We start from the raw sequence: 57,671 nt of genomic DNA, 5'->3' as shown, positions 1-57,671 counted from the left end.
CGTTTTTAGAAGTTAACATTTAAACCAACGACAAATGTTCTTGGTCTTGGATAAAAGTTTCTGTCAATTCCGTCAAATACCTCAGGATCGATTCCGTCATAATTCGTGAATAAAGCAACGTTCTGAACAGCTCCGTAAAGACGAACATCCATTCCTTTTATTGCTTGTTGTAAATTATATCCTAATGTAATGTTATCGATTCTGAAGAAAGATCCATCTTCTACATAATGATCACTTGTTAGGTTAGTTGCGGTAATTGCAGAAAAACCTGTGTTGTAGTAATCTCTGTGTACATTAGATAAATATCCTTGTCCATTACCTGTTGCTTTAGCTAAGTAACCTTTTGCAGAAGCGACGTTGTTGTAAACGTAGTTTCCAATACTTGCACGAGCTGTCGCAGATAAATCCCAGTTTTTGTATCTAAATCTTGTATTGAATCCCATTGTGATATCAGCGAAAGGACTTTTGTGTAAATAACGGTCGTCTTCATTGATCACACCATCATCATTCAAATCTGCATAAGCACCCTCGATAGGCTTTCCATTTGCATCATAAATTTGTTTGTAAACTAAATATGAAAATGGAGTGTGACCTTCTTTGTGAACTTGAACATTAATCCCTGTTCCTCCATCAATTCCTCCAACGTAATTATCATTTTTTAAATTAACAATTTTGTTGTCGTTGTAAGCGATATTGTATCCAAAAGACCAATCAATATCTTTCGATTTGATGATATCAGCATTGATGCTAAATTCAATCCCTTTGTTCTCCATATCTCCAATATTTTGTTTGATTTTATTAGAGAAGTTGGTAAACTGATCAACATACACTTCAGCAATTAAGTCTTTTGTTTTTTTCTGATAAATATCTAAACTACCGTAAATACGATTTCTGAATAAAGCATAGTCAATACCTATATTTAATGTATTAGAAATTTCCCATTTTAGGTTTGGATTAACTTTTTCTGGACGATAAACTTGGTAATATTTATCTCCAAATTGGTATTGAGCTGATGACAAACTTTGTGTATAACGTGTTAAGAATAAATAATCTTCAAGACCATTTACGTTACCAACTTGTCCATAACCCACACGTAATTTCAAGTCACTAAGTGTTGAGTTGCCTTTTAAGAAATCTTCGTTCGAAATATTCCATGCAACAGCTGCAGAAGGAAAATACCCCCAACGATCATCTGGATTTAATTTAGAAGAAGCATCTGCACGTAATGTTGCTGTTAAGATATAACGGTTATCGTAGTTGTAATTAACACGACCATAGTAAGATAATAAAACACTTTCGTATTTGTCAACAACAGCTGCAATTTGTCCGATTTCTGCTTTTTCTGAATCGAATGAGAATTTATCGTAACCAAATTTTTGATAGCCATAACCTACAACAGCATTCAGAGTAGATAGACCAAATGATTTATTATAGGTTAAATAAGCATCTAATAATTTGTTAGAAAATTCGTTGCTGAAATTAGAGTAAGCTCCGTCCCATTTTGTGTTTTTACTTGGTAAAGCATAGTTTGTCACTTTTCTACCATTTGCATTTGTAATGTCGTAACCAACATTTACGGTAGCTGTTAAATCTGGTAAGAAATGTAGTTTATAATCTGCTTTTGCATTTCCAGCAAAACGTCTTGTTTCAGATGTATCGTTAACTTCGTTTATTAAAGCAATAGGATTATTTGGAGTTAAATCTCTTAAGAAATATTGTCCGTCAATCAATTGTGTGTAAACGTTGTATCCTTGCCATGAATTAATTCCGTTCGAATAAACAGATTGTGTAGGGTCAAATTCTAACGCTGCACCAATTGCATCACGATTAGCAAAAATATTCTCGATGTAAGAACCCCTTGCGTTAATTTCGAATTTTAGATGATCATCTAATAAACTTGGATTCAAGTTAACACTTAATGTTGTACGGTTAATGTTATCACCTCTTAAAATACCATCTTGATTTGTATTCGAAATAGAGAAACGAGAAGGCATAAAATTTCCGATTTTCCCTACAGCGCTAAAGTTGTGATCAAAACCTACAGCTGTTTTATAGATCAATTTTTGCCAATCAGTAGATGTATTTCCTAATTTAGCAATATCATCAGCCGTTCCATGTTCATTCACAAGTTTTCTAAATTCGTCGCCATTCATTAAATCAACCATTTTGATTGGATCATAAATAGAAGTTGTCGAATTATAGTTGTATTTGAATTGTTTGCCTTTCCCTTTTTTGGTTGTAATCATTACTACACCATTTGCTGCACGAGAACCATAAATAGCTGTTGCAGAAGCATCTTTCAGAATGGTCATCGTTTCGATATCATTCGGATTTAAGAAATCCAATGGATTACGAGAACCTCCAATTTTTTCATCTGCCAAAGGCAAGCCATCCACAACATATAAAGGTTCGCGATTTAATGAGATTGAGCTATTTCCACGAATTAATATTTTTTGGTCATCACCAGGCGCACCTCCTGAAGAAGTTACAGAAACTCCCGCAATTTTTCCTGTCATTAATTCCTGTGCAGATGTAATCGATCCTTTGTTAAAATCCTCTGAATTCAATTGATTAACAGAACCTGTAACATCTTCTTTTTTCGCTGTACCATAGCCGATAACAACAACTTCTTTTAAGTTTTCGGTCGTTTTTCCTAAACGTAATTGCAATTGTGTTTGTCCTGCATATGTTATTTCTTGATCTTCGTAGCCAAAGTTGCTAATCACGATAATATCACCGTCATTCGCTTCTAAAGTAAAATTTCCTTGTTCATCAGAAATTGTAGATACTCCTGTTGTGATGTTCGAAACATCAGCACCAGCAAGAACTGCATTGTTTGTGCTATCATAAACTGTTCCTTTAACTGCAGTTTGTGCAGATAAAATCGCAGGGCTTGATAAAACTAATGCAAGAAGAGATTGTTTTAAAATCCTCATATATTTTCCGTTTTGTTTCGTTAATTTTTAATTTATATTTTTACTTCTCAATTTCAAATGTAAGTCCTTTAATTCATTGATTGTGTATGTTGTACACTTATAATAGTTACGAAAACGTTTTCGTGTTAATAAATAATTAAATTAATTGCTGAAGGATGTTAATATTTAATAAAAAAAACAGAAATTAGTCGAATACGATTGATGGTTTAGGTAGAAAGAAGATTATGAAAAAGAATTTGACTTTAAAACAGATTGCAAAAGAATTAGATGTTTCGATATCAACGGTTTCGAAGGCTTTAAAAAATAGTGATGAAATCAGTGAAGCTACACGAAATAAAATTCAAGCTTTCGCAAAATTATACAACTACAAACCAAATAATATTGCATTAAGTTTAAAGAATCGAAAGACGAAAACTATTGCCGTGATTATTCCCGAAATTGTGCACGATTTTTTCGCTATGGTAATTAGCGGTATCGAAAATTTAGCGAATCAATCAGGATACAATGTTTTAATATGTTTATCAAATGAGTCCTACGAACGAGAAGTAATTAATATGGAAATGCTTGCTTCTGGTAGTATAGATGGATTCGTCATTTCTCTTTCCAAAGAAACCCAAGCCAAAAAAGACTATCATCACATCAAAGAAATTATCAATCAAGGTATGCCAGTTGTAATGTTCGATCGTGTAACACGTGAGGTGTATACCGATAAAGTGATTATTGATGATGTCTTAGCGACACAAGAAGCGATACAATACTTTATCAGTAAAGGACGTAAGAAAATAGGGTTTATTACAACACCAGATTACATAAGTGTCGGAAGATTAAGAACAGAAGGCTATAAAAAGACATTGAAAGCGAATGGGATTGACGTTAACGAAAATTTGATTTTAAGAATAGAAGATGAAAGTCAATTGGACACTATGATTGATGATTTTTTCGAAAAAAATGAATTTGATGCTGTTATGGCAGTTAACGAATTGTATGCTGTAAAAGTGTTAAGAACAGCTCTTAAAAGAGGGATTAAAGTGCCAGAAGATTTACATTTAATCGCTTTTACTGATGGTGTAATATCCAAAAACTCAATACCAAGCATTTCTACAGTCAAACAAAATGCATTTAAAATGGGGGAGATAGCAGCCCGACTTTTAATTCAAAAATTAGAATCAGAAAACGAACACGAACATTATATAACCGAAGTTGTCGGAACAGAATTATTGCACCGAGAAACTACAACGTTTTAGTAAGTATTTTTAGGTTAAATAATTGTAACAGTTGCAATAATCCCAAAAAATTGTTTTAACATTGTAATCTAATCAAAACATATTTTTACTTCTCAAACCAAAAATATAGTTTTGATAAGCTGAAACGCTTATCGTAAATAATTAATAATAATTACGATAATGAAAAAGCGTAGATTAGGATTTCTTGAAATCTGGAATTTAAGTTTCGGATATTTAGGAGTTCAAATGGGATTTGCTTTGCAAAATGCAAATGCAAGCCGAATTTTAAGTTCTTTTGGAGCTGATGTACACGAATTGTCTTGGTTTTGGATTGTCGCTCCATTAATGGGATTGATTGTTCAACCGATCATCGGACATTATTCGGATAATACATGGTCTAAATTTGGACGTAGAAAACCTTACTTTTTAATAGGAGCCTTATTGGCTTCTTTCGGATTAATCTTAATGCCACAAGCGGGTGCATTTACAGCATTATTGCCTGCTTTATGGATGGGTGCAGGATTTTTAATGATCATGGATGCTTCATTCAACATCGCAATGGAGCCTATGCGTGCGTTTGTAGCAGATATGTTACCTTCAGATCAGCGAACTTTAGGTTATTCTATTCAAACAGTTATTATTGGTTTAGGTGCTGTAATTGGTTCTTGGTTACCTTATGTTTTGAGCAATTGGTTTGGTGTTTCGAGCACGGCTGCAGAAGGAGAAATTCCTTTTCACTTGATTTTATCATTTATCATTGGAGCAATAGCAATTATCGTAACAGTTTTAATCACCATTTTTACTACAAAAGAATACACGCCAGAACAATTAGAAGCATTTGAAAAGGCCGAAGGAAAAGAACCGATTGTAGAAGAAAAATCAAGTCTTTCTCAAATTTTTATAGATTTTGGGAATATGCCTACAACCATGAAACAATTAGGCTTGGTTCAATTTTTTACATGGTTTGCTTTATTCGGTATGTGGGTATATGCAACTCCTGCAATAGCACACCATGTATATGGTTTATCATTGAATGACACTCATTCAGAAACCTATCAAAAAGCAGGAGATTGGGTTGGAATTATTTTCGGAGTTTACAACGGGATTTCAGCAATTTTTGCATTTTTCTTACCTTCAATTGCCTTAAAATTTGGTCGCAAAACAACCCATGCCATTTCTTTAATTTGTGGAGGTTTAGGATTAATTTCCATTTATTTTATTCATGATCCAAAATTATTAATCCTTTCCATGGTTGGAGTAGGAATCGCTTGGGCAAGTATTCTATCCATGCCATATGCGATTTTAGCAGGAGCAATTCCAGCCAAAAAAATGGGCGTTTACATGGGGATTTTTAATTTCTTTATCTGCATGCCTCAAATTGTCAACGCTCTATTGGGCGGACCTATAGTGAAATATATTTATAATGATAATCCAATCTACGCCATCGTAACAAGTGGAGTTGCTTTAATCATAGCTGCACTTTTTGTAACGCGTGTAAAAGATGTGGATGAACCAATCAAAGCATAATCATTTTGAAAACTAAAGCATTTATTTTCGATTTAGATGGTGTCATCGTAGACACTGCAAAGTACCATTATTTAGCATGGAAAAATTTAGCAAATAATTTGAATATCGATTTTACACACGATCATAACGAGTTGCTAAAAGGTGTTTCTCGTGTACGTTCCTTAGAAATTATCCTTGGATTAGGAAGTGTTCATGCATCAGATGAACAAAAAAACGAATGGTTAATTCAGAAGAACGAAGAATATTTAGGTTATATCAACAAAATGGACGATTCTGAAATTTTACCTGGAGTCATGAAAGTTTTAAACTTTCTGAAAGCAAATCATCAACCCATCATTTTAGGCTCTGCTTCTAAGAATGCACGACCAATTTTAGAAAAAGTAAATATTCTAAATTATTTTGATGATATCGTTGATGGAAATGACGTTACGAATGCCAAACCAGATCCAGAAGTTTTTATCGTTGGAGCTAAAAAAGTCAATCAACCAAATGAGAATTCAATCGTGTTCGAAGATTCTGTTGCAGGAATTCAAGCAGCAAATGTTGCAGGTATGACAAGCATAGGAATTGGAGATTCTTCGGTTTTGAATGAAGCCAACCATAATTTTAACAATTTTACAGAAATCACAGAAGAATTCTTAATGGAATTGATCAATCAATAAAACACAAACAACTTACAATACAATAAAAATGAATCAAGATTATATCATCCCGAATGCATGGTCAATTATCGAAGAAGGGTTTGAAAAAGATCGCGTAAAATCGTCTGAAAGTTTATTTTCTATCGGTAATGGAGCAATGGGACAACGTGCAAATTTCGAAGAATTTTATTCAGGTGATACGTTTCAAGGAAGTTACATCGCTGGAGTTTATTATCCTGATAAAACAAAAGTGGGATGGTGGAAAAACGGTTATCCAGAATATTTTGCAAAAGTGTTAAATGCACCAGTTTGGATCGGAATTAACATCGAAATTAATGGTGAACAATTTGATTTGAATACGTGTAAAGAAATCAAAAACTTTCGTCGTGAATTGAATATGAAAGAAGGTTTATTGGATCGTTCTTTTGTAGCTACTTTACCTTCTGGATTAGAAATTGAAGTGTTTGTTCGTCGTTTTCTTTCTGCTGATTTGGATGAATTAGGTGTGATAAAATATGATATCAAACCGTTGAACGGTGATGCGAAAATTGTTTTTAAACCTTATGTAGATGCTGGTGTAAAAAATGAAGATGCCAATTGGGAAGAAACATTTTGGGAGCCAATTTCGTCAGAAATAAAAGCTGAACAAGGTTTTGTACAAGCACAAACGTTTAAAACACACTTTAATGTGGTGACTTTTATGGAAAGTAAAATTTCTATTAATGGAAGTTATCAACAAGTCAAATCAATTTCCAATGTTAAAACGAATACAAAAGTTGAATTTACATATGAAGTTGAGGTTAAAACCAATGATACAGTAACCATTGAAAAATTTGGAGGTTATGTTGTTTCAACAAATCATCTCGAAAATGAATTGATTTCTGCTGCTGAAAAGGTTTTAGAACAAGCGAATAATTTAGGTTATGAACAATTGTTAATAAACCAAAAAGAGGCTTGGGCGAAGACTTGGGAAATGGCAGATATTACGATAGATGGTGATACGAAAGCACAACAAGGAATTCGTTTCAATATTTTTCAATTAAACCAGACATACTCAGGAAAAGACGCACGTTTAAATATCGGTCCAAAAGGATTTACAGGTGAAAAATACGGTGGATCTACCTATTGGGATACAGAAGCGTATTGCTTACCGTTTTATATGGTAACTAAAGATCAAAAAGTAGCACGAAATCTGTTAATGTATCGCTACAATCAATTGGATAAAGCGATAGAAAACGGAGCGAAATTAGGTTTCAATAAAGGAGCTGCATTGTATCCAATGGTTACGATGAACGGAGAAGAATGCCATAACGAATGGGAAATTACCTTCGAAGAAATTCATCGTAATGGAGCAATTGCTTTTGCGATTTACAATTATACTCGTTTTACGGGTGATGAGTCTTATATTCCTGAAGCTGGTTTAGAGGTTTTATTAGGAATTGCACGTTTCTGGAAACAGCGTGTTAATTGGTCAAATGACAAGAAACAATATGTCATGTTAGGTGTAACAGGACCTAACGAATATGAGAATAATGTGAATAATAACTTTCACTCAAATTATTGTGCGCAATGGTGTATGAATTATTTGATTGATCAAGTTGAAAATGTTAAAACAAATTATCCACAAGATTTTGAACGAATTGTCGCTAAAACAAATCTTACAGATACTGAGTTAGCAGAAATGAAAAATATTGCAGCAAATATCTATTTTCCATTTAGCGAAGAATTAGGAGTTTACTTGCAACAAGATGGTTTCTTGGACAAAGATTTAACACCTGTTTCTGAATTATCTAACGAAGAACGACCAATCAATCAAAAATGGTCGTGGGATCGTATTTTACGTTCAGCTTATATCAAACAAGCAGACGTTTTACAATCATTCTATTATTTCGAAGATCATTTTACAAAAGAGCAATTAGAAAAACATTTTGATTTCTACGAACCATTAACGGTTCACGAATCATCATTATCGCCTTGTGTTCACTCTATTCAAGCGGCAACGTTAGGAAGAATGAATCAAGCATATACCTTCTACTTGAGAACTTCTCGTTTAGATTTAGATGATTATAACAAAGAAGTTCACGAAGGATTACACATCACATCAATGGCAGGTACTTGGATGTCGATTGTAGAAGGATTTGGTGGAATGCGTGTTAAAAACGATCAATTATATTTTGAACCACGTTTACCAGAACAATGGAAAGGGTTTTCGTTTAAAATCAATTTCCGTAATCAAATCCTAAAAGTCAATGTAAATAAAGGAGAAACTACTTTCGAATTGGAAGGAACAAAGCCATTAGAGGTTTATGTTTTCGACCAAAAAGTTATTGTTCAGCCTTCAATTTAATAAAGGGAATTCAAATACCTTGAAGGCTTTGGCTTTCGAGGTATTTTTATTTAAGGTTATAAGTTTTAAGTGATGTGTTCTACGTTTTTTTTTTTGGAAAACGTATTTAAAGCCTTGACTTTTTTGATTCGTTTTTGTGTCAAGACTTCCCCAAAGGCATATGAATTCATATAAAAGAATTTAAAATAGTCATGAATAAAAATGAATAATAAAAAATAAACAAAATGAAAAAACTATTCGTATTAACCTCTTTACTATCAAACTTTGCTTTTGCTCAAATACAAAAAGTAGAGCCCATGTTTTGGTGGAAAGGGATGAAAAATCCAGAAGTTCAAATTCTGGTTTACGGAAAAGATATCAGTAAATACAGTATTGAGTTATCGGATCAAATAAAGATCAAAGATATTCAGAAAACAGAAAATCCAAACTATGTTTTTGTAACGGTTAATACAAATGATGTAAACAAATCATCCTTTAAAATTAACATCAAAAACAAAAATAAAGTTGTTGATTCGTACACGTACGAGTTAAAAGATCGTCAGCCAAATTCTGCCAATCGTTCTTCTTTTACGTCAAAAGATGTGGTGTATTTAATCATGCCAGATCGTTTTGCAAACGGTGACGAAAGCAATGATTCGAAAAAAGTATTGACTGATAAAGCCAATCGTTCTATTCCAGATAGTCGACATGGTGGAGATTTGCGAGGAATTATTAATAATGTAGATTATATTCAAAATCTTGGGGCAACTGCAGTTTGGTTAACGCCTGTTAATGAGGATAACGAAAAACAACATTCGTATCATGGTTATGCACAGACAGATTTATATAAGATTGATGGACGTTACGGAACAAATGAAGATTATCGAGAACTTTCTCGTGAATTGAATAAACGTGGGATGTACTTAATTCAAGATTATGTAACCAATCATTGGGGAATTTCGCATTGGATGATTCAGGATTTACCATCGCAAGATTGGATTCACAAATTTCCAGGAGGAAAAGATGGTTTCCGTCGCTCAAATTATCGGACAACAACTCAGTTTGATAAAAATGCTTCGGAAATAGACAAAAAAGAAGCGTTAGACGGTTGGTTTGATTATACAATGCCAGACATGAATCAATCAAATCCTTTGGTATTAAATTATCTGACGCAAAATGCCATTTGGTGGATAGAATATGCAGAATTAGGCGGAATGCGTGTGGATACATATCCGTACAATAACAAAGAAGGAATGGCAAAATGGGTAAAAGCTATTACGACAGAATATCCTAATTTTAATATCGTAGGTGAAGCGTGGATGTATTCGCCAGCTCATATTTCGTATTGGCAAAAAGATTCGAAGATTGCTGAAATTGACAATTATAATTCACATTTGCCTTCTGTAATGGATTTTAATTTATTCTCAGAATTACCAAAAGCAATCAAAGAAGAAGAGTCTTGGGACAAAGGAATGATCAAATTGTACAATTCGTTTACAAATGACTTTTTATACCCAAATGTTAACAACATGTTTGTATTTATGGAAAATCACGATACAGAGCGTTGGAACGAAATGATGAATGGTAATATTAATGATTATAAACTGGGGTTATCATTAATTTCTACTGTTCGTGGAATCCCGCAAGTGTATTATGGTTCTGAAATTGGTATGCGTGGCGATAAAAGTAAAGGGGATGCAGATATTCGTCGCGATTTTCCTGGTGGATGGAAAGCTGATCAGAAAAATGCTTTTACAAACGAAGGAAGAACTTTGGAGCAAAAACAATTTCACGATTTTACAGCAAAAGTTTTCAATTGGAGAAAAAATAAAGAAGTGATCCATTCAGGGAAAACAAAACATTATATGCCACAGCAAAATGTTTATGTATATTTTAGATACAACGAGAAAGAATCTGTAATGGTTGTTTTGAATGCAAATCCAGAAAAACAAACCTTCAAATTAGATCGATTTACAGAATCATTAGATGGAATTACTTCAGGTAAAGAGATTATTTCAGATAAAATATTTCCAATTAAATCAAGTGAAGAAATCTCAATTGATGGTAAAACTGCAATGATTATTGAACTTAAAAAGTAATAAGTCATCCTGAACTGCCGCACTGAGCATGTCGAAGTGCAGGGTCACATAAAGGAGAGAATGAAAAACTGAAAACAGTTCAGCTCAACATGTAATTTATAGCTTTAAGCATTAGACGTAAAGCATAAAACAAACAAAAAATATAAAAACAAACACTATGAAAAACTTTAAGTTTATACTTGGTTTAGGGATCGCAATGATGAACATGGTTTATGGACAAGAATTGAAATCGCCAAATGGAAATTTTGTGATGGATTTCTCATTGTCAAAAGATGGAAAACCGACTTATCAATTAAAATATAAAGGAAAAGATGTAATCAATCCAAGTCATTTAGGATTTGAATTTAAAACGAAGCACAAAGAAATGGATTTCGCTGTCCAAGACCGAGTGGAAGACGATAAAGCAAAAGATATTGCGAACTTTTTATCAGGTTTTAAAATCATTGCTACCAAAACATTAACTTTCGACGAAACATGGCAACCAGTTTGGGGAGAAGTCGATAAAATCAGAAATAATTTTAACGAATTAGCGGTGACGGTTTCTCAGTCAAATACAGATCGTCAAATGATTATTCGTTTTCGCTTATTCAACGAAGGTTTAGGTTTCCGATACGAGTTTCCAGAACAAAAGAATTTGAAATATTTTGTCATCAAAGAAGAGCGTTCTCAATTCGCAATGGCAGGAGATCATACCGCTTTCTGGATTCCTGGAGATTACGATACACAAGAATACGATTATACAGAATCTAAATTAACAGAAATTAGAGGTTTATTTGATAAAGCATACATCGGAAATGCATCTCAACAAGCGTTCTCAAAAACAGGTGTACAAACAGCTCTGATGATGAAAGCAACAAATGGGCTTTACATCAACTTACACGAAGCGGCGTTGATTAATTATCCTGCAATGAGTTTAAATTTAGATGATAAAACATTAACATTTGAATCGTGGTTAACACCAGATGCTTTAGGTGATAAAGGGTATTTACAAGCACCTTTCAATACGCCTTGGCGTACAATTATTGCAAGTGACGATGCAAGAGAAGTAGCATTTAAAGGGCCACAATTAATTTATAATTTAAATGAACCTTCTAAAATCAAAGATACTTCTTGGATCAAACCAGTAAAATATATCGGTGTTTGGTGGGAAATGATTACAGGAAAAAGTTCTTGGGCTTATACAGATGAATTTCCAACTATACAATTAGGTGTAACAGATTATAAAAATGCGAAACCAAATGGAAAACATGCTGCGAATAACAAACATGTAAAAGAATATATTGATTTTGCTGCAGAGCACGGTTTTGATGCTGTTTTAGTAGAAGGTTGGAACGAAGGTTGGGAAGATTGGTTTGGAAATCATAAAGATTACGTATTCGATTTTTTAACACCTTATCCAGATTTTGATGTAAAAATGTTAAATGCTTATGCAAAATCAAAAGGTGTAAAAATTATGATGCACCACGAAACATCAGGGGCAATTCGAAACTACGAAAGACATTTGGACAAAGCCTATCAATTTATGAATAAGAATGGTTATACATCTGTAAAAAGTGGATATGTAGGAGATATCGTTCCTCGTGGAGATTATCATTACAGTCAAAATACCATCAATCATTATCAATATGCGATAGAAAAAGCGGCTGATTATAAAATTATGGTGAATGCACACGAGGCGGTTCGTCCTACTGGACTTGCACGTACATGGCCAAACTTAATCGGTAATGAATCTGCGCGTGGAACAGAATATCAAGCATTCGGAGGATCTAAACCAAATCACGTCACAATTTTACCATTTACACGTCTTTTAGGTGGACCAATGGATTATACACCAGGTATTTTCGAAATGGATGTGAAGAAATTAAATCCAAACAACCATTCGCATGTAAATTCTACAATCGCAAATCAACTGGCTTTGTACGTGACAATGTATTCGCCTTTGCAAATGGCAGCTGATATTATCGAGCATTACAAACAATTTTCTGATGCATTTCAATTCATTAAAGATGTGCCTGTAGATTGGCAAGATTCTAACTATTTGGAAGCTGAACCAGGAAAATATTTAACAATTGCACGTAAAGATAAAAACTCAAACAACTGGTTTATTGGAAATGTGAATGGCGAAACGCCTCGATCAACGAAACTCAAATTAGATTTCTTAGAGAAAGGGAAAAAATACGAAGCAACAATTTATGCTGATGCAAAAGATGCGCATTACAAAACAAATCCTCAAGCCTATAAAATCGAAACAAAAAAGGTTGACGTAAAATCAGTTTTAGATTTAACATCTCAAGCTGGTGGAGGTTTTGCAATTAGTATTAAAGAGATTAAATAAATTTTAGACTTAAAAAGTTTTAAATTCTAATTTCACGTCATTTCGAGTGAATTTTCGAAATGATAATGGAGAAAATTTATATCGAGAAGTAAGATGTGAAAATTCGCCTAATTTCTCGATACGATTCTTATCAGAATCACTTGAAATGACGAATAGAAAGTAATCTTAAACTTGTTTCAAGATTATATAAAGAATGATGAGATGTTGAAATATGTTTAACATGACAAAACGGAAATTGTCATTCTGAGCTTGTTTAAGACTCATCTATAATGTTTAAAATCAGAATCAATGATTAAAAAAATAGTAAAACTTAGTTTATTTGCAGGTTTGTTTTTTACATCTTGTACAACCTCAAAAGTTGCAACTAATAAAGAAGTTAAATCATCACAAGAAAATGAATCAAGCCAAAAACAACCATTTGTTTGGAATGCAGCAAATGTTTATTTTTTATTGACAGATCGTTTCGAAAATGGAGATAAAACAAATGATGTAAACTACGGAAGGACAACCGAAACAGCAAAATTAAGAGGTTTCGAAGGCGGAGATTTTCGTGGAGTAATTAATAAAATTGAAGCTAATTATTTTACTGATTTAGGTGTAAACGCCATCTGGATGACGCCAATCGTGGAGCAAATTCATGGTTTTGTAGACGAAGGTCAAGGGAAAACGTATGGATTTCATGGTTATTGGACAAAAGATTGGACTTCAATTGATAAAAATTGGGGAACTGAAAAAGAGTTACAAGAATTAGTTGATAAAGCACATTCGAAAGGAATTCGTATTATGTTGGATGCGGTGATTAATCACACTGGTCCAGCGACAACTTCGGATGGTGTTTTTCCTTCGGATTGGGTTCGTGTTTCTCCTCAATGCACGTACGATTCCTATAAATCGACGATAGAATGTACGTTGGTGAAAAACTTACCAGATATTTTAACGGAATCCGAAAATGATGTTTTACTACCACCACAATTGTTAGCAAAATGGTCGAAAGAAGGTCGATTGGAGAAAGAAGTAGCAGAATTGAATGCTTTTTTTACAACATATAATTTACCAAAAGCACCGAAATATTATATCATGAAATGGCTTTCTGATTACATTAGAAAGTACGGAATTGATGGCTATCGTGTCGATACAGTAAAACATACAGAAGAAGATGTATGGAAGAAATTCAATGAGATTTGTCAAGATGCTTTTGAAGAATATAAAGCTGCAAATCCAACCAAAATATTAGATCAAAACAAGTTTTTCTTGTTAGGAGAAGTTTATAATTATTCGATTAATGATGCACAACAATTTCATTTTCCTGATCAAACAGTTAACTATTTCGAGAATGGATTTGATGCATTAATCAATTTCGATTTGCGCTCAACTCAAAAAGAATCCAATCAAACTGTTTTTGATCGATACAATGATATTCTTCAAAACAAAATGGAAGGGAAATCTGTAATGAGTTACATTACTTCCCATGACGATGGTTCGCCTTTCGATAAAAATCGTCAAAATCCTTGGGATGCAGGTACTCGATTGTTGTTGACACCTGGTATTTCGCAGATTTATTATGGTGACGAAACAGCTCGTCCATTAGAAGTTGTGGGCGTTGAAGGAGATGCTAATCTTCGTTCGAATATGAATTGGGAAAGTATCAAACCAAATTCAGAAACGGAATCATTATTGAAACATTACCAGAAATTAGGACAATTTAGACGAAATCATCCCGCAGTTGGGGCAGGAAATCAAACTGATTTACAAAATTCGCCGTATATTTTTACACGAAAATACAAGACAGATGATGTCGTTATTGGACTGGAAATGCCTATTGGTAAAAAGTCAATTAATGTGAGTTCGGTTTGGAAAGATGGAACTAAAGTTCGCGATGCAGATTCAGGTGTTTCAGGCAAAGTTGTAAACGGAAATTTTGAAATGAATACCACTTTTGATATAGTATTATTAGAGAAAGTGAATTACTTTTTTACAAGAAATAGAAGATAAAAATGATAAAAAAAATAGCTGGTTTAATGTTGATAACGACTTTGTTTATGATAAGTTGCGAAAGCAAAAAAGAAACAAAGTCAGAGGATGTAAAATCTGAAATGAAAGAACAAGCCTTTGTTCCTTTTACAGCTGAGATGGCAGAAACGTCCGTTATTTATGAAGTGAATGTTCGTCAGTTTTCGCCAGAAGGAACTTTTGAAGCGGTAACAAAAGAAATTTCTAACATCAAAAAATTGGGAGTCAAAATCCTTTGGATTATGCCGATTCATCCGATTGGAGAAGAGAATAGAAAAGAAGGTTTAGGTTCATATTATTCGATCAAAGATTATAGAGGAATTAATCCAGAATTTGGGAATGCCGAAGATTTCAAGAAATTGGTTGATGAAGCGCACAAAAATGGCATGTATGTTATTTTAGATTGGGTCGCGAATCACACAGCTTGGGATCATCCTTGGGTAAAACAACACCCCGATTGGTACGAACAAGATAAGAATGGAAAAATGCATTCTCCTTATGATTGGACAGATGTTGTAGCATTAAATTTCGAAAACAAAGAAATGCGCAAACAGATGATTGCTGATATGAAATATTGGTTAGATGATTTCAAAATCGATGGTTTCCGTTGCGATATGGCACATGAAGTGCCAACTGATTTTTGGGAAGAAGCGAAACCGCAATTGGCAAATGGTCGTGAGATATTTATGTTAGGTGAAACAGAAAGTCCAGATCTTTTAGTAAACGCTTTTGACGCGGCTTATGGATGGGAAATTCATCATATTATGAATGATATCGCCAAAGGTAAAAAGAATGTTTCTGCGATTGATGCATACATGGATTCGATTCCAAAAAAATGGCAAGCAGATGATTATAAATTATTATTCACATCAAACCACGACGAAAATTCTTGGGCAGGAACAGAGTATGAAAGAATGGGTGATGCAGTTGAAACTTTTGCCGCTTTAACGTACACATTGCCTGGAATCCCAATGATTTATAATGGACAAGAAGAAGATTTCAGTCGTCGACTAAAATTCTTTGTAAAAGATTCGATTGATCGTAATCCGAATGCAAAAATGAGAGGTGTTTACGAAAAGTTAGGAGAATTAAAAGTAACAAATGAAGCCTTTAATGGAGCGAAAAAAGCAGCTTCTTACGAACGACTTAAAACTTCGGATGATAAATCTATTTTAGCTTTCAAACGAAAGAAAAATACAACAGAAGCTTATTTTGTGGCAAATTTAACAAAGTCGGAAAAAGAAGTTACAGTTCCAATTAGCGGAATTTATAAAAACTTTATGAACAATGAAGATGTACCATTTGATGCGACAACTAAACTGAAATTAAAACCGTGGGAATATCTTATTCTCGTTCAGAAAAAATAAACTCTTAAATGCTGGTTAAATTTTAATCAGCATTTTTTTATGGTATAATGCTTGTTGATAAACGTTTAAAATCAAAATTATGAAAAAAATAGTTTTATCATTACTCGCTATTTTTAGTTTAGTTTTAACTGCATGCGAATCAAAAAAATCTACTGAAAATGATATTATTTCGAGTAAATCGGAAGCGCCTGAGCAACCTATCGTTATGGAAAGCGATATAGTGAATGGATCAGATTCATCGAATTCATCGAACTCTTATGTCGTTTTACAAGATGATGGTCAACAAAAAACGGTAAATATTGATTCAAATGAAATGGTCGTTTCAGCGAATAATTTACCTGTAAATGTGCAGAATTTTATTGCACAAAATTTCGGAAATCTCAAATTGTTGAATGCTATAAAAGAAGTTGAACGCAACATCACAACATATAATATTCAATTAAAAGATGGAACAAAATTAGAATTTTCAGATAATGGACAATGGATAGAAGTGAAGAATGGGTTAGGAAAAGCAATTCCAACCAATTTTTTTCCTGAAAAAATAAAAAGTTATCTTGAAAAAAATAATCTAAAAAGTCCTATTAAAAAGATTGAACGAGATAAAAAAGATGGTTCTTACGAAGTAGAATTTTTACAATCAAAACAAACATTGAAATTCAATTCGCACGGAAATTTCATCAAAATTGATTAATCCTATAAAACCTTGTCTACGGATGAGGTTTTTTTATTTTAAGTAATTTAAAATCACGCTATTTTTCTTACCAATATTTCGTAATTATCAATATATTTATAAGAGAAAAAATCAACCAAAATGGATAAAAAATATTTGAGATCGTTAATCTTTAGACATCTTGATGGTTTGGTAACTGCACCGATATTGAATGTTTTAGCGAGCAAAGGTGTGTTGCATTATATTGTCGAACATAAAACGATGTTATTGGATCAGCTAACAAAAGAATTTCAAGCAAACGAAGGATATTTAAATGTTGCTTTGCGTGTGTTGGCTTCTCAAAATATGTTAGAGTATACGGTAAATAATGAACAAAAAATTGTCGAAATTCAAACCAATAAATATTCAGACAGAGCATTTACAAATTTTGATATTTACCATGATTTAGGTGTTTTTTTAGCTGAAGATGAAGTGATTCATCAACATGATTTTTCGGAAGAATTTTGTAAAAAATGGATCAAGTTATTTGATAAGTACAAAACATATTTACTGACAAGTGATAACGAAGAGTTTCTTGAAAAACCATTGCATTATCAAATTACAAAACATATCGAAGGAGCTTTGGTTGGACCTATCATTGTTCGAATGGGAATGAGCGGTTTGTTTCATAAATATTTTATGGAAGCTTCTTTCAATCCAGATGAATTTCATAAAAATCCACAAACATTTGAAAAAATATTGGAGCGACTTGCCGAATTAGGTTGGTTTTCAAAACACGAGAAGAATTATAAATTTACTGAAACAGGCTTGTTTTTTGCACGTAGAGCAACATCTTACGGTGTTACTGTATCGTATTTGCCAATGTTTGCAAAATTGAACGATTTACTATTTGGTTCGCCAACGAAATTGAGAGAGATTACAGAAGGCGAAGATGAGCAACATGTTAATCGCGAAATGAATGTTTGGGGTAGTGGAGGTGCACATTCTACTTATTTTAAAGTGATAGATGAGTTTATTGCCGAGATTTTTAATCGTCCTATCGAAGAACAACCAAAAGGTATTTTGGATATGGGATGTGGAAATGGTGCATTATTACAGCATTTGTATGATGTGATAGAGCGACAAACATTGCGAGGAAAACATTTGGATGAATACCCCTTATTTTTAGTTGGTGCAGATTACAATCAAGCAGCATTGAAAGTAACGCGCGCTAATTTAATTAAAAATGATATTTGGGCAAAAGTGATTTGGGGCGATATCGGTGATCCAGATCGATTGGCGACTGATTTAAAAGAGGATTATTCTATTGAGTTGAGTGATTTGTTGAACATTAGAACATTTTTAGATCATAATAGAATTTGGGAAGATGTAAAAGAAGTTAAAATAGATAGAATCAGTACGTCCACTGGTGCATTTGCTTTTAGAGGTAAACGTTTGTCGAATAACGATGTGGAACAGAATTTATTGAATCATCTCAAAAAATGGGCGCCTTATGTTGATAAGTTTGGATTATTGTTAATCGAGTTGCATACAATCGCTCCAGATTTAACAGCAAGAAATTTAGGAAATACACCTGCAACAGCTTATGATGCAACGCATGGTTTTTCGGATCAATATATTGTCGAGGTTGATGTTTTTCATCGCATTTGTCAAGAAACTGGATTAATGCCTGATAAAACATTGTTTAAAAAATACCCAAATAACGAATTGGCAACTGTTAGTATCAATTTACTTAAACGATAGTTTTGAATGAATAGCATAAAAAAGCTCAGCATTTGCTGAGCTTTTCTGGTTAGCTTTGTGTCAATGAATTAGTTCAGGGTTATTTTTGCTTGACTAATTTTAAATCCATTTTCGTAAACATTGAAAGTATAAACTCCTTTTTGGAATTCTTCATTTTCCCAATCAAATGTAATATTTTTTACTTGCCCATTTGTGTAATTGAAACTAATTGCATCAGAGAAATCAACTGTATCCCCAGATCTTAACTCAATTTGTCCACCTTGTGCATTTCCGTATCTACCTAACGTTCCATCAGGATTATAGATGGCAACATATAATTTTTTGTCTCCAGATTCTGTTCTCGAATTGCGATCTACATCAAAAGAAACACGAATTTTATCAATACGTTTTGCACGTGTTTTTTCAACTTCTTTTCCACTACTTCTTACTCGGATACCTTTAATTTGTTGATTTGAAACAGATAAAGTCGAACTTAATTCATTAATTTTTCCTTTCGAAATAGCGTTATCTTTTTGGCGAACGTTTTTCTCTGTTTGGTAGTTATACGTTAATTCTTTGTTGTTTTCTCTTAAATTATTATTATCTGTTGTTAATGCAGAATTTTTATTGTTTAAATCTTCAACATTACGTACAAGAATTGCATTTTCTTTTTGTAAACGAGCAACTTCTGACTTATAATTTTTTACACTACCTTCTAAATCGTTAATCATCTTACGTGCACGATTCATTTCTTCTGCTGTAGGATTGTCTTTTTCTAAGATTTCTTGAATATCTTGATTCTTTAATTGAATCATATTTTCTTTATCGCCTAACAAATTGTTACGATCCTCTATACGCGCTTTGTATTGCGTGTAATCGTTTAAGATAGAATCATATTGTCTACGAATTTGATCTTTTTGATTGGTTTCATTTTTAAGGATTTGAGAGTTTAAAGAGTCATTTTTTTCAAGGTTTCCTATTTGATTTGCTTGATAAATATTATATCCAACACTACCAGCTAATAAGATTCCCGCTAAAGCTAAAGGAATTACTAAACCATTTTTTCCTTTGTTTGTGGGTTGATTGTTATCTTCTAATCCTTGCATACGAATTATTATTAAAGGTTAATTGTTTTTTTATTGTTTGTAGTGATAAGAAATTATAATGCCAAAAATTGTAAATGTTATGAAATGAAGCATTTTTTAACAATTTTTTTCTCTTTTTAGACCGGAAATGAATAATTGCACAGATTTTTATTCTAAACAAATCATAAAAAAAGCTTCAGATTCATCTGAAGCTTTTTTTGAAATGAGTATGATTAAAGTTATTTTTTATCAAAAGTTCCTGTGTAAACAGAAGTCAATTTGTCTAATGAAATGTATTTTTTGAAAACTTCATTTACTTGACTTACATTCAGAGCATCAACTTTTTTCTCTAAATTATCGAAATCATCAAAACTAATTCCGTTCAATAAATAACCATTCGATAAACTTAATAAAGTACCATCCATTCCCAAAGATGTGTTACGTCCATTTTTCCAACTTACGATATTTGTTTTTAATTCTTCAGCTGTGAAACCATCTTTCAATGCTTTTGCAACTTCCTCTTTCAATGCTATTTCAACAGCTTCACGTTTAGTAGGATTCAAAAATGCGTAATATCCCCAAGAAGCAACATCGTTTTTAGGATCGTTTGGAATAGAAACATACGAACCTGCACCGTAGCTGATACCTTCTTTTTCTCTCAATCGCATAGGAATACGAGCAGATAAAAATCCACCGCTACCAATCATTTCGTTTGCCATAACCATTGCTGCATAATCTGCACTTTCACGATTCATTTTGAAGTTAATTGATCCAACTGCAGCTGCATTTTCTTTGTCAGCAATGTTGTATAATTTGTCTTCTTTTTTAGTTGCTGTAAACATTGGATATGCTTTTTCGTATTTCGATTTACTATTCCATTTGCCAAATGTATCACTCAGTATTTTTTCAACTTTAGCTTTATCATTAGTTCCAACGACAGAAACAACTCCGTTTTGCGCACCTAAAATGTTTTTATAAAAATCAACTAAATCAGTTTGTTTTATAGTTTTAATTTCTTCTTTTAATTCACTAAAAGAAGCAGTATAAAAAATAGATGATTTTGGATAATTAGAAGTTAAACGATTAATCTCATTGAAAGCTAAAGCTTGTGGATCGTTAGTGTTAGCGTCTAAATAAGTGGTGTATTCATTTACAGTTTTTGTTAATTCGGCTTGAGGGAAAGTTGGTTCTGTAATAATTTGACGAACGATATCCATTGTTTTGTCTAATGAATTTTTGTACGTATTAATTGTTACGGATAACGTTTGTCCACTAAATCTAAATCCGACAGAAGATTTCAACTCATCTAATTGATCTTTGATTTGTTCTTTTGTTAAATTCTTCGTTCCAGACATTAACAATTCAGCCGTTAATTGACCAATAATTCCTTTATTCGCTAAATCTTTTTCATTCGAAACAGGTAAATTGAATGATAAAATAACTTTTTCACCTTTGATTTCTTTATCGATGATTCCGTATTTTAATCCATTGTTCAATTTCCCTTCTGCATAATGCGCTTTAAGATTTTTGATCGAAGCTTCGAAAGGTTTTGCTTCCTTCTCTGCAGCACGACCTTTATAATTTGAAACTAATTCTGTAATTTGTTTATTCGTTAATTCATTCGGTTTTACACGAATTTCATCTTTTGTAGGAATAAATGTTCCAACCGTTCTATTGTTCGCTCTAAAATATTTTTCAGCAACACGTTTGATATCTTCTTTTGTTACGTTTTCGATATTATCGCGGTACAAGAATCCTAAGCGATAATCACCAGCACCAACAATTTCGGTTAAAGCAATTGCAAAATTAATGGTGTTATTTTTTCTATTTTCGATGTTCTTGATAATATTCGCTTTTGCACGTTGTACATCTTGATCAGTATAATTAATTGTGGCAACTTTATCTAATTCTGCACGAATATCATTTTTCGTTTGTTCAATATTTTTCTCTTTCGGAATTTCTGTTCCAATATAAAAGAAACTCGCATCACGAACTTCTGGACTAAATGCCCAAATAGAAGCAATTTTGTGTGTGTCTACTAAAGCTTTATATAAATACCCAGATGGATCTGAAGTCAGAATATTGTTCAACACATCAATCGCTGCATAATCTTTGTCGCTGTAAGCTGCAACGTGATACATCACGCCAACAGATTGAGAATCACCTGCGCGTTTTACTTCTACAAATTTTTCACCGTCTTGTGCTGGTTCAACGGTTAAGACTTCGTCTAAAACACGAGTTGGTTTTGGAATTGGAGCAAAATATTGATTGACATAATCCATTGTTTTTTTCTCGTCAAACTTTCCTGCAATAATTAATGTAGCATTATCAGGTTGATAGTATTTTTCGTAGAATTTCCGTAATTGAGGTGTTTTAACACGTTCGATATCTTCTTTGGAACCAATCGTCGACTTTCCGTAATTGTGCCATAAATATCCAGCAGAAATCACACGTTCCATCAGTACACTTGAAGGATTATTTTCTCCAATTTCAAATTCATTGCGAACAACCGAAAACTCTTTATCTAAATCTTCTTGTTTGATGGTTGCATTAATCATTCGATCAGCTTCCATTTCGATACTCCAACGTAAATTTTCATCACTTGAAGGAAAGATTTCATAATAATTTGTACGATCATACCATGTTGTTCCATTTGCTATTCCACCTTTATCAGATAACATTTTTTTGATATCACCAAGGTTTTTTGTCGATTTAAACAACATATGTTCTAACAAATGCGCCATTCCTTTTTCTCCGTAACCTTCATGTTTAGAACCTACATTGTAAACAATGTTTACGACAACATTACTTTGAGATTGATCAGGAAGTAATAAAACTTGCAAACCATTAGATAGTTTGTACTCTTTTATTCCTTCTACTTGAGTAACAAAAGTTGCTCCTCCAGCTTTAGTTTGAGCCATTACATACGATGAATTTGCAAAAGCAAAAACCAAACATAAACTCAATAAAGTTTTTTTCATGTATTTATTTTTAGTGTTATTAATAGGATGATATAAAATTATAATCTATTCGTTAGACGTAAATTGTATGGTGTAAGTTACAAATCTTTTGTTAAATTTGTGATGCAACAAACAAAAGAAATGGAAACAAAAGAGGTAAATAAAATTACTTTCGAAGAGTTTAAAAGTCAAATCATTAGTGATTATAGAACGGCTTTTATGTCTCGTGAAGTAAGTCTTTTAGGAAGAAGAGAAGTACTTACAGGGAAAGCAAAATTTGGAATTTTTGGTGATGGAAAAGAGTTACCACAAATTGCAATGGCAAAGGTATTCAAAGATGGAGATTTCCGTTCGGGGTATTACCGCGATCAGACATTTATGTTCGCTATTGGTCAACTAACAGTTGAACAATTTTTCGCACAATTATACGCTTTAACTGATTTAGAAAAAGAACCTTCATCTGGAGGTCGTCAAATGACTTCTCACTTCGGAACAAGATCTTTAAACGAAGATGGTTCTTGGAAAAAACTAACAGCGCAAAAAAATTCGAGTGCAGATATTTCTCCTACAGCGGGACAAATGCCACGTTTATTAGGATTAGCACAAGCATCAAAATATTTTAGAAATGTACCACAAGCCGATGAAGAGCAACAATTTTCTGTAAGTGGAAATGAAATTGCATTCGGTACAATTGGTGATGCAAGTACATCTGAAGGACATTTTTGGGAAACGATAAATGCGGGTGGAGTTCTTCAAGTGCCAATGGTGGTTTCTATTTGGGACGATGGCTATGGAATTTCCGTTCCAGCTAAATTTCAACGTACAAAATCGAATCTTTCTGAACTATTATCAGGTTTTGGAAGAACAGAAAACGAAAGAGGTTACGAAATTATTACTGTAAAAGCTTGGGATTATCCAGCGTTGATCGAAGCATATACTCGTGCAGAAAGATTTGCGCGTGAGCATCATATTCCTTGTATTGTACACGTGCAAGAATGTACACAGCCGCAAGGTCACTCTACGTCTGGTTCACACGAACGTTACAAATCAGAAGAGCGTTTAGCTTGGGAAAAAGAATACGATGGAATAGCAAAATTCCGCGAATATATTTTAGCATTTGCAGATCATTCGGATGCAATTATTACAGCAGAAGAGTTGGATAAATTAGAAGCAGAAGTAAAAGCAGAAGTAAAAAAATCTCAAAAACAATGTTGGGATGATTATTTGAATCCAATTTTAGAGTTGAAAAATCAAGCATTAGATTTATTAATGAAAGTTGGTTCAGAAAGTGTAAATTCAGCATTTATCAATATTGAAATTAATAATTTAAAATCGAAGAAAAGCCCATTTAAACGTGATGTTTATGGTGCAGTTCGTAAAATAATTCGTTTAACTCGTTCTGAAAATTTAGCTTCAAAGGCTGAATTAATTTCTTGGTTAGAAGTTAAATTGGCAAAAGAGGAAGAAATTTATTCGACAAAATTAGTTTCAGGAACAGCTACAAATGTACCTCAAGTTAAACCTGAGTTTGGAGAAAATCCAGTATTAGAAGATGGTCGTGTAATAGTTCGTGATAACTTTGATAAACTTTTCGAAAAGTATCCAAAAGCATTAGTTTTCGGAGAAGATGCTGGAAATATTGGTGATGTAAACCAAGGTTTAGAAGGTCTTCAAGCGAAATATGGAATCGATCGTATTTCAGATACAGGAATTCGTGAAGCAACAATTCTTGGTCAAGGAATTGGATTAGCAATGCGTGGTTTACGCCCAATTGCAGAAATTCAATACTTAGATTATATTCTTTATTGTTTACAAGGAATTTCAGATGATTTAGCAACTGTACTTTATCGTACAAATGGTGGTCAGAAAGCGCCAGTTATTATCAGAACGCGTGGACACCGATTAGAAGGTGTTTGGCATTCTGGTTCTCCGATGGGAGGAATATTGAATTTGGTTCGTGGTGTGAATGTTTTAGTTCCTCGCGATCTAACTAAAGCGGCAGGTTTTTACAATACATTAATGCAAGCAGATGAACCAGCAATTGTGGTTGAAAGTCTGAACGGTTACCGTCTGAAAGAACCTGCACCAACAAATATTGGAGAATTTACAACGCCAATTGGTGAAGTTGAAATCACAAAAGAAGGACAAGATGTAACGTTGTTAACTTATGGTTCTACTTGGAGAATTGTAATGGAGGCAGCAAAAGAATTAGAACAATTAGGAATTTCGGTTGAGGTAATTGATGCACAATCATTATTACCATTCGATATTAATGCAGATGTTGCAAAAAGTTTATCAAAAACCAATCGTTTAGTAATTGTTGACGAAGATGTTCCTGGTGGAGCAAGTGCATTTTTGTTACAAGAAATTGTCGAAAAACAAGGTGGATATTTTACATTAGATAGCGCGCCATTGACGATTACAGCGAAAGCTCACCGTCCTGCTTATGCGACAGATGGAGATTATTTTTCAAAACCTTCTGTAGATGATATTACTGAAAAGGTTTATGAATTGATGCGCGAAGCAAAACCAAATGAGTTTCCTGCTTTGTACTAAAAAATAAATTTTAAAGTTATATAAGCGTGTGTCTTTGTAAAAAGACACACGCTTTTTTGTATTTTTATCAATCAAAATAGTAATGAAAATGAAATTCTATTCGATTATCCTGTGTTTATTAACGACAATTGTTTTAGGACAATATCAAGAAGTTAATCCACCAAAAAATATTAAAACTATTCAAGTTTTTAATCCACAAACAAACGACAATACACCAATTATCAAGTTAGGTTCAGAGGAAAGTTTATTTTTTCTTTTTGATGATATTAATGCAGGATATAGACGTTACCAATATTCTATCGAGCATCGAAATGCAGATTGGACAGAATCAAATATTTTTCAATCCGAATTTCTAAATGGTGTAAACGCAGATTATGCACGTACATATAAAAACTCGTTCAATACTTATCAAAAATACACCAATTATCAAATTCAATTTCCGAACGAACAAATGAATATTAAATTACCAGGAAATTACATTTTGAAAGTGTATTTGGATACGGATGACAACCCTATTTTTACGAAAAGATTTGCCGTTTATCAACCAATTACAGATGTTGGCGTGATGGTTTCTCGTTTTAATAATCCAACTGTTAAAGAATTGAATCAGCGCTTACAAATTCAGGTTTCAAGTGGAACTCAAAATTTGACGGAAGTTCCAGATGGAGCAAAGTTATTTTTGATGAAAAATAACAATTGGAACGAAGGTTATTTTGTTAATCGACCATCATTTTCTCGTCCAAATCAATTAACATACAACGATACCAATACACTTTTTGAAGGAGGAGCTGAATACAATTGGTTTGATAATAAAAATTTGGAGGTTCCGAGTATGACAACCGAAAAAACATTCAGAAAAGATAGTGTTTACCATACTGTTTTACGCGTAGATTTTCCGAAATACAATTTACCATATGATGATTACCCAGATATTGATGGTAATTTTTATATCCGAAATAACCGTTATGGAAATGAATATGCAGCGAATTCTGAAGCGGATTATTCGTGGGTTTATTTTGCGTTAGATGCGTTCGAAGATCAAAACGGATTGTATGAACCTTACGTCGTGGGAGCTTTTAATAATTGGAATATTGATGAAAATTCGAGATTAGAGAAAGATGATTCAGGACTTTGGGTAACCGAATTATTTTTGAAACAAGGCTATTACAATTACCAATACGTTGTAAAAAACACCAAAACAGGAAAAATAGATCCAAGTTATGTGAGTGGAAGTTTTTGGCAAACCGAAAACCAATACCAAGCTTTATTTTACTATAGACCTTGGGGACAACGTTACGATATTTTGATGGGGTACGGATCAGGAAATTCGAGGAGATAAATAATTTCAAATGAATTTTTCTAAATTTTAGATTTAAAAATTTCACTATAATTAACGATAGAATTCACTATAATTCTATTTAAATTTGGACATGAACTTTATATTCAGATTTTTATCACTCACTATATTGTTTTTTTTGGTTGGATGTACTTCCGAAACCAAAAAATCTCCCGTAGATTTTTATTATTGGCGAAGTAATTTTTCGATCAATGAAATGGAGAAAAATACAGTCGATTACCTAAAGGTAGAGAATGTTTACATTCGTTTTTTTGATGTAGATAAAAAAGCAAATAAAATTTCACCAATTGGGATTATTCAGAATTTTGATGCAACAAAACTTAACGTTAATTATATTCCGACCATTTTTATTACCAATCAAACTTTTCTAAATACATCCAAAGATAAAGTAAAAAATTTGGCTAAAGATGTGTTTAATTTTTTGAACGAAACAGCTGAAAGAGGAAGCTTAAAAAGCTTTGATGAAATTCAAATTGATTGCGATTGGACAAAATCGACACGAGAAAATTATTTTACATTTTTGTCTGAATTGAAACATATTTCGGGCAAACAAATTTCTGCCACTTTACGCTTGCATCAAGTGAAATTTAAAGAGCAAGAAGGTGTTCCACCATTGGATAAAATGGTTTTGATGTGTTATGCTACCGAAAATCCGACCGATCAAACTGAAAACAATTCAATTTTAGATTTGAAAATAGCCAAAGATTATTTACAAAATTTAGAAGATTATCCAATCAAATTAGACGTGGCTTTGCCAATTTATTCATGGGCGATTTTAACAAATCATCTTGGAAAAATAAAGTTAATCAATTCTTTTTCGGAGCAAGATTTGATAGGGAAACCTGTGAAAAAAGTTCGTGAAGGTTTTTACGAAGTTGAAGATGATTTCTTCGTTCGAAATTTTTATGTGAGCAAAGGTTTTACCATTAAAGTAGAAACAATATCACCTCAATTATTAGTTGAAACAAAGTCGTTTATCGATACAAAATTAAAAGACAATTACCGTTTGATCTATTATCATTTAGATTCAAAATTTTTAAATACAATTCCTAAAGATCTATGAAAAAAATAGTACTATCATTAAGTTTAATCTTTGGACTAACTCAAGCATTTGCTTGCGCTGATGGAGGAGGAGAAGATTACTATTATTACAATCTTTTTTCTCAAACATTAAGTGAAGCGCCACAATATCAACCTTTTTTGATGACATTGGATAATCCATATTATTCGATTGATGAAAATCAAAAAAATGAGAATATTTTAGATTGGCAAAAAACATTAGGAATCACATATCAACAAGCTTACGAATTGGTTTTTAAAGCATCAAAACAAGAAGTTGATTCGATGATTAAAACTGGAAAATCAACCAATTCAACAACCAATTTTGCGACAACAGATTGGATAAAAAAGAATAAACAACAATTGCTTTATTTATCATATGCCAAATATTTAGAGCCTTATATGGCATTTTATTACATTGATAATGGTGAGTGGTCGTATGTCGATCGTCCAGAAAAAAATGTTAATAATCTAAATTATAAAAAAGTTCTTGAGGTTCTAAAGAAGAGTTGGAATGCGGAAACAGATAAAGAATTGAAAATGCGTTATGGTTATCAACTGGTTCGTTTTGCACATTATTTCCATGAATACAGAGATGCTATTAACTATTTTAACATGTATGTAGCTTCTCAGGGACTAAAAAATTCGATGTATTATTATGCGTTAGATCAAAAAGGTGGTGCCGAACGTGCACTCGGAAATTATGTACAAGCGAATTATGATTTTTTCGAAGTTTTTTCACATTCTAATGACCGTAAATTAAGTGCTTATCAGTCGATGAACGTGACACAAGATTTAAATTATGAGAAGCTTTTGGCAAATGCAAAAACTACACAAGAGAAAAATGATTTGTATCTATTGATTGGTTACAATGACTTTTCTAATCCGTTAGCACCCGCGAAAAAAATTATTGCAAATGATGTGAATGCGCCACAAGCTCGAATTTTATTTGCGCGTTCTATCAATTTAATCGAGCGTCAATATTTGCAACAAAATCCTGAAGATTATTATTGGGGTTCGACACAAGAACGAAAAAAATACGCGGATTTGTATTTGCCTGTAAAATTGAATAACGAATATTATGGAAGTTCGGTTGATAATTCGAAAGAAGAAATTCAAATTAATGAGTTGATTGCCTTAGCAAAATTACAAGCTACAAAAGCCGATAACAAAGAATTTTGGAATTTATCGGTTGCTTATTTGAATTTATTGAATAAAAATTTTACCGAAACGAAGACGTATTTAGCAAAAGTAAATTCGACCTCGAAAGAATTTCAACAACAAAAAAATGTAATTCAAGTTTTATTAGAAATTTTCGAACAAAAGAAAATTACGGATAGTTTTGAGAATCAATTGATGCAAAAATATGCGTCAATCCTTCATTACGAATACCCAAAATTACCAGAAAATGAATACGAATATCCTATTAGTGAGAATCAAAAAATGAATCTAAAAAATGTCATTTTAGACGTTTTGGCAAATCGATATTTTTTACAAGGCGATAAAGGAAAAGCGTTTTTGATTCATAACGAAATTACACAATTAGGTTCAAATCCGAATTGGGCGATTATCAACGATTTGGATAAATTGGATAAGAAAACGAATAAAACAGCTTTCGAAAAATATTTAATCAATACAAAAGTAAAATCGAGTTCATGGGATTGGAGAACCGAAAAATCAACGGATATTCAATATAAATTAGCTGATTATTTAGCTGATTTCAAAGGGACTATTTATTTGGGCGAAATGAAATTTGATTTAGCAAAGAAGGAATTCGAAAAAATAGATCCAACATTTCATACTTCCGAAAGTTCATATTTTGTGTATGATTACAATTATTCGACAGAAAAAGAAACAAAAACTTGGGTAGAAAACCAATTTGATGGCTTTCATAATATTCCAAGTAAGATTTTTGGGTACAATAAAATTGAATGTTTTAACTGTGATGAAAATCAAGTAATTGAAATGCCTTATTTGAATGAGTTCAAATTTATCAAATCTAAAATGTCAAAATTAGAATTGACGAATGCAATGATTGAATTGAATAAAATCGGGAAAAAAAATTCTGAAGAAGGTGCGAAAGCAAATTATTTATTAGGAAATTTTTATTACAACACAACAACTTTAGGGTATTATCGCTATTTGTTGACATTTGATCGAAACAACGAGAATGGACCAAAATATCATAATTATGATTCGGAATATGAAGCAACAACAAATTTCTTTTATAAAAGTTTTGGTTGGGGTGGATATTATGTTGATAATTTTACACCTTCAGAAAATTATTTGAAAAAAGCGTTTGATGCAACTAAGGATAAAGAGATGAAAGCGCAACTATTGTTTGCATTATCAAAGAATGAACAAGGTCGTTTTTACAATGCAAAAGATCCAGTTTTGAAACGTTTGTATGAAGATCAATATTCGAATGAAAATAAAATATTGGCATATAAAGTGGCAAATTATCGTTCTAATTTCAAGAGTTTAAAACAATATTCAGATACGAAAGCGTATCAAGAAATCAAATCAAATTGTAAATATTTCGATTATTACACGAATAACTTTTAATCCAGTAAACGCTTCTAATTTTAGGAGCGTTTTTTGTTAGAAAATTTTTGACTCAAATAGACTATTATGAAATGTTTTGTAACACAAAAACCAATTCATCGCTATGAAGCTGTGAAAGGTAAAGAGATTCAACAAGAAATTTTTAAATTAATTCAACAAGATTATCCAGCTATATCCGAAGAAGATTATGTTTCAATTAAAGTTCTAAATAAATATCGTCGTTTATTTTTTGCTATTTTGATTTCGCAAGAAAAAGGTGAAATAGAAAAATTGGATCAAGATGTTATAGAAGCAATTCGAAATAATTCGATTCTTTCAGAAAATATCAAAGAAGAAACAGTAAAAACATTAACAATTGGTGAAAAAATAGCTGATAAGGTGGCTACTTTTGGAGGAAGTTGGACGTTTATTGTTGCGTTTTTTGTGTTTTTATTAGCGTGGATGTTACTTAACTTCTGGATGTTACATAACAAAGGATTTGATCCTTATCCGTTTATTTTATTGAATTTAATTCTTTCTTGTTTAGCGGCGATTCAAGCACCGATTATCATGATGAGCCAAAATCGACAAGAAGATAAAGACAGGGATAGAGCTGAACACGATTATAAAATCAATTTGAAAGCTGAATTGGAGATAAAATTATTAAGTGAAAAAATAGATCATTTATTGGTTCATCAAAACAAAAAATTATTAGAAATTCAGGAAATGCAAATTCAGTATTTAGAGAATATCGAAAAACAAGTGATTCAATCTAAAGATAAGAATGATACGGATCAAAAAGATTAATATAAAGAGGCAATTTAGTTAATTATTCAAACTGAAAATTTTCATTTATTTTTCATAAATTTGGACTTTGAATAAGTATAAACAAACAAAATAATAAGAATGTCAAAATCATTTGCTCAAATTCCTCAAGCTGTTAACGAAGAGGTGAAATCGTATGCTCCTGGTACGCCAGAGCGCGCGCAATTATTAGACGCATACAAAAAAATGTTTAACGAGGTAACAGAGGTTCCGCAATACATTGGTTCTGAAGAGATTTTTTCAGGAAATAAAAAAGAAATTCGTCCTCCACACGATCACCAAAAAGTGGTTGGTTATTTCCACGAAGGAACTCAAGACGATGTAAGAAAAGCGATAGATACAGCGTTAGCTGCAAAAGAAGCTTGGGTTGCAATGCCTTGGGAAGATAGAGCGGCAATTTTCTTAAAAGCTGCAGATTTAATTGCTGGTCCTTACCGTGCAAAAATAAATGCTGCAACGATGATTGGACAATCTAAAAATGCGATGCAAGCAGAAATTGATTCAGCTTGTGAGTTAATCGACTTTTTACGTTTCAATGTACAATACATGACTGAAATTTATGCAGATCAACCAGTTTCTTCTCCGGGAGTATGGAATCGCGTAGATTATCGTCCATTAGAAGGATTTACATTCGCAATCACTCCTTTCAACTTTACTGCAATTGCAGGTAACTTACCTTCTTGTATGGCTTTGATGGGGAATGTTGTTGTTTGGAAACCTTCAGATAAACAAACTTTAGCTGCTAAAGTGACTATGGAAGTGTTCAAAAAAGCTGGTTTACCAGATGGTGTAATCAATATGATTTTAACTGATGGAGCAGAAACTGCAAAAACAGTTTTAGAGCACAAAGATTTTGCTGGATTACACTTCACAGGTTCAACAAAAGTTTTCAATACTTTATGGAAACAAATTGGTGATAATATTAATAATTATAGAACTTACCCTCGTATTGTAGGAGAAACAGGAGGAAAAGATTTCGTTATGGTTCACAAATCTGCTTGTGCAACAGAAGTTGCTGTAGCTTTAGTTCGTGGAGCATTCGAATACCAAGGACAAAAATGTTCTGCAGCTTCTCGTGCTTACATCCCTTCTAATTTATGGAACGAGGTAGAAAAACAAATGAAAGAAATGTTAGCAACTGTGACATTAGGTTCTCCTGAAGATTTCTCTAATTTCATGACTGCTGTTATTGATAAAAATTCTTTCGAAAAATCAAAAGCATATATTGATCGTGCACATGCATCTTCTGAAGCTGAAGTTGTAATTGGTGGTACGTATGACGATTCTGTAGGATACTTTGTTCAACCAACAGTAATCAAAGCAACAAATCCTCAATACGAATCAATGGTAGAAGAAATCTTCGGACCTGTATTGTCTGTTTATGTATATGATGAAAATGAATTTGAAGCAACTTTAAAATTAGTAGACGAAACTTCTGCTTATGCTTTAACAGGTTCTATCTTCTCGAAAGATCGTGCTGCTGTGGGAATCGCATCTAATGCATTGAAAAATGCTTGTGGAAACTTCTACATCAACGACAAACCAACAGGAGCTGTAGTTGGGCAACAACCATTTGGTGGAGCACGTGCTTCTGGTACAAATGATAAAGCTGGATCTGCAATGAACTTGTTACGTTGGACTTCTGTTCAAACTATCAAAGAAACATTAGTTCCTGCGACAGATTATAAATACCCTTTCTTAGCAAAATAAATTTTTAAGAAATAAATTTAGAATAAGCCTTACATTTGTAGGGCTTATTTTTTTGGTATGAATGATAATTCGGAAAAAGCAATCAAAGCTTCGATTTTTAGTATTGTAGGAAATGCTTCTTTGGCTGGAATTAAGTTTTTGGCTGGTTATTTTGGAAATTCATACGCGCTTATTGCAGATGCTATCGAATCTTCGGCAGATGTTTTTTCATCAATATTTGTATTCTTTGGGCTGAAGTATTCAGCTAAACCAGCAGATGAAAATCATCCGTATGGACACGGAAAAGCTGAAGCGTTAATTACATTCTTAGTGGTTACTTTTCTGATTGTTTCTGCGATTATTATTGCGAAGGAGAGTATTACAAATATTATTACACCACATCATCAACCCAAACCTTTTACGTTATTAGTTCTTGGAGGAATTATACTGTTTAAAGAATTATCGTTTCAATATGTGATGCGAAAAAGTGTCGAGACCAATAGTTCTTCTTTAAAAGCGGATGCTTGGCACCATCGATCAGATGCGATAACTTCGCTAATGGCATTTATCGGAATCTCGATTTCTTTGGTGATGGGACCAGGTTGGGAAGCTGCAGACGATGTAGCAGCACTTTTTGCATCAACGTTCATTTTATATAATGCATATAAAATTCTTCGTCCTGCTTTGGGCGAAATTATGGATGAACAATTGTATGAAGATGAAATTGAACAAATTCGTGAAATAGCCTCACATGTACCAGGTGTTATGGCGACCGAAAAATGTAATGTTCGTAAGAACGGAATGAATTATTATGTGGATTTACATGCGATTGTAGATGGCTCTATTTCAGTTGTAGAAGGACATAAAATTAGCCATGATCTAAAAGATGCTGTTCAAGCAAAAATGCCTCAAGTAAAAGATGTGTTGGTGCATATAGAACCTACTTTTGTTTCGGTTCGAGAATATTTTCGAATCAATCAAATAGAAGATAAAAGGGTAGAGAGATAATTTAAATAAAAAAAGAGAAGCAATTGCTTCTCTTTTTGATTTTTCTTTATTTTTAAAAAATCATAATATATATAAAAGGTCGATTTTAGAATAATTTGAACCCAATACCAGTACTGATTAACCAAGGATTAAGATCTACATCTGCTGGCACATAAACTTGTTGATCCAAAGCAGCTCCAACTGTTACATCTGTGTTTAAATATAATTTTTTAACATCCACGTTCCAATATAATTTATCATTGATTTTATAATCAAATCCTAATTGAAATCCGAAGCCTACTTTATTTTCATAATCAACACTTGTTACAGCTGCATTTCTACCTTTTCCTGCACCTTCGTCGTAGAAAATTGTATAGTTAATTCCAGCTCCAATATAAGGTTTTAAATTTTTTGTAGGATACATATGGTATTGCACATTTACAGTAGGAGGAAGTAACATTACACGACCTAAATCTAAATTTCCTAATGCCGTATTTACAGCAACAACTTCATGTTTAGACGTTCCTAATATTAATTCGGCTGCAAGATTTTTCGTAATATAATACGTAAAGTCAATTTCAGGAATAACATTATTCGTAACAGCTACATTTCCACCTATAGCTTCAATTTTAGCATCTTCTACAGGAACTACACCTGTTGCTCTAACACGCATATGCAACTCTCCTGCTTCTTGACCAAATGAAATTGCTGAAGTTAAGATTGCTCCCAATAGTATAAGTCCTTTTTTCATAATCATTGTTTTTAATTTCTGACAACAAATCTCGGATTAATCTATCCGAATTAAAATGTTTAAAATCATTTTTTAAAATGACTTTAAACATTTGTAGTTAATTCAGTTTTTTTTAAAGTAAAAACGCTGAGAGTCAATTATTTTTAATGAATAAAAATAATCGTAAAAGAAAAACTTTTCACTTAATAGAAATTTATTACTTTTGAAGCTAAGTCATAAAAAAATAATAAAACTCAAAAAAATGGATTTCTTAGAAAATGAAAATTTATCATTAATCGCACAGTCTGCAAGAGATTTTGCAAAACAATACATTCAGCCTAATATTATGGAATGGGATGAAGCTCAAACTTTTCCTGTAGAAGTTTTTAAAGAACTTGGAAAAATGGGATTCATGGGAATTGTTGTTCCAGAAGAATACGGAGGAAGCGGATTGTCTTATGATGAATATGTATCGATTGTAGATGAAATCTCACAAGTTGATCCTTCTATTGGATTGTCTGTAGCTGCGCACAACTCACTTTGTACAAATCATATTTTAGAATTCGGAAACGAAGAACAAAAACAACGATGGTTACCAAAATTAGCAACAGCAGAATGGATTGGAGCTTGGGGATTAACAGAGCACAATACAGGATCTGATGCAGGAGGAATGTCAACAACAGCTGTTAAAGATGGTGATGAATGGGTAATCAATGGTGCAAAAAACTTTATTACACACGCCATTTCTGGAGATGTAGCAGTTGTGATGACACGTACAGGAGAAAAAGGAGCTAAAAATAATGCAACAGCTTTTGTTATCGAAAAAGGAACACCAGGTTTTACTTCAGGTAAAAAAGAAAATAAATTAGGTATGCGTGCTTCTGAAACAGCAGAATTAATCTTTGATAACGTACGTGTTTCTGATGCTAATCGTTTAGGAAATGTAGGAGATGGTTTCAAACAAGCATTGAAAATTTTAGATGGTGGTCGAATTTCTATCGCGGCTTTATCCTTAGGTATTGCAAAAGGAGCGTATAAAGCTGCTTTAAAATATGCACAAGAGCGTCACCAATTTGGAACTGCAATTGCCAATTTCCAAGCAATTAATTTCAAATTAGCTGAAATGGTAACTGAAATTGAAGCTTCTGAATTATTAATTCGCAAAGCTTCTTATCTAAAAAATCATAAAAAACCAATGACAACAGAAGGTGCTATGGCAAAATATTATGCATCGGAAGCTTGTGTTAAAATATCGAACGAAGCGGTACAAATATTTGGAGGATACGGCTATACAAAAGATTTTCCAGTAGAAAAATTTTACCGAGATTCTAAGTTATGTACAATTGGAGAAGGAACAACTGAAATCCAAAAATTAGTTATTGGAAGAAATATTTTGAAAGATTAATGCAAAAGGATTTGTTTAATTACTAAAGAGTTGTATATTTGCCATCTCAAAAAGAAATAGATAAAATTATGTTGATTATACCAGTAAAAGACGGAGAGTCAATCGAAAGAGCTCTAAAAAAATACAAAAGAAAATTTGATAAAACAGGTGTTGTACGTCAGCTAAGAGCACGTCAACAATTTACAAAACCTTCTGTTTCAAACAGAATTAAGATGAGTAGAGCAATCTACAAACAATCTTTATTGGCACAAGAAGAAGCGTAAATAGCTGTTTTAAACAATATAAAGAATTAATTTCTATTGACCTATTTATTAAAGTTGTAACTTTGATGAATAGGTTTTTTTATGGAATTAATTCAACTATTCTTAGATTATTTAGCGCTCGAGAAAAACTATTCTACGCTAACAATTACAAGTTACAAAAGAGATTTAGATGATTTTGTTGAGTTTTATCAACAAGAAGAAGATTCATCTGAAATTCAATACGCAACCAAAAATCATATTCGTGCATTTGTAATGTACTTATCCGAATTACAGAAGTCGGAGAAAACAGTAAATCGAAAATTAAGCGCGCTGCGCACGTTTTATAAATATTTACTCAAGGAAAGTCATTTAACGATTAACCCAATTGAACAAATACATTCTCTCAAGCAAAATAAACAAGTGCTGGTTCCATTTACACAGACAGAATTAAATGATTTGTTGAATAATGATGAATTCTTTCCTGATACGTTTGAAGGAGCAAGGGATCGTTTGATGATTGATGTGATGTATCAAACAGGTATTCGACGTGCCGAATTGATAAGTTTGAAAGAAAATGACATTGATCCAGCTACGCTCTCTATTAAAGTTTTAGGAAAAAGAAACAAAGAACGTATAATTCCGATTTCAACTTTTTTGTTAGAAGATTTAGCAATTTACAATACACGAAAACATAACGAAATTACCCTACAATGTACGAATGTTTTTGTAACAGAAAAAGGAAAACCTTTGTATGATAATCTTGTTTATTCCAAAGTTAAATATTACCTTAGTCTTATAAGTGTAAAACATAAAAAAAGTCCTCATATGTTGAGGCATTCATTTGCGACCCATATGTTAGATTCTGGAGCAGATTTGAATGCAGTGAAAGATATTTTAGGGCATTCAAGTTTGTCATCGACTCAAATTTATACACATGGAAGTATAGAAAATTTAAAAAAAGTGTTTAACAAAGCTCACCCACGTGAGAACAAAAAAGAGTAATTATGACAATTAACTTTCAAGCAGTAAACTTCAACACTAAACAAGGTTTAGAGGAGTATTTAGAAAAAAAATTAGAAAAATTAGAAACTTTGTCAGACAAAATCATTGCAGCAAACGTTTCTTTTAAATTAGAGAATACTGCAGAAAAAAACAACAAGACAGTTGATATCAAATTAGAAGTACCCGGAGATGATATCGTTGTGAGTAAAACTGGACAGTCTTTTGAGGAATGTATTGATTTGTCGGTAGATACATTGAAAAAATTAATTATCAGAAAAAAAGAAAAAATTAGCGATCGATAAAAATTGAAGAATTAGCTAAAAAAAAATCATAAAAATTTGGTTAATTCAAAAAACAGCGTAAATTTGCAGTCCGTTAAACAAACAATTTTAACGGACTGTTCTTTTAAAATAAGTCTTTTATAAATAAATAATGCCGATGTAGCTCAGCTGGCTAGAGCAGCTGATTTGTAATCAGCAGGTCGTGGGTTCGAGTCCCTCTATCGGCTCTAAGTTTTTTTATAAGAACAAAAAGTAAGGCGGGGAGATACTCAAGCGGCCAACGAGGACGGACTGTAAATCCGTTGGTTTCACCTTCGCAGGTTCGAATCCTGCTCTCCCCACAAACTTAATTTTTAAAAGTTTTGTGGTTTAGGATTTAATCTTTAAATTTGCAAAGCTTTTTAGAAGTGAATGCGGGAATAGCTCAATTGGTAGAGCGTCAGCCTTCCAAGCTGAATGTTGCGAGTTCGAGTCTCGTTTCCCGCTCAAATTCTAGTTCGCTAGTGTAGTTAATCTTTGTAAGTAGTTGTTGAAACTTATTTAATCTAAGGTTGGCGAATCAAAAATAAATACCTTTATATAAATTAAAAAGTGTATTTTTGCACTTGAAATAATTAAAAGTTATTTTTTTTAAATTTAAGTATAACAATAGAAATTAATAAAAAGTAAAATGGCAAAGGAAACTTTCAACCGTAATAAGCCGCACTTAAATATTGGTACTATTGGTCACGTTGACCACGGTAAAACCACTACAACTGCAGCAATTACTAAAGTATTAGCTGATGCTGGTTTTTCAGAAGCAAAAGCTTTCGATCAAATCGATAATGCTCCAGAGGAGAAAGAGCGTGGTATTACAATTAATACATCTCACGTAGAGTATGAAACTGCTAACCGTCACTACGCGCACGTTGACTGTCCAGGTCACGCGGATTACGTAAAGAACATGGTTACAGGAGCTGCTCAAATGGATGGTGGTATCTTGGTAGTTGCTGCTACTGATGGACCAATGCCTCAAACTCGTGAGCACATCTTATTATGTCGCCAAGTAAACGTTCCTCGTATCGTTGTTTTCTTAAACAAAGTAGATATGGTTGACGATGCTGAGTTATTAGAATTAGTAGAGATGGAAGTAAGAGATTTATTGTCTTCTTACGAGTACGATGGAGATAACACTCCAGTTGTTCAAGGATCTGCTTTAGGTGCATTAAACGGAGAACAAAAATGGGTTGATGCTTTATTGCATTTAATGGAAGAAGTTGATAACTGGATTGAAGAACCAGTACGTGACTCTGACAAACCATTCTTAATGCCAGTAGAGGATGTATTCTCTATTACAGGTCGTGGTACTGTTGCAACAGGACGTATCGAGGCTGGTGTTATTAACTCTGGTGATCCAGTTGATATCGTAGGTATGGGAGAAGAAAAATTAACTTCTACTGTAACTGGGGTTGAAATGTTCCGTAAAATCTTAGATAGAGGTGAAGCTGGTGATAACGTAGGTTTATTATTACGTGGTGTTGAGAAAACAGAAATCCGTCGTGGTATGGTTATTTGTAAACAAGGATCTGTTAAACCACACAAAAAATTCAAAGCTGAGGTTTATATCTTAACTAAAGAAGAAGGTGGTCGTCACACTCCATTCCACAACCGTTACCGTCCACAGTTCTACGTACGTACAACTGACGTAACAGGGGAAATCAACTTACCAGAAGGTGTTGAGATGGTTTTACCAGGAGATAACTTAACTATTACAGTTGAATTATTACAACCAATTGCATTAAACGAAGGTTTACGTTTCGCAATCCGTGAAGGTGGACGTACAGTTGGTGCAGGTCAGGTAACTGAAATTTTAGACTAATTATAGTCAATCAATAATATAGAAGATGTGGTAATCTTCAATGATTACCACTCTTTTTATTCTACGGGCATAGTTCAATGGTAGAATAGCGGTCTCCAAAACCGTTGATCAGGGTTCGAATCCTTGTGCCCGTGCTAAATGAAAACGATATGAAAATCGTACAATATGTAAAAGAATCCTTTGTAGAGTTTAAAGAACATGTAACATGGCCATCTTTTTCTGATTTACAAAGAGACACTATTATTGTTGCAATAGCTACAGTTCTGTTAGCTATATTTTTATATGCGGTAGATACATTATTCACACAAGTGCTTAACTTTATCTACGGCGCTTTTTAGTTTATATAATATCCCGTTTAGTAATTAGAATCATGAGTGAAAAGAAATGGTATGTAATCAAGACTGTAGCTGGACAAGAGCTGAAAGTTAAAGATTATATTGAAAGAGAAATTCAGTACCAAAATTTGAATGATTATGTAGGACAAATTGTTGTTCCTATGGAAAAAGTGATTCAAATCCGCAACGGTAAAAAATATCAAAAGGAAAAAGTACATTTTCCTGGTTACATCATGATAGAAGCTGAGCTTGTGGGAGAAATACCTCACATGGTAAAGAATACATCTGGTGTAATTAGCTTTTTGAGTGCAACCAAAGGAGGTGATCCTGTACCAATGAGACAATCGGAAGTTAACCGAATGTTAGGTAAAGTTGACGAATTAGCAGAAAATGTTGATACAAATCTTGGAGTAACTTACATTGTAGGTGAAAATGTAAAAGTAATCGACGGACCATTCAATGGCTTCAACGGAACGGTTGAGAAAATCATTGAAGACAAACGCAAACTTGAAGTGATGGTTTTAATCTTCGGACGTAAAACACCACTTGAGTTAAGTTTTAACCAAGTTGAAAAGATTGCATGATCAATCAACAAATTAAAAGTAGAAAATTTAGGCTGCTTCCACATAACGCTTAATTTTAAGAATTAAAAAAATGGCAAAAAAAATTGAAAAAGTTGTAAAACTTCAAGTTAAAGGAGGACAAGCAAATCCTTCGCCACCAGTAGGGCCGGCTTTAGGTGCTGCAGGTGTTAACATCATGGAGTTTTGTAAACAATTTAATGGACGTACACAAGAAAAACAAGGTGCAGTGTTACCAGTTGTTATTACGGTGTATCAAGACAAATCATTTGATTTCGTAATTAAAACTCCACCAGCTGCTGTTCAGTTAATGGAAGCTGCGAAATTGAAAAAAGCATCAGGTGTGCCAAACCGTCAAAAAGTTGGTACTGTTACTTGGGATCAAGTGAGAGCTATTGCTGAAGACAAGTTAGCGGACATGAACTGTTTTACTGTTGAATCTGCTATGAAAATGGTTGCTGGAACTGCACGTTCTATGGGTATAACTGTAAAAGGTGGGCAAGCTCCAGAATAATTAAAACATTTTAGGAAATGGCAAAGTTAACAAAAAAACAAAAAGAGGTATTAGCTAAAGTAGAAAAAAACAAACTTTACTCTATTGATGAAGCATCATCATTAGTAAAGGAAGTAAACTACGCAAAGTTTGATGCTTCTGTAGATATAGCAGTTCGTTTAGGTGTAGACCCTAAGAAAGCTAACCAAATGGTTCGTGGTGTAGTTTCATTACCACACGGAACAGGTAAAGATGTAAAAGTATTAGCATTAGTTACTCCAGATAAAGAAGCAGAAGCTAAAGCAGCAGGTGCTGATTATGTAGGATTAGATGAATACTTACAAAAAATTAAAGATGGTTGGACAGATGTAGACGTGATCGTTACTATGCCAGCTGTTATGGGGAAATTAGGGCCATTAGGACGTGTTTTAGGGCCTCGTGGATTAATGCCTAACCCAAAGTCAGGTACTGTAACTTTAGAAGTTGGTAAAGCCGTTTCTGAAGTAAAAGCAGGTAAAATCGACTTCAAAGTAGACCGTTACGGAATCATCCACGCTGCAGTTGGTAAAGTATCTTTTGATGCTGATAAAATTAAAGACAATGCGAATGAATTAATTCAAACTTTAATTAAATTAAAACCAACAGCTGCTAAAGGAGTATATGTAAGAAGCATCACGCTTTCTACAACTCAATCTGTAGGTGTATCAGTAGATCCAAAAAGTGTAAACGCTTAAAATTAGTAGATTATGGCAATGACAAAACAAGATAAAGCAAATATGATAGATGAATTGCAAGCTGTATTAGCAGAAGCAAAAATCATCTACTTAGCAGATATCGACGGATTAAACGCTGTTAATACTACTGAATTAAGAAGAGCTTGCTTCAAAAGCAATGTATCTTTACGCGAAGTAAAAAACACTTTATTAAAGAAAGCGATGGAGAACATCGAAGACAAAAACTTCGAAGAACTTTACGGATCTTTAAAAGGAAATACAGCATTAATGACTGCTGAAGTTGGTAATGCACCAGCTAAAGTAATTGATGTTTTCAGAAAAAAATCTGAAAAGCCTATTTTAAAAGGAGCTTGGATTGAAGATAATACTTGGGTTGGTGATGACAAATTACCACAATTAGTAGCATTGAAATCTCGCGAAGAATTAATCGCAGATATCGTTATGTTACTTCAATCTCCTATCAAAACTGTTGTTTCTCAATTAGAGAACAAAGAAGCTGCGAAAGCAGAAGAAGGAGCTTCAGAAGAATAAGACACACTCATATTAAATAAAGTTTAAAAAACAAAAAGCATTAAAATGGCAGATTTAAAAAAATTAGCTGAAGAGTTAGTAAACTTAACAGTATTAGAAGTTAACGAATTATCTACAATCTTAAAAGACGAGTACGGAATTGAACCAGCTGCTGCTGCAGTTGTTGTTGCTGCTGGTGGAGCTGAAGCTGCAGATGAGCAAACAGAATTCGACGTAATCTTAAAAGAAGCAGGTGCATCTAAATTAGCAGTTGTTAAATTAGTTAAAGAATTAACTGGAAAAGGATTAAAAGAAGCTAAAGATTTAGTAGATTCAACTCCAGCTACAGTTAAAGAAGCAGTTTCTAAAGATGAAGCTGAAGCTTTAAAGAAACAGCTAGAAGAAGCTGGTGCAGTAGTAGAATTGAAGTAATTTTTATTACTCAAAAATATAGGTTTGGACCTAACACAGGACGTGTTAGGTCTAAACCTTTTTACGCATAAAGTCATTATATAAACCAAAATTCATTCGAAATTGGCCACTAAAGCAACATTAAGCAACTCGACTGAGAAAAAAGAAAGATTGAACTTCTCTTCTGCAAAAGCAGTCGCTCAGTTCCCAGATTTCCTTGACATTCAGATCAAATCGTTTGAAGATTTTTTCCAGTTGGAAACAAGACCTGACCAACGAAAAAATGAAGGTCTTTACCGAACATTTGCTGAGAATTTTCCAATTACGGATACTCGCAATCAGTTTGTTTTAGAATTCTTAGATTATTTCGTAGATCCACCACGTTACACAATTGATGAGTGTATCGAAAGAGGGTTAACGTACAGTGTACCTTTGAAAGCTCGTCTTAAATTGTACTGTACGGACGAAGAACACGAAGATTTCGAAACTGTTGTGCAAGACGTTTATTTAGGAACAATTCCTTATATGTCACCTTCAGGATCATTCATTATCAATGGTGCAGAACGTGTTATTGTATCTCAATTACACCGTTCTCCTGGGGTATTCTTTGGACAATCTTTCCATGCGAATGGTACAAAATTGTACTCATCTCGTATTATTCCTTTCAAAGGATCTTGGATTGAGTTCGCAACAGACATCAACAGCGTAATGTACGCTTACATCGATCGTAAGAAAAAGTTACCATTAACTACTTTATTACGTGCAATCGGATACGAAAGAGATAAAGATATCTTAGAAATTTTCGACTTAGCAGAAGAAGTAAAAGTTAATAAAGCTAATTTAAAGAAAGTTGTAGGTCGTAAACTTGCTGCACGTGTATTAAACACATGGCACGAGGATTTCGTAGATGAAGATACAGGAGAAGTTGTATCTATCGAGCGTAATGAAATTATCTTAGACCGTGAAACAATCTTAGAAAAAGATCACATCGATCAAATCGTAGATTCTGGTGTTAAGACAATCTTATTACACAAAGAAGATATCAATTCTGCTGATTATGGAATTATCCATAATACTTTACAAAAAGACCCTACGAATACTGAAAAAGAAGCCGTAGAGTATATCTATAGACAATTACGTAACGCTGAGCCACCAGATGAGGAGACAGCAAGAGGAATTATTGATAAATTATTCTTCTCTGATCAACGTTATTCATTAGGTGAAGTAGGTCGTTACAGATTAAATAAAAAATTAGGTTTAGCTATTAGCGAGGATATACAAGTATTGACTCGTGAAGATATCATTTCGATTATTAAATACTTAATCGAATTAATCAACTCTAAAGCAGAGGTGGATGATATTGACCACTTATCTAACCGTCGTGTAAGAACGGTTGGTGAGCAAATGGCAAGCCAATTCGGAGTAGGTTTAGCTCGTATGGCTAGAACTATCCGTGAAAGAATGAATGTTCGTGACAACGAGGTGTTTACACCTATCGACTTGATTAATGCTAAAACATTATCATCTGTTATCAACTCATTCTTCGGAACGAATCAGTTATCTCAGTTCATGGACCAAACAAATCCATTATCAGAGATTACACACAAACGTCGTTTATCAGCATTAGGACCTGGAGGTTTATCAAGAGAAAGAGCGGGATTCGAGGTACGTGACGTACACCACACTCATTACGGACGTTTATGTCCAATTGAAACTCCTGAGGGACCAAACATTGGTTTGATTTCGTCATTATGTGTATTCGCTAAAGTTAATAACTTAGGATTCATCGAAACACCGTACAGAAAGGTAGAAGAAGGAAAAGTGGACGTCGAATCAGCACCTATCTACTTAACTGCGGAAGAGGAAGAATCTAAAGTAATTGCTCAAGCCAATATCGACATGGACGACGATGGTACTATTGCTAATGAAAGTGTAACAGCTCGTGAAGAAGGAGATTTACCTGTGGTAAATCCATCAGAAGTAGACTTAATCGACGTTGCACCTAACCAGATTGCTTCTATCTCAGCATCATTAATTCCTTTCTTGGAGCATGATGACGCCAACCGTGCGTTAATGGGATCGAACATGATGCGTCAGGCAGTTCCATTATTAAAACCTCAAGCACCAATTGTAGGTACTGGATTAGAAAAACAAGTTGCAAAAGATTCTAGAATCTTAGTTAATGCAGAACGTGAAGGTACAGTAACTTATGTTGATGCTGACATTATAACAATTAAATATGATCGCTCAGAAGACGAAGAATTAGTAAGCTTCGATACCGCTGAGAAAACATATAATTTAACAAAATTCAGAAAAACCAATCAAGGAACTACAATTACGTTGAAACCAATTGTAAAAGTTGGTGATCGTGTAGAGAAAGGACAAGTTTTATCTGAAGGTTATGCAACAGAAGGAGGAGAATTAGCAATTGGTCGAAACATGGTTGTTGCCTTTATGCCTTGGCAAGGGTACAACTTCGAGGATGCTATTGTAATTTCTGAGAAAGCTGTTCGTGAAGACTGGTTTACATCTATCCACATCGATGAGTATTCATTAGATGTACGTGATACTAAATTAGGTATGGAAGAATTAACTTCTGATATTCCTAACGTTTCGGAAGAGGCTACAAAAGACTTAGACGAAAACGGTATGATCCGTATTGGAGCAGAAGTAAAACCTGGTGATATCTTGATTGGTAAGATTACTCCAAAAGGAGAATCTGATCCAACTCCAGAAGAAAAACTATTACGTGCAATTTTTGGTGACAAAGCTGGTGATGTAAAAGATGCTTCTCTTAAAGCTTCTCCATCATTACGTGGTGTTGTAATCAATAAAAAATTATTCTCACGTAGTATTAAGGATAAACGTAAACGTTCTCAAGACAAGGCTATCATTGATAGTGTAGAAGCTGAGTACGATGTTAAATTCAATGAATTAAGAGAGATTTTATTAGAGAAATTATACGTTTTATTAAACGGAAAAACATCTCAAGGTATTTACAACGACTTGAACGAAGAAGTGATCAAGAAAGGTGTAAAATACACACAAAAAATCTTATCTAACGTTGAAGATTTCTTAAATTTAACTGGATTAGAATCTCTTTGGACAACAGACGAGGATAAGAACGAATTAGTAAAAGAGTTGATACATAATTATAAAATTAAGTACAACGACTTACAAGGAGCGCTTAACCGTGAAAGATTTACAATCTCAGTTGGAGATGAGTTACCTGCAGGTATCGTAAAATTAGCGAAAATCTATATTGCGAAAAAACGTAAACTAAGAGTAGGGGATAAAATGGCTGGACGCCACGGTAACAAAGGTATTGTTGCACGTATCGTTCGCGACGAAGATATGCCTTTCTTAGAAGACGGAACACCAGTAAATATCGTACTTAATCCACTTGGGGTACCATCTCGTATGAATATCGGTCAGATTTATGAAACGGTATTAGGATGGGCTGGATTAAAAATGGGACAAAAATTTGCAACTCCTATTTTCGACGGTGCTGAAATTGATGACATCGATCGTATTACAGAAGAAGCAGGTATTCCTAAACACGGTACAACTTATTTATATGATGGTAATACTGGAGAGCGTTTTGATCAAAAAGCTACTGTAGGGGTGATTTACATGTTGAAATTAGGACACATGGTTGATGATAAAATGCACGCGCGTTCTATCGGACCATACTCTTTAATTACTCAACAACCATTAGGAGGTAAAGCACAATTCGGTGGACAACGTTTCGGAGAGATGGAGGTTTGGGCATTAGAAGCATTCGGTGCATCTAATATCTTACGCGAAATCTTAACAGTTAAGTCGGATGACGTAATTGGACGTGCGAAAACTTACGAAGCAATCGTAAAAGGAGAGCCAATGCCAGAACCTGGTATTCCAGAATCATTTAACGTATTGTTACATGAATTACAAGGTCTTGGATTAGACATAAACTTGGAAGAATAATAGGGCAACCTATTATTCTACCTTTTTCGTTATAATAATATAATTGTTAGATACATTTCTATATGTCAACAAAAAATAAAACAAGTCAATTCTCAAAAATCCGTATCGGGTTAGCTTCTCCAGAATCGATTCTACAAGAATCTAAAGGTGAAGTTTTAAAACCTGAAACGATTAACTATAGAACGCACAAACCAGAGCGTGACGGGTTATTCTGTGAGCGTATCTTTGGACCTGTAAAAGATTACGAATGTGCCTGCGGAAAATATAAAAGAATCCGTTATAAAGGTATCGTTTGTGACCGTTGTGGGGTTGAAGTTACTGAAAAGAAAGTTCGTCGTGAGCGTATTGGACACATCAACCTTGTTGTGCCAATTGCACATATTTGGTATTTCCGTTCATTACCAAACAAAATTGGTTACATCTTAGGATTACCATCTAAGAAATTAGATATGGTAATTTACTACGAAAGATATGTCGTAATTCAACCAGGTATCGCAAAAGGACCAGAAGGGGAAGAATTAAATAGATTAGATTTCTTATCAGAAGAAGAGTATTTAGATATTTTAGAAACTCTTCCAATCGAGAATCAATATTTAGAAGATTCAGATCCTAATAAATTCGTTGCGAAAATGGGTGCTGAAGCATTAGAAGACCTATTATCTCGTATCAATTTAGATGAATTATCTTACGAATTAAGACACAAAGCACATAACGAAACATCTAAACAACGTCGTACAGAAGCGTTAAAACGTTTACAAGTTGTTGAGGCGTTACGTGAGTCAAATATGCACCACGTCAATCGTCCTGAATGGATGGTAATGCGCGTTATTCCGGTTATTCCACCAGAATTACGTCCATTAGTTCCATTAGATGGTGGTCGTTTTGCAACATCAGATTTAAATGATTTATACCGTCGTGTAATTATCCGTAACAATCGTTTGAAACGATTAATGGAGATTAAAGCGCCAGAAGTAATTTTACGTAACGAAAAACGTATGTTACAAGAAGCGGTTGATTCATTATTCGATAATACGCGTAAAGCATCTGCTGTTAAAGCTGATGGTAACCGTCCATTAAAATCATTATCTGATTCATTAAAAGGTAAACAAGGTCGTTTCCGTCAAAACTTATTAGGTAAACGTGTGGATTATTCTGCTCGTTCTGTAATTGTTGTTGGACCAACACTTAAATTACACGAATGTGGTTTACCAAAAGATATGGCAGCTGAATTATACAAGCCATTCGTAGTTCGTAAATTAATCGAGCGTGGAATTGTAAAAACAGTTAAATCGGCTAAGAAAATTATCGATAGAAAAGAGCCAGTTGTTTGGGATATTTTAGAAAATGTAATCAAAGGACACCCAGTTTTATTAAACCGTGCCCCTACGTTACACCGTTTAGGTATCCAAGCATTCCAACCGAAATTAATTGAGGGTAAAGCAATTCGTTTACACCCATTAGTGTGTACTGCCTTCAATGCCGATTTCGATGGTGACCAGATGGCCGTTCACTTACCATTAGGGCCAGAAGCTGTTTTAGAAGCACAATTATTAATGTTGGCTTCTCAAAATATCTTGAATCCTGCAAATGGATCTCCAATTACTGTTCCTTCTCAGGATATGGTATTGGGTCTGTACTATATGACGAAAATTCGTCGTACTGACCACCAATTTACAGTAAAAGGTGAAGGATTAACGTTCTATTCAGACGAAGAAGTTCAAATTGCATACAACGAAGGAGCTGTTGACTTAAACGCGCCAATTCGTGTAAAAGGAACTATTCGTGTAGGAGAGGAGTTAGTAGAAAATCAATTAATCGAAACTTCAGTAGGACGTGTGTTATTTAACCAAATCGTTCCAAAACAAGTAGGATTTGTAAATGAAGTATTAACGAAAAAATCGTTACGTACAATCATTAACAAAATCATCAAGATTACAGATTTCCCTACAACAGCTGCATTCTTAGATGATATGAAAGCATTAGGATACCGCAATGCCTTCGAGGGTGGTTTATCATTCTCCTTAGGTGATATCTTAATTCCAGAACAAAAGAAAGACCTTATCTCTGGTGCGATCAACCAAGTTGAGAACATTAAGATGAACTATAACATGGGTCTTATTACAAATAACGAACGTTACAACCAAGTTATTGATGTTTGGACAACAACAAACGCAACGTTAACTGAAATTGTAATGAAACGTATGACAGAAGATCAACAAGGATTTAACTCTGTATTCATGATGCTTGATTCTGGAGCACGTGGATCGAAAGAGCAAATTCGTCAGTTATCAGGTATGCGTGGATTGATGGCTAAACCTCAAAAAGCTGGTTCTACTGGTGGGGATATCATCGAAAACCCAATTATCTCTAACTTCCGTGAAGGTCTGTCTATCTTAGAGTACTTTATTTCTTCGCACGGTGCGCGTAAAGGTCTTGCCGATACTGCCTTAAAAACTGCCGATGCTGGATACTTGACTCGTCGTTTGGTTGACGTTGCACAAGACGTTATCGTCATGCACGAAGACTGTGGTACATTAAGAGGTTTAGAAATTTCAGCACTTAAGAAAAAAGAAGAAATTATCGAAAGTCTTTCTTCTCGTGTATTAGGTCGTACTTCGTTAAATGATATTTATAACCCAAATAACGGTGAGTTAATCATTGCTGCTGGGCAAATTATCACAGAAGATATCGGTGAAGTTTTAGAAGCTGCTGGTATCGAAAACGTAGAAGTTCGTTCTCCATTAACATGTGAAGCGAAAACTGGAATTTGTGCGAAATGTTACGGACGTAACTTAGCAACAGGTAAAGGAGTTCAAAAAGGTGAATCTGTAGGTGTAGTTGCTGCACAATCTATTGGTGAACCTGGTACACAGTTAACATTACGTACATTCCACGTTGGGGGTACTGCTGGTAACGTTTCTGAACAAAATACAATTAATGCAAAAGTTGATGGTACTGTTGAGTTTGATGACTTACGTTTAGTGCAATCTACTGATGATGCAGGAAACCTTGTAGATACAGTTGTTTCTCGTTCTACAGAGATGAAAGTAATCGACGATTTAGGAAACATTCGTCAACAAACTAACATCGCTTACGGTACAGTTTTATCAGTGAAAAATGGAGCTAAAGTTCAAAAAGGTCAAGAGATTGCAAGCTGGGACCCTTATAACGGGGTAATCATCGCAGAATCTACTGGTAAAATCGAGTATGAACAATTAGAACAAGGGGTAACCTTCCAAATTGAAATCGATGAGCAAACTGGATTCCAAGAAAAAGTTATTTCTGAATCACGTAATAAAAAATTAGTTCCAGCGTTAAGAGTTATCACAATTGATGGTGAAGAAAAAACATACAACTTACCAGTAGGTGCACACTTAATGGTAAATGATGGAGAAAAAATTAATGCAGGTAAAATCTTAGTTAAGATCCCTCGTAAGTCGGCTAAATCTGGCGATATTACAGGAGGTTTACCTCGTATTACAGAGTTGTTAGAAGCTCGTAACCCATCTAACCCATCAGTTGTTTGTGAAATGGATGGAGTTGTATCTTTCGGTAAAATTAAACGTGGTAACCGCGAAATCATCGTTGAATCTAAAAATGGTGAAATCCGTCGTTACTTAGTTAAATTATCTGCTCAAATCTTAGTTCAAGAAAATGACTTCGTACGTGCAGGTGAGCCTTTATCAGATGGAGCAATTACACCAGAAGATATTTTAAGAATCTTAGGACCAACAGCGGTTCAAGAATACTTAGTAAACGAGATTCAAGATGTATACCGTTTACAAGGGGTGAAAATTGATGACAAACACTTCGAGATTATCGTACGCCAAATGTTACGTAAAGTTCGTATTGTTGATTCAGGAGACACAAGATTCTTAGAAGATAGTTTAGAGCATAAAGACGATTTCATGGAAGAAAACGATCGCTTATTTGGAATGAAAGTCGTAGAAGATGCAGGAGATTCTGATACATTAAAACCAGGTCAAATCATCTCAGTTCGTGATCTACGTGATGAAAACTCTAAATTAAAACGTGAAGATAAAAACTTAGTAATAGCACGTGAAGCTTTACCTGCAACAGCAGAAGCAGTTTTACAAGGTATTACAAGAGCATCTTTACAAACTAAATCTTTCATGTCTGCGGCATCGTTCCAGGAAACAACAAAAGTTCTTAACGAAGCAGCTGTAGCTGGTAAAGTAGACGGTTTAGTAGGATTGAAAGAAAACGTTATCGTTGGACACTTAATTCCTGCAGGAACTGGATTAAAAGAGTATCAAAACATTATCGTAGGATCTAACCGTGAATACGAGGAATTAATAAACGCAAAACAAGAATTATAATGTCAGAAAATCAACAAAACGAAGGATTAAACATTGAGTTAAACGAATTAGTAGCTCAAGGTGTTTATGCTACAGGAGCAATCATCAACCACTCACCATCTGAGTTCGTTGTAGATTTTGTTCAGTTTTTACCAGGTGCTAGACCATCAGTAAAATCAAGAATTATCTTGTCTCCATTACAAGCAAAACAATTATCTCAATCGTTAGCAGAAAACGTTTCAAACTTTGAGAAAAACTTTGGTGAAATCAAAGAACCTCAAGTAAACAACGGTACTGCAACTTACGAAGCTTAAGAATCATTCTTAATATTTCAAAAATCCCTCAATCGTAGATTGGGGGATTTTTTTGTTTAATCAAAACTATCAGATTGATAATATTAACTTCATTAATTCTTTCAGATTTATTAAATTAATAATATTTATAAATATATTTACGAATAATCTAAAACAGATAGGGGTTAAAGTTTTTTTCTCTATTTTTTAAAATCGAAAAAATGTTTAGATTTGTAAGAAGCAAATACACAAAGCATGTCTGACTATAAATTAATTCTACCTTCGATGGGAGAAGGTGTAATGGAAGCTACTGTTACCAATTGGATCAAAAATATTGGTGATGCAATTGCCGAAGATGAATCGGTTGTAGAAATTGCAACTGACAAAGTAGATTCTGATGTTCCTTCACCAGTTGCAGGAGTTTTAAAAGAAATCTTGGTTCCAGTAGATGGAATTGCAAAAGTAGGTGAGCCAATCGCAATTTTATCTGTAGATGGAGTTGTAGAGCAAACCGAAGAAGCAGAAGAAGTTGATACAAACAGTGATCAAGAAATTGCAGATACTGCAAAAACGATCGAAGCTGAAGTTGCAACAATTAAATCTGAAACGATTATTACATCGTCTGATGATAAATTTTATTCACCTTTAGTAAAGTCTATTGCAAAAGAAGAAGGAGTTTCTCAAACAGAATTGGATCAAATTTTAGGTTCAGGAAAAGATGGACGTGTAACGAAAGATGATATTTTAAATTTCGTTAAAAATAGAGGAACTCAATCAGTAAATACTACTGTCACTGCTCCAGTTACTCAGCCTCAAGCACCACAAATACAAGCTGCACCAATTTCTGTTGGTGAAGGTGATGAGATCATCGAAATGGATAGAATGCGTAAGATTATTGCGCAAAATATGCTACAAGCAAAACAAATCGCACCTCATGTAACATCTTTCGTTGAAGTTGATATGACGAATATCGTTTTATGGAGAGATAAAAATAAGAATGAGTTTCAAAAGAAACATGGTGAGAAAATTACGTTCATGCCAATTTTTATCGAAGCTGTAGCAAAAGCTATTCAAGATTTCCCAATGATTAATGTATCTGTAGATGGAGATAAAATCATCAAAAAGAAAAATATTAACATTGGTATGGCAGCTGCTTTACCAAGCGGAAATTTAATTGTACCTGTGATCAAAAATGCAGATCAATTTAATTTAGCAGGATTAGCTTCTCAAGTAAATGATTTAGCAAACCGTGCACGTACGAATAAATTGAAACCAGTCGAAATTCAAGGAGGAACTTATACAATCACCAATATCGGTTCTTTTGGAAATACGTTAGGAACACCAATTATTCCTCAACCACAAGTCGCTATTCTTGCTGTTGGAGCAATTGTGAAGAAACCTGCAGTTATTGAAACTCCACAAGGAGATATGATTGCCATTCGTCACAAAATGTATCTATCCCATGCTTACGATCACCGTGTAGTGGATGGCGCATTAGGCGGTATGTTTGTAAAACGTGTAGCCGAATATCTTGAAGCTTTTGATATGAATACACTTGTATAAATATTCATTTGTTAAAATATCAATTATATATCGTAAAAAACTCTGATAACATCAGAGTTTTTTTATTTTTACAATTAGGTTTAATATATAATGAGGTATAGGTTTCTTTTTTTGATTGTATCGATGTTGTCAGTGTTTGTTTTTTCACAAAATACTGAAGAAAACAATACTTTTTACCAAGAAGCAATTCAACAAATAAAAAAGGATAATGGAAAAAGTATCAAGATTTATGAATATTTAATCAATAATGCAACAAATCCAGAACATAAAATTAATTATCAATTAGATTTAATTAAACTAAAAATCTATGTTTCGAAAGATGTAGAAGCAATTGATATCTTTTTTGCTATTCAAGATGAAATCGAAAGTTTAAAGAATCGAGAAATAGAAGATAAATACAATATTATTGGGGCAGATTTGGCACAATATTTAGGATTTAATCAATATTCTCAAAAACTTCTTAAAAAGGTAAAATCAAAAGATAAAGAGTGGATTGATAGCATTCATCACAAGTTTTTAGATCTACGAACAGATTTAGCTGTGAACTCATTTCCCACTTCTCCTATTCAGTCCGAAATAGATGCTCATACAACTATTGATAGTTTAAACAATACGATTAATGAGGTTGAAAAATTTATCTTTTTAAAGAAACTTAAAAATTATTATCTTAAAAAAAACTCACTCGAAAAATACGCTATATACAATACACAATTAACAAAACTTAATGAGCAATTAAAAGTTGAGAAAAAAGGAACAAAAAATCATCTTGTCAACAAACTATTGGAACAGAATAGAATCCGATTAGCAAAAGAAAATCGAAATATTAAGAACTTATCTTACGTTTTTAGTGCAGTTTTAGTAGGTTTAATTTTATTTGTAATTTTTTATAAAAAGAAGGAGAAAGTTGAAGAAACAATTACGAAACCAAATTTAATTTCGGACAAAGTTGAAAACGAAATATTAATCAAATTAGATCATTTTGAACATAATAAAGGCTATCTAAATCCTCATATTACGATTGTACTTTTGGCTAAAGAACTGGATACAAATGTCAAATATTTATCCTCGATTCTGAACAATAGTAAACAGAAAAGTTTTAATAATTACATCAACGAATTGCGAATTGAATATATTGTGAAATGTCTACAAGAAGACCATAAATTTCGTTTGTACAAAGTGAGTCATCTTGCCACTCTAAGCGGGTTTGCTTCACAAAGTAGTTTCACAACTTTTTTTAAATTGGTGACAGGAACCACTCCATCTGTATTTATCAAAAATTTGACTGACAATGAAGATTAACATATTCTATATATTTTTTGTTTCTTTTGCTTCTGTTTTATGCGCTCAAAAAGTAGATAGCATTCGAATTGCGTATGATTACGTTTATTTTGATCCTCAAAAAGCGATTGAAATGGCAGATCAAATTATTAAAAATTCAAATGATAAGAACGATCAAATCACAGCGCGATTAATCAAGACAAATGCGTATACATCTTTAGATGACAGTTACAATTCGTTGAAATATGCCTTCGAAACATACGATTATATCAAGAAAGAAAAAGATATTTTTAACGAAGCGCGTATTTTAGGTCGATTAGGAGAACTTTTTCAGGGATATGGATTCAATACGCAATCAAGAGAATACCTGGATGAATCAGTCAATTTGATTTCTTCTAATGCCTTTCCATCAGAAAAAAAAGCCATGTATTTTGGAAATATTTATGGTATAAAAGGGAATGGATACAAAGATGATTTGGATTGTGATTTTGCGATTAAATACTATGATAAAGCAATAAAAGCATATAAAAATTCGGAAAGTAATCAGTCTATTTTAAATAATTTAGCGCTTGTTTACATCGAAAAATCCAATTGTTTAATTGATCAACATCAGGTAGATTCTGCTAAAATTTATTTGAATGAAGCAATGGAAGTTGTTCAGAAAAATAATTTAGAAGAATATGACCAATCGGCAAAAATTAGTCTTGCAAAGATTTATCAGTATGAGAAAGATTATCATAAATCAAACTCATTATTGATAAATGTTTTAAATGATATACAATCTTCTCAACCTTTGCAAGTTAGTAGTGAAATATATAAATTATTGGCTCAGAATTCATTTGAATTGAAGGATTTCGAGGCTTATAAAAAGTATGTAGACTTAGGTAATAAAGCGAATTTTACTTTAGAAAAAACCTTTTTAGCAACTCAAGAGAAAAGTTTAAACTATTTATTACATAAAGATGATACTATTATTGCGAGATTATTAAAATTTTGGCTTCCTATTTCATTAATTCTTATTTTATCAGTTTTAATATTTCGGAAAATTTACATCATTAATAGAATTAATAATAAAAATACAATTTCTTAAATAATAAAGGTTAACTATATTTAAATCAATGTTTTGCATTATTTTTATCCGTAATGAATTTAAGTAAACTTCATTTTTATTGTGTTAGAAAGGATTTCTTATTCGGAAAATATTTTTTTCATTTGAAAAAATTAAATAACACATTGAATTATGAAGAAGACTTTTATTCTATTGGCAACAATTTTTGGGTTATGCTCAACTACTTATGCGCAAACAATTTTCGAAAAATCGAATACTACAGTTTTTGAAAGAATAAAGAAGGATAAGAAAGAGACGTTAAAAAGAAATTTTGACTGGACAACTTATAATAGAGGAAAAGATATTAATTCTTTTGGAGAATTTTCTCAAGTTAATAGTTCAGTGAAAAGTAGAGCGACTGAGAAGAATGATATAAAACCTTTTGGAAATATAAATGCGCAACGTTGGGCATATGGAAAAAATGTAGATAATAATGAAACGATTTTGTTTTCTATTGATTCTAAATATGGACCAAATGCAACATTTACATTAAAAACATATACGGATGATTTAAAAGTAGATAAACAATTTACAATTAGTATTCCAGAAACAACAACAAGAGCAGAAGCAATCGCAGATTTTTCAGCAAAAATATTAGACAATAATGATAAATTAATTGTTGGGGTTTATGTGCATTTTACAGATGGAGGACAAGGTCCAGAATCTGTAAAAGATCAAATTTGGTTTGTAAATGAAGCAGGAGAAGTTTTATATAAAGAGGATACTACTTCTGCAGAGTTTTTAACAGATTCGAAAGGAAAACAACAAGCGTATACTTATAAAACGAATGATGATTTTGTAACAATTAAGAAAATTAATTTAACTGATACATCGAAAAATTTAGAATATAAAATTCCATTTAGTCTTGCTAATTTTTATGTAGGAATGCCAATAGTACATAAAAATTTGAATGGAAAAGATTATGTAGTTTTAGCGCGTTATACTGAACAATTAGTTGATAATTCAACATTAGAATTTAATACAAATGCAAAATTTGCTTTAGATTTCATTGATGCAGAAACGTTTGTTTTAGATAAAACATATATTTTACCAGTAATCGGATTTGATGAAGAAAATCCGTACACAATTCCGATGGCTACTTTTGGATTGTTCTATAATACTGATAAATACGATATTTCATCTAATATTTATAATACGGATAGTAAATTAGAGTTTACTTATGGTTCATATATTTATGATTTGATGGCTGATAAAGAGTCGTATAATTATTTTGTTGTGAATGAAGATGGTACTATTTTAAAATCACTTACCGAAGATGTCGTAGCTGGTGGTATAGAAACTGGGATCGAATTAATAGAGATACCAAATCAAAAAGATCAAGTAGCAATGTTAGTTGACCAAAATGGTGAAGGAGGATCTAATGTTAAAATATATAATTTACCAGATTTCGAGTTAGCACAAGATTTTCCAGTATTATATAATGATGATATTTTGTCTCTTAATATGAATAGAATTCCAAGCGATAATTCTTTTAATTATGTAGTTGGTTTAAACGCAGGTGAAATGGATGGAGATAAAGCATTTGGTCTTGTAAAACATTATGATGCGAAAGGTGTAGAAGTGAAAAAAGTCAGATTACCAATTACTCTTGAAACAGAATTATTTGCTCCGTTTTTAAATGCATTAACGTTAAATCCAACTATTGTTAATGATGATGATAAGATAGAATATGTGTATGCTTATCAAGATAGAGAAAACGGTGTTGCAGCGAATACATATGGTATTGCGCAAGATGAGAATAATGTTTTAGCAATGTTCTCAGGAAGAACAGAAAGAGGAAACATAACGACAATAGGTTATGGTATGAATAAAAAAGGAGAATTTGATCGTTTATATGCTTATTATGGAAGCGATTATTCTGCTACATCATTTATAACAGATTTCTATAAATTCCCTTTCGAAAGTTTAGCAGTTAATGATATTCAAAAAAATACACAATCAATAAAATATTTGAGTAACGTAAAAGAAATCCGAGTTGATTATGATTATGCTACATATCAAGTATTTAATATGAGTGGAAACTTAATTTCTTCAGGAAATTCTTCTAAAACAATTTTCACAAACGGATGGAATAAAGGAGTTTATGTCATCAAAACAATAGACAAACAAGGTAAAGCTAATACAGCAAAAATCTTAGTTTTCTAATTCTAATTAACACTAATTATGAAAGGAATCCAACTAATTTTAGTTGGATTTTTTTCGTTTAAATTTATAAGTAAGCATTACACCGCCTTTGTAAAGCATCCACTCCCCACTTTTATTAAATGATTGCGCAGAATCATATCGTCCGAAATTAGGAGAATCTTCTTTATAATAACCTTTGTAATTTCCTTGAGAGTGTCCTCCACCAACAAAAACATCTAATCCCCAATGTTCGTTAATTTTTACTTGATAACCTATTGTAGCTCCTGTTAAAATTGCAAAACCACGTTGGTATTTATCGGTGTTCCAATAATTCCATTTTTGAATATCAAAGAAACCAACTCCTATGTTTGGACCTATATAAAATTTACTAAAAGATTTATCAAAGTAATATCTACCTTCACCAAAAACCATATACATTTGTAAATGATTTCCTACAAATGATTTCCAAGGAGAGATAAAACGTCAGCTTGTAAAGTTA

At 33.1% G+C, this 57,671-nt stretch carries 40 protein-coding genes and 4 tRNA genes; 39 read left to right on the top strand and 5 right to left on the bottom strand.

The window, feature by feature from the left end:
- Positions 1-5: 5 nt before the first annotated feature.
- Positions 6-2,936, bottom strand: a complete 2,931-nt coding sequence (locus Q0616_RS04770) for a TonB-dependent receptor (RefSeq protein WP_171622846.1) — start codon at positions 2,934-2,936, stop codon at positions 6-8.
- A gap of 224 nt (positions 2,937-3,160) precedes the next feature.
- Here Q0616_RS04770 and Q0616_RS04765 point away from each other — a divergent pair, with 224 nt between their 5' ends.
- From Q0616_RS04765 to Q0616_RS04720, 10 genes are all read left to right on the top strand, one after another.
- Positions 3,161-4,180 (top strand): LacI family DNA-binding transcriptional regulator, encoded by a 1,020-nt coding sequence (locus Q0616_RS04765; protein WP_286484238.1) that lies wholly within the window; start codon positions 3,161-3,163, stop codon positions 4,178-4,180.
- A gap of 159 nt (positions 4,181-4,339) precedes the next feature.
- The gene (locus Q0616_RS04760; RefSeq protein WP_188319576.1) at positions 4,340-5,686 is read left to right on the top strand and encodes an MFS transporter; all 1,347 of its coding nucleotides are present in this window, start codon (positions 4,340-4,342) and stop codon (positions 5,684-5,686) included.
- Positions 5,687-5,691: 5 nt separating this feature from the next.
- Complete coding sequence (pgmB, locus tag Q0616_RS04755) at positions 5,692-6,348, top strand: beta-phosphoglucomutase (protein ID WP_298775482.1); 657 nt, start codon at positions 5,692-5,694, stop codon at positions 6,346-6,348.
- A 28-nt stretch (positions 6,349-6,376) separates the two neighbouring features.
- On the top strand, positions 6,377-8,674 hold the full coding sequence (locus Q0616_RS04750; protein ID WP_298775480.1) for a glycoside hydrolase family 65 protein: 2,298 nt from the start codon (positions 6,377-6,379) through the stop codon (positions 8,672-8,674).
- Between the two features lie 224 nt (positions 8,675-8,898).
- Positions 8,899-10,752 (top strand): glycoside hydrolase family 13 protein, encoded by a 1,854-nt coding sequence (locus Q0616_RS04745; protein WP_284584242.1) that lies wholly within the window; start codon positions 8,899-8,901, stop codon positions 10,750-10,752.
- A 157-nt stretch (positions 10,753-10,909) separates the two neighbouring features.
- Entirely contained in the window at positions 10,910-13,087 is a 2,178-nt protein-coding gene (locus Q0616_RS04740) for a glycoside hydrolase family 97 protein (protein ID WP_260541220.1), read from the top strand.
- A 288-nt stretch (positions 13,088-13,375) separates the two neighbouring features.
- A complete protein-coding gene (locus tag Q0616_RS04735; RefSeq protein WP_298775478.1) occupies positions 13,376-15,079 on the top strand; it encodes an alpha-amylase family glycosyl hydrolase in 1,704 nt (567 codons plus the stop codon).
- A gap of 2 nt (positions 15,080-15,081) precedes the next feature.
- Positions 15,082-16,464 (top strand): alpha-amylase family glycosyl hydrolase, encoded by a 1,383-nt coding sequence (locus tag Q0616_RS04730; RefSeq protein ID WP_298775476.1) that lies wholly within the window; start codon positions 15,082-15,084, stop codon positions 16,462-16,464.
- Positions 16,465-16,543: 79 nt separating this feature from the next.
- Positions 16,544-17,155 (top strand): PepSY-like domain-containing protein, encoded by a 612-nt coding sequence (locus Q0616_RS04725; protein WP_260541214.1) that lies wholly within the window; start codon positions 16,544-16,546, stop codon positions 17,153-17,155.
- A 120-nt stretch (positions 17,156-17,275) separates the two neighbouring features.
- Complete coding sequence (locus Q0616_RS04720; protein ID WP_188319582.1) at positions 17,276-18,877, top strand: class I SAM-dependent methyltransferase; 1,602 nt, start codon at positions 17,276-17,278, stop codon at positions 18,875-18,877.
- A 68-nt stretch (positions 18,878-18,945) separates the two neighbouring features.
- Here the strand turns inward: Q0616_RS04720 and Q0616_RS04715 are convergent, their stop codons facing one another.
- Positions 18,946-19,962 carry a hypothetical protein gene (locus Q0616_RS04715; RefSeq protein WP_171622835.1) on the bottom strand — a complete coding sequence of 339 codons (1,017 nt, stop codon included), beginning with the start codon at positions 19,960-19,962 and terminating at the stop codon, positions 18,946-18,948.
- Positions 19,963-20,180: 218 nt separating this feature from the next.
- A complete protein-coding gene (locus Q0616_RS04710) occupies positions 20,181-22,922 on the bottom strand; it encodes a pitrilysin family protein (protein ID WP_298775472.1) in 2,742 nt (913 codons plus the stop codon).
- Between the two features lie 120 nt (positions 22,923-23,042).
- Between Q0616_RS04710 and Q0616_RS04705 the strand changes: the two genes are divergently transcribed.
- The 7 genes from Q0616_RS04705 to Q0616_RS04675 all read left to right on the top strand — a co-directional run bounded on the left by Q0616_RS04705 (position 23,043) and on the right by Q0616_RS04675 (position 33,939).
- Entirely contained in the window at positions 23,043-25,457 is a 2,415-nt protein-coding gene (locus tag Q0616_RS04705) for a thiamine pyrophosphate-dependent enzyme (protein ID WP_298775470.1), read from the top strand.
- 82 nt (positions 25,458-25,539) lie between these two features.
- Complete coding sequence (locus tag Q0616_RS04700; protein WP_171622832.1) at positions 25,540-26,796, top strand: type IX secretion system plug protein domain-containing protein; 1,257 nt, start codon at positions 25,540-25,542, stop codon at positions 26,794-26,796.
- A gap of 214 nt (positions 26,797-27,010) precedes the next feature.
- Positions 27,011-27,877 carry a hypothetical protein gene (locus tag Q0616_RS04695; protein WP_298775468.1) on the top strand — a complete coding sequence of 289 codons (867 nt, stop codon included), beginning with the start codon at positions 27,011-27,013 and terminating at the stop codon, positions 27,875-27,877.
- Positions 27,874-30,438 (top strand): hypothetical protein, encoded by a 2,565-nt coding sequence (locus tag Q0616_RS04690; protein WP_298775466.1) that lies wholly within the window; start codon positions 27,874-27,876, stop codon positions 30,436-30,438. Before Q0616_RS04695 ends, Q0616_RS04690 begins: the two co-directional genes overlap by 4 nt.
- Positions 30,439-30,504: 66 nt before the next feature.
- Complete coding sequence (locus Q0616_RS04685) at positions 30,505-31,224, top strand: DUF1003 domain-containing protein (protein ID WP_298775464.1); 720 nt, start codon at positions 30,505-30,507, stop codon at positions 31,222-31,224.
- A gap of 99 nt (positions 31,225-31,323) precedes the next feature.
- Positions 31,324-32,952, top strand: coding sequence for an L-glutamate gamma-semialdehyde dehydrogenase (pruA, locus tag Q0616_RS04680; RefSeq protein WP_284584232.1), 1,629 nt, complete (start codon positions 31,324-31,326; stop codon positions 32,950-32,952).
- A gap of 57 nt (positions 32,953-33,009) precedes the next feature.
- A complete protein-coding gene (locus Q0616_RS04675) occupies positions 33,010-33,939 on the top strand; it encodes a cation diffusion facilitator family transporter (RefSeq protein WP_298775460.1) in 930 nt (309 codons plus the stop codon).
- Between the two features lie 85 nt (positions 33,940-34,024).
- Here Q0616_RS04675 and Q0616_RS04670 read toward each other — a convergent pair whose 3' ends face one another.
- On the bottom strand, positions 34,025-34,669 hold the full coding sequence (locus Q0616_RS04670) for an OmpW family outer membrane protein (protein ID WP_171622827.1): 645 nt from the start codon (positions 34,667-34,669) through the stop codon (positions 34,025-34,027).
- Positions 34,670-34,910: 241 nt separating this feature from the next.
- Between Q0616_RS04670 and Q0616_RS04665 the strand changes: the two genes are divergently transcribed.
- The 22 genes from Q0616_RS04665 to Q0616_RS04560 all read left to right on the top strand — a co-directional run bounded on the left by Q0616_RS04665 (position 34,911) and on the right by Q0616_RS04560 (position 57,193).
- Positions 34,911-36,053 (top strand): acyl-CoA dehydrogenase family protein, encoded by a 1,143-nt coding sequence (locus tag Q0616_RS04665; RefSeq protein ID WP_171622826.1) that lies wholly within the window; start codon positions 34,911-34,913, stop codon positions 36,051-36,053.
- A gap of 68 nt (positions 36,054-36,121) precedes the next feature.
- Positions 36,122-36,316, top strand: coding sequence for a 30S ribosomal protein S21 (rpsU, locus tag Q0616_RS04660; protein ID WP_171622825.1), 195 nt, complete (start codon positions 36,122-36,124; stop codon positions 36,314-36,316).
- Between the two features lie 81 nt (positions 36,317-36,397).
- Positions 36,398-37,297 (top strand): tyrosine-type recombinase/integrase, encoded by a 900-nt coding sequence (locus tag Q0616_RS04655; RefSeq protein ID WP_298775457.1) that lies wholly within the window; start codon positions 36,398-36,400, stop codon positions 37,295-37,297.
- A gap of 2 nt (positions 37,298-37,299) precedes the next feature.
- Positions 37,300-37,599: a ribosome-associated translation inhibitor RaiA gene (gene raiA / locus Q0616_RS04650; protein WP_284584229.1), complete on the top strand. Its 300-nt coding sequence runs from the start codon at positions 37,300-37,302 to the stop codon at positions 37,597-37,599.
- Positions 37,600-37,731: 132 nt separating this feature from the next.
- A tRNA-Thr gene (locus Q0616_RS04645) sits at positions 37,732-37,805 on the top strand.
- A gap of 32 nt (positions 37,806-37,837) precedes the next feature.
- Positions 37,838-37,919, top strand: a tRNA-Tyr gene (locus tag Q0616_RS04640).
- Between the two features lie 72 nt (positions 37,920-37,991).
- Positions 37,992-38,064: transfer RNA gene (locus Q0616_RS04635), tRNA-Gly, on the top strand.
- Between the two features lie 184 nt (positions 38,065-38,248).
- A complete protein-coding gene (gene tuf / locus Q0616_RS04630) occupies positions 38,249-39,436 on the top strand; it encodes an elongation factor Tu (protein ID WP_171622822.1) in 1,188 nt (395 codons plus the stop codon).
- A 63-nt stretch (positions 39,437-39,499) separates the two neighbouring features.
- Positions 39,500-39,570: transfer RNA gene (locus Q0616_RS04625), tRNA-Trp, on the top strand.
- Positions 39,562-39,774, top strand: a complete 213-nt coding sequence (secE, locus tag Q0616_RS04620) for a preprotein translocase subunit SecE (RefSeq protein WP_298775454.1) — start codon at positions 39,562-39,564, stop codon at positions 39,772-39,774. Before Q0616_RS04625 ends, secE begins: the two co-directional genes overlap by 9 nt.
- A 32-nt stretch (positions 39,775-39,806) precedes the next feature.
- Positions 39,807-40,355 carry a transcription termination/antitermination protein NusG gene (nusG, locus tag Q0616_RS04615; RefSeq protein WP_171622820.1) on the top strand — a complete coding sequence of 183 codons (549 nt, stop codon included), beginning with the start codon at positions 39,807-39,809 and terminating at the stop codon, positions 40,353-40,355.
- Between the two features lie 70 nt (positions 40,356-40,425).
- Positions 40,426-40,866 carry a 50S ribosomal protein L11 gene (gene rplK / locus Q0616_RS04610; protein WP_019974310.1) on the top strand — a complete coding sequence of 147 codons (441 nt, stop codon included), beginning with the start codon at positions 40,426-40,428 and terminating at the stop codon, positions 40,864-40,866.
- A 17-nt stretch (positions 40,867-40,883) separates the two neighbouring features.
- Entirely contained in the window at positions 40,884-41,579 is a 696-nt protein-coding gene (gene rplA / locus Q0616_RS04605; RefSeq protein ID WP_171622818.1) for a 50S ribosomal protein L1, read from the top strand.
- A gap of 18 nt (positions 41,580-41,597) precedes the next feature.
- A complete protein-coding gene (gene rplJ / locus Q0616_RS04600; RefSeq protein ID WP_298775494.1) occupies positions 41,598-42,110 on the top strand; it encodes a 50S ribosomal protein L10 in 513 nt (170 codons plus the stop codon).
- Positions 42,111-42,155: 45 nt separating this feature from the next.
- Positions 42,156-42,521 (top strand): 50S ribosomal protein L7/L12, encoded by a 366-nt coding sequence (gene rplL, locus Q0616_RS04595; RefSeq protein WP_188319587.1) that lies wholly within the window; start codon positions 42,156-42,158, stop codon positions 42,519-42,521.
- Between the two features lie 102 nt (positions 42,522-42,623).
- The gene (gene rpoB, locus Q0616_RS04590; RefSeq protein WP_298775451.1) at positions 42,624-46,466 is read left to right on the top strand and encodes a DNA-directed RNA polymerase subunit beta; all 3,843 of its coding nucleotides are present in this window, start codon (positions 42,624-42,626) and stop codon (positions 46,464-46,466) included.
- Positions 46,467-46,528: 62 nt separating this feature from the next.
- Complete coding sequence (gene rpoC, locus Q0616_RS04585; protein ID WP_260541188.1) at positions 46,529-50,806, top strand: DNA-directed RNA polymerase subunit beta'; 4,278 nt, start codon at positions 46,529-46,531, stop codon at positions 50,804-50,806.
- Positions 50,806-51,099, top strand: a complete 294-nt coding sequence (locus tag Q0616_RS04580) for a DUF3467 domain-containing protein (RefSeq protein WP_171622814.1) — start codon at positions 50,806-50,808, stop codon at positions 51,097-51,099. The genes rpoC and Q0616_RS04580 overlap by 1 nt, the downstream gene beginning before the upstream one ends.
- Positions 51,100-51,333: 234 nt before the next feature.
- Positions 51,334-52,641 (top strand): dihydrolipoamide acetyltransferase family protein, encoded by a 1,308-nt coding sequence (locus Q0616_RS04575; RefSeq protein WP_171622813.1) that lies wholly within the window; start codon positions 51,334-51,336, stop codon positions 52,639-52,641.
- A 123-nt stretch (positions 52,642-52,764) separates the two neighbouring features.
- On the top strand, positions 52,765-53,940 hold the full coding sequence (locus tag Q0616_RS04570; RefSeq protein ID WP_260541183.1) for a helix-turn-helix transcriptional regulator: 1,176 nt from the start codon (positions 52,765-52,767) through the stop codon (positions 53,938-53,940).
- Positions 53,930-55,009 carry a hypothetical protein gene (locus tag Q0616_RS04565; protein WP_298775444.1) on the top strand — a complete coding sequence of 360 codons (1,080 nt, stop codon included), beginning with the start codon at positions 53,930-53,932 and terminating at the stop codon, positions 55,007-55,009. The genes Q0616_RS04570 and Q0616_RS04565 overlap by 11 nt, the downstream gene beginning before the upstream one ends.
- 150 nt (positions 55,010-55,159) lie before the next feature.
- A complete protein-coding gene (locus Q0616_RS04560) occupies positions 55,160-57,193 on the top strand; it encodes a T9SS type A sorting domain-containing protein (RefSeq protein WP_260541179.1) in 2,034 nt (677 codons plus the stop codon).
- 39 nt (positions 57,194-57,232) lie between these two features.
- On the opposite strand, the gene Q0616_RS04555 is transcribed toward Q0616_RS04560, so the two are convergent.
- Positions 57,233-57,649: a DUF3575 domain-containing protein gene (locus Q0616_RS04555; RefSeq protein WP_298775492.1), complete on the bottom strand. Its 417-nt coding sequence runs from the start codon at positions 57,647-57,649 to the stop codon at positions 57,233-57,235.
- Positions 57,650-57,671 lie beyond the last annotated feature (22 nt).

Origin of the sequence: uncultured Empedobacter sp. (assembly GCF_937930195.1) — a bacterium.
GTDB classification, from domain to species: Bacteria; Bacteroidota; Bacteroidia; order Flavobacteriales; family Weeksellaceae; genus Empedobacter; species Empedobacter stercoris.
The sequence above is the reverse complement of the archived record's forward strand: the minus strand, read 5'-3'. Positions and strand labels throughout refer to the sequence as shown.

Excerpts from the sequence above, each read along its gene's own strand:
- Q0616_RS04695 (WP_298775468.1), top strand. The coding sequence starts at position 27,011 with ATGGAGAAAAATACAGTCGATTACCTAAAGGTAGAGAATGTTTACATT.
- Q0616_RS04715 (WP_171622835.1), bottom strand. The coding sequence starts at position 19,962 with ATGCAAGGATTAGAAGATAACAATCAACCCACAAACAAAGGAAAAAAT.
- Q0616_RS04675 (WP_298775460.1), top strand. The coding sequence starts at position 33,010 with ATGAATGATAATTCGGAAAAAGCAATCAAAGCTTCGATTTTTAGTATT.
- rpoC (WP_260541188.1), top strand. The coding sequence starts at position 46,529 with ATGTCAACAAAAAATAAAACAAGTCAATTCTCAAAAATCCGTATCGGG.
- Q0616_RS04750 (WP_298775480.1), top strand. The coding sequence starts at position 6,377 with ATGAATCAAGATTATATCATCCCGAATGCATGGTCAATTATCGAAGAA.
- Q0616_RS04745 (WP_284584242.1), top strand. The coding sequence starts at position 8,899 with ATGAAAAAACTATTCGTATTAACCTCTTTACTATCAAACTTTGCTTTT.
- Q0616_RS04565 (WP_298775444.1), top strand. The coding sequence starts at position 53,930 with ATGAAGATTAACATATTCTATATATTTTTTGTTTCTTTTGCTTCTGTT.
- tuf (WP_171622822.1), top strand. The coding sequence starts at position 38,249 with ATGGCAAAGGAAACTTTCAACCGTAATAAGCCGCACTTAAATATTGGT.
- pruA (WP_284584232.1), top strand. The coding sequence starts at position 31,324 with ATGTCAAAATCATTTGCTCAAATTCCTCAAGCTGTTAACGAAGAGGTG.
- rpsU (WP_171622825.1), top strand. The coding sequence starts at position 36,122 with ATGTTGATTATACCAGTAAAAGACGGAGAGTCAATCGAAAGAGCTCTA.
- Q0616_RS04730 (WP_298775476.1), top strand. The coding sequence starts at position 15,082 with ATGATAAAAAAAATAGCTGGTTTAATGTTGATAACGACTTTGTTTATG.
- Q0616_RS04560 (WP_260541179.1), top strand. The coding sequence starts at position 55,160 with ATGAAGAAGACTTTTATTCTATTGGCAACAATTTTTGGGTTATGCTCA.
- nusG (WP_171622820.1), top strand. The coding sequence starts at position 39,807 with ATGAGTGAAAAGAAATGGTATGTAATCAAGACTGTAGCTGGACAAGAG.
- Q0616_RS04720 (WP_188319582.1), top strand. The coding sequence starts at position 17,276 with ATGGATAAAAAATATTTGAGATCGTTAATCTTTAGACATCTTGATGGT.
- Q0616_RS04670 (WP_171622827.1), bottom strand. The coding sequence starts at position 34,669 with ATGAAAAAAGGACTTATACTATTGGGAGCAATCTTAACTTCAGCAATT.
- rplL (WP_188319587.1), top strand. The coding sequence starts at position 42,156 with ATGGCAGATTTAAAAAAATTAGCTGAAGAGTTAGTAAACTTAACAGTA.
- Q0616_RS04705 (WP_298775470.1), top strand. The coding sequence starts at position 23,043 with ATGGAAACAAAAGAGGTAAATAAAATTACTTTCGAAGAGTTTAAAAGT.
- Q0616_RS04665 (WP_171622826.1), top strand. The coding sequence starts at position 34,911 with ATGGATTTCTTAGAAAATGAAAATTTATCATTAATCGCACAGTCTGCA.
- Q0616_RS04770 (WP_171622846.1), bottom strand. The coding sequence starts at position 2,936 with ATGAGGATTTTAAAACAATCTCTTCTTGCATTAGTTTTATCAAGCCCT.
- rplJ (WP_298775494.1), top strand. The coding sequence starts at position 41,598 with ATGACAAAACAAGATAAAGCAAATATGATAGATGAATTGCAAGCTGTA.
- Q0616_RS04655 (WP_298775457.1), top strand. The coding sequence starts at position 36,398 with ATGGAATTAATTCAACTATTCTTAGATTATTTAGCGCTCGAGAAAAAC.
- Q0616_RS04685 (WP_298775464.1), top strand. The coding sequence starts at position 30,505 with ATGAAATGTTTTGTAACACAAAAACCAATTCATCGCTATGAAGCTGTG.
- Q0616_RS04725 (WP_260541214.1), top strand. The coding sequence starts at position 16,544 with ATGAAAAAAATAGTTTTATCATTACTCGCTATTTTTAGTTTAGTTTTA.
- Q0616_RS04735 (WP_298775478.1), top strand. The coding sequence starts at position 13,376 with ATGATTAAAAAAATAGTAAAACTTAGTTTATTTGCAGGTTTGTTTTTT.
- Q0616_RS04690 (WP_298775466.1), top strand. The coding sequence starts at position 27,874 with ATGAAAAAAATAGTACTATCATTAAGTTTAATCTTTGGACTAACTCAA.
- Q0616_RS04580 (WP_171622814.1), top strand. The coding sequence starts at position 50,806 with ATGTCAGAAAATCAACAAAACGAAGGATTAAACATTGAGTTAAACGAA.
- Q0616_RS04740 (WP_260541220.1), top strand. The coding sequence starts at position 10,910 with ATGAAAAACTTTAAGTTTATACTTGGTTTAGGGATCGCAATGATGAAC.
- Q0616_RS04575 (WP_171622813.1), top strand. The coding sequence starts at position 51,334 with ATGTCTGACTATAAATTAATTCTACCTTCGATGGGAGAAGGTGTAATG.
- Q0616_RS04760 (WP_188319576.1), top strand. The coding sequence starts at position 4,340 with ATGAAAAAGCGTAGATTAGGATTTCTTGAAATCTGGAATTTAAGTTTC.
- rplA (WP_171622818.1), top strand. The coding sequence starts at position 40,884 with ATGGCAAAGTTAACAAAAAAACAAAAAGAGGTATTAGCTAAAGTAGAA.
- Q0616_RS04765 (WP_286484238.1), top strand. The coding sequence starts at position 3,161 with ATGAAAAAGAATTTGACTTTAAAACAGATTGCAAAAGAATTAGATGTT.
- rplK (WP_019974310.1), top strand. The coding sequence starts at position 40,426 with ATGGCAAAAAAAATTGAAAAAGTTGTAAAACTTCAAGTTAAAGGAGGA.
- raiA (WP_284584229.1), top strand. The coding sequence starts at position 37,300 with ATGACAATTAACTTTCAAGCAGTAAACTTCAACACTAAACAAGGTTTA.
- Q0616_RS04700 (WP_171622832.1), top strand. The coding sequence starts at position 25,540 with ATGAAAATGAAATTCTATTCGATTATCCTGTGTTTATTAACGACAATT.
- Q0616_RS04710 (WP_298775472.1), bottom strand. The coding sequence starts at position 22,922 with ATGAAAAAAACTTTATTGAGTTTATGTTTGGTTTTTGCTTTTGCAAAT.
- Q0616_RS04570 (WP_260541183.1), top strand. The coding sequence starts at position 52,765 with ATGTTGTCAGTGTTTGTTTTTTCACAAAATACTGAAGAAAACAATACT.